This is a genomic window from Enterobacter sp. 342, assembly GCF_036663495.1.
Classification (GTDB): Bacteria; Pseudomonadota; Gammaproteobacteria; order Enterobacterales; family Enterobacteriaceae; genus Enterobacter.
This window is the reverse complement of record NZ_JAWUEI010000026.1, coordinates 1-45,042: the sequence shown is the minus strand read 5'-3', so window position 1 is coordinate 45,042 and position 45,042 is coordinate 1. Positions and strand designations below refer to the sequence as shown.

Sequence of the window (45,042 nt, the reverse complement as noted above, 5' to 3'; positions counted from 1 at the left end):
GAGAATGGGCGATTAGCTCAGTTGGTAGAGCATCTCCTTTACACGGAGGGGGTCGGCGGTTCGAGCCCGTCATCGCCCACCATTCTCACCTTATCGCAGCAGTTCCGAAATGGGCGATTAGCTCAGTTGGTAGAGCATCTCCTTTACACGGAGGGGGTCGGCGGTTCGAGCCCGTCATCGCCCACCATTTCGGGTCGTTAGCTCAGTTGGTAGAGCAGTTGACTTTTAATCAATTGGTCGCAGGTTCGAATCCTGCACGACCCACCAATGTAAAAAAGCGCCCTAAAGGCGCTTTTTTGCTATCTGCGATTTACATCATCGTCAAAGTTGCAATCAACCTTTCTACCGCGGGTGTCGCCTGCTTCTCGTCATATACCACATACAAATCAGCCGGTATGCGCTCGCGCAAAGGACGGAACACCACGCCTGGCCACTGCATTTGCGCGTAACTGTCAGCGGCAAGCGTAATCCCCATCCCCATACTAATCATCGCCAGTACCGTCTGTGGCTCAACAGCTTCGCGTACAATCATCGGCGAGAACCCGGCCTGCTGACATACGCGATGTAAAAATGCCCAGTCAGAATGTGCTGAAGGCATGGTGACAAAATACTCATCCTGTAGCTCTGAGAGCGTAATAGATGATTCGCTGACTAGTCGATGATCTTCCGGCATAGCAACAAGAAAAGCGGCATCACGCAACCGCACGCTGGTAAACCCGGCGGTGGGTTCAGTTGCCATTCGCCAGATCCCGACATCCAGCTCCCGACGTTCAAGCAAAGCCATCTGCATGACCGGAGATTTTTCGCGAAAGATAACATCGACATTCGGGTTCTCTTTCAAAAAAGTGCGCATAACCGTACGCACTTCACTCCACATGGCGGTACCGACAATCCCCAGTTCAATGCGCCCCGCCTCACCCCGGCCAATTTGCTCGACGCGAGCCAGCGCCTGGTTTGCACTGGCGAGCAGCCGACGGGACTCTTCCATCAGCACTTTACCGGCATGCGTCAACGCGACACTCCGCGAGTGGCGAATAAACAGTAACGTGCCCAGTTGGCTTTCCAGCTCTTTAATATGCAGGCTCAACGGCGGCTGGGACATATTAAGACGGGCCGCAGCCCGCCCAAAATGCAGTTCCTCCGCCACGGCCAGAAAATAGCGCAGCAGCTTGAGATCGGTCCGATAGACGCGTTCCATCAAAACATATCCTGGCGATAACATTTAAGCGCCTACCTTAAAGCCTTTCATCGTCCACAGGAAAAATTTAGTGCGCAACTGTGCGCATCTCGCTGTTTTTACTGGTATGGTGATAATGAAAGCTGAAATAAAACACCACCGCAAGCACCAGCGCATAGGCCGCAAACACCAGCCAGATGGTCTGCCAGTCTTTGACCCCATCCACCGAGAAGTAATCGACTGCCATACCGCTTAACACGGAACCGAAATAAGCACCAATACCGTTAACGGTGGTCATAAACAGCCCTTGCGCGCTGGCACGGATATCTGAGCTTACCTCTTGTTCAACAAACACCGAGCCAGAAATATTGAAGAAGTCGAACGCGCAGCCGTAGACAATCATTGACAGCATAAGCAGCACAAAGCCTGTTGCGGACGGATCGCCGAAGGCAAACAGTCCAAACCGCAGCATCCAGGCCACCATGCTCATCAACATGACGGTTTTAATACCAAATCGACTGAGGAAGTATGGAATGGTCAGAATGAAGAACACCTCTGACATCTGCGAAACGGAGAGCAAAATGGATGGGTATTTGACGATAAAGCTCTCCGCATACGCAGGATTACGCGCAAAATCATGCAGGAAGGGGCTACCGAAAGTGTTAGTTATCTGCAGTACAGCACCCAGCAGCATCGCGAATAAAAAGAACACCGCCATACGGGGTTGTCTGAACAGGATAAATGCATTAAGGCCAAGTTTACTTGCCAGAGACTGAGACGTTTTTGTCTTCGCAACCGGAATGGATGGTAGCGTCAGAGAGTAGAGCGCCAGTAGCAGGGACGCAGCAGCCGCTATATAGAGCTGCACGTTGCTCAGCTCAGCCCCCATCAGGCTGATGGCCCACATCGCGGCAATAAATCCCACGGTGCCATACACCCGCACTTGCGGAAAATGGCTTACCGTATCCAGCCCTGACTGTTCAAGGCAGGAGTAAGAAATCGTGTTCGACAACGCAATCGTGGGCATAAAGGCCATCGCATTCACCAGCATGACCCAGAACATCAGCCCGGGTTCATTGACCTGCGCGGCATAACAGAGGGCAACGGCACAGACGAGGTGGCAAATCACGTATGCACGGTCTGCTCGCAGCCATTTGTCAGCAATAATCCCCACCAGAGATGGCATAACAATTGCGGCCAGCCCCTTGGAGCTGTAAACCATCCCCACGTCGGAGCCGGTAAAATGTAGAGTGTTAATCATGTAAGCGCCGAGGGTAACCAGCCAACTCCCCCAGATAAAATATTGCATAAAGGACATCATCTTTAAGCGAGTCGTGATGTTCATATTCCATTCCTTATAGCAGTGTGGCCCTCACGGGCCACTTTATTGTTTTAATCAGGCAATATGGCGAAGAAAACCGCAGATAAGGTTGATGAAGTTCTGGCGGGAAAGCTCAGCAGCCGCCAGTGTTTGTTCGTGTGAGAGTTTTACCTCGCCCAGACCTTCAGCAAGATTCGTAATTGCAGAAACGCCCACTACTTTCAGGTTGCAGTGACGCGCTGAGATCACTTCCGGCACCACAGACATGCCCACCACGTCGCCACCGATAATTTGCATCATGCGGATCTCCGCCGCAGTCTCGAAGTTGGGGCCAGGATAAGAGACAAACACGCCTTCATGCAGAGGGAAGCCCTCTTTCGCGGCCACGGTTTGCAAAACGGCACGGTAGTCTGCGTCGTAAGCATTAGCCAGCGAGAAGAAGCGATCACCAAAACGTTCATCGTTTAGTCCCACCATCGGCGTTCCCGGCATGGTGTTGATATGGTCACTCAACGCAACCAGGCTTCCTGGCTCAACGTCTTTACGCAATGAACCCGCAGCATTTGTGCTAAACAGCAGCTCACACCCCAGCAGTTTGAAAGTGCGGATCGCATCAGTCATGACGGTCATCCCGCGGCCTTCATAGAAGTGACCCCGCCCTTTCATACAGGCAACAGGTACACCGGCAAGATGTCCCAGGACCAGCTCACCGGCATGACCGTGAACCGTACTCACAGGGAAACCCGGCAGCTTTTCGTAGCTCAGAGAAACGGCGTCTTCAATCTGGTCGGCTAGTGCGCCAAGGCCAGAACCGAGAATGAACGCAACGCGCGGCGTGAAATTCGGTTTAGCGGTGCGGATGATGTCAGCGCAGTACCATGGGTTATTTGAGAGGGTCATAGAGGCTCCTTGAGAATTAAGATCGCGATATCGCGGATCGCATGACCTTAGTCTTATATCTGGAGCCTGCGGCTTACCTCCAATACACTTTTGCAGCACCATCAATACTGGTTGTGTATCAATGCAACTCCCTGCCAGATATGGCAGTTTTGCTCAAGCTAATCCCGTCGGTGCCGATACCTCTGTTTTATAACGTGAGGAAATACTATGTCGACGATTCAGGTGACTACACCCACAGTACAAACCAGCAATAGTGGAAGTAATCATTCTGGTAACAATGATATTGCTGCGCAAATAAACCACATTAAAGAGCAGATCACCAAGCTTACTCAGCAGCTAAAAGAGCTACCAGAGAGTACAGGCAGTACGGAAGAAAAGAAAAAACAACAGGAACTCATTCAGGCGCAGCTTAAAGTGCTGCAGGCCCAGCTAGCCGCGCTGCAGCGCCAGCAGGCCGAAGAGGCTCAGAAGAAACAGGATCAAAAGCTGGGAAAAGTGGAAGGTGTGAATAGCCCGTCAGATAATCATCAGATTGATATCTACATCTAATCTTCTGATGCGTTAAACAGTGGGTCGCGTATGCGGGCCTCGGTTAATCGTTGCGCCTGGATACGCACCACTTCCCAGATGGCCTGTGCCGCCCCCGAGAGTGAACGATTTTTTCGCCGCACCAGCATCAGCTTTCGCTCGACAACTGGTACCAATCGCTTCACGGACAGCCGACTTCCCTGTGGCAGGGGAAGCGCCAGGGCGGGCAATACGCTGATACCAATGCCAGCTTCCACCATAGGAAACAGCGTCGCCGGGTGACCAATCTCCTGCACGATCGTTGCCTTTACTCCCTGAGTCACCAGCGCAGAATCAATCAGCGGACGGCTGCCCGAGGCATAATCCTGCAATACCAGGTTCGCCCCCTGAAGGGACTGCCAGCTGACTACCGGTAATGTTGCCAGCGGATCGTCGTCCCGGCAGAGCAGCAAAAAAGGTTCTGAAAGTACGCTTTCACACGCCAGATCACTCACCTGACCGGGGTCGATCACAATCCCAAAATCCACATCCCCCTGTCGGATGCTTTCCAGCACCCACTGTTGCGGCCTGTCATGTAAAACAAAATCAATATCCGGGTAGCGGCGGTTCCCCTCGGCAATACACTGCGGAATAAGGTGGGCAGAGATCGTCTGGCTGGCAGCGACCCGCACCGTACCCGAAAGTTGCTGTCCCAAGCGCCCCACATCCCTGAGCGTACTGTTCAATTCATCAAGTAACCGCTCAAGGCGCAAGGCCAGTTGCTGCCCGGCTTCAGTCAGCACAACTTCGCGCGTGGTGCGGTCAAGTAACCGCACGCCCGTTTGGCTCTCCAGCTCTTTCACACTATGACTCACCGCCGACTGGCTCAGGCCGATCATCTCCCCTGCCCGGCTGAAGCTGCGGGCGTTTGCCACGGTGACGAAAATGCGAAGCTGACGTAAGGAATAATTCATCTGTTTAATTCATAAATGGATGCAATAAATCAATTTTATTTCTCAAATGGAAAAAAGCACAATAGCGACATCTGTTTTCAGGAGTCATTATGAAACTATTTCGTATTGTTGATCCGTTTACGCTTACCCTGGTTGCTACCGTTTTACTGGCCTCTTTCTTCCCGGCTCGCGGGGGATTTGTTCCGTTTTTTGAGGGGCTAACGACGGCCGCCATCGCACTGCTGTTCTTTATGCACGGCGCAAAACTCTCCCGCGAGGCCATTATCGCTGGCGGTAGCCACTGGCAACTACACCTCTGGGTGATGTGCAGCACGTTCATTCTGTTCCCAATACTCGGCGTGCTGTTTGCGTGGTGGGCTCCGGTTAACGTCGACCCGGCGCTCTACACCGGTTTCCTGTATCTGTGCATTCTGCCAGCCACCGTGCAGTCTGCCATTGCCTTTACCTCGCTGGCTGGTGGCAACGTTGCGGCTGCGGTTTGTTCTGCGTCTGCATCCAGCCTGTTAGGGATTTTCGTCTCCCCCTTGCTGGTGGGTTTACTCATGAACATGCACGGCGCGGAAGGTAACCTCGAGCAGGTGGGTAAAATCTGTCTGCAGCTGCTGCTGCCGTTTGTCCTGGGGCATCTCTCTCGTCCGTGGACGGGCGCGTTTGTGGCAAAGCACAAAAAATGGATCTCAAAAACCGATCAGTCGTCGATACTGCTGGTGGTCTATTCCGCTTTCAGTGAAGCGGTCGTGAATGGGATCTGGCATAAAGTGGGCGCAGGCTCGCTGCTGTTCATCGTGGTGGTCAGCCTCGTCCTGCTGGCAATTGTGATTGCAGTTAACGTCTTTGTGGCACGCAAGTGCGGCTTCAATAAAGCAGATGAAATTACGATTGTGTTCTGCGGGTCGAAAAAGAGCCTGGCGAACGGTATCCCGATGGCCAACATTCTGTTCCCGACCTCAGTGATTGGGATGATGGTGCTGCCGCTGATGATTTTCCATCAGATCCAGCTGATGGTCTGCGCGGTGCTGGCGCGTCGTTACAAACGCCAGACTGAAAAACTGGCGCAGGAAGAGACCCGCGCCGCGAAAGCTTAAGGGCGTTTCAGGGGCTGAACCAGCTGGGTCAGCCCCTCAGTTTTGATCAGTAACGTGATAGCCATCAGCTCACCCAGCCGCCCTGCCGGGAATTCATCCTTACGGGCAAACCACAGCAGATACTCTTCCGGCAAATCGATCAGCCTGCGGCCTTTATATTTACCGAACGGCATCTCGGTGTTGGCGATCTCAACGAGCTGCTCTTTCTCCACGTTATTCTCCCAGCAGACGCATCATTTCCGCTTCGTCGATCACCGCAATGCCGAGCTCCTGGGCTTTCGCCAGCTTCGAACCCGCTGCCTCTCCGGCAATCACCAAATCGGTTTTCTTCGACACGCTGCCCGCCACTTTGGCCCCCAGCGCCACCAGACGCGCTTTCGCATCGTCACGTGAAAGCTGGCTCAGGCTGCCGGTCAGCACCACCGTTTTACCGGCGAACGGACTGTCGATCTCTTCGGCATTAACCACTACCGGTGCGGGCCATTTGATGCCCTCTTCCAGCAACTTGCCGATGACTTCACGATTGCTCTCTTCAGCAAAGAAGTTAAAGACGTGCGTGGCGACAACAATCCCGACATCCGGGACTTTCTGCAACTCGTCGATGCTCGCTTTTTCAAGCGCATCCAGCGTACCAAAGTACGCCGCCAGCCCTGCTGCCGTCGCTTCACCTACTTCGCGAATACCCAGCGCGTAGAGGAAGCGTGCGAAGGTTGTATCTTTAGCGGTTTCCAGAGCATTGACAACATTCTGAGCTGACTTAGGCCCCATGCGATCAAGCCCCGTCAGTTTACCCGCAGTCAGTTTGAAAAGATCTGCTGGCGTATGAACGTACTCTTTCTCAACCAGCTGATCGATAATCTTGTCGCCCATGCCGTCAACATCCATCGCCCGACGGGAGACGAAGTGCTTCAGGGACTCTTTACGCTGTGCGCCGCAGATTAAACCGCCTGTACAGCGCGCCACCGCTTCACCTTCAACACGCTCAACGTCTGAGCCGCATACCGGGCAATGGGTGGGGAAAATAATCTCGCGCGTATCATCAGGACGTTCTGACTCAACAACGTTAACCACCTGCGGGATAACATCACCCGCGCGGCGAATGACCACTTTGTCACCAATACGCAGACCCAGACGCTCAATTTCATCGGCGTTATGCAACGTGGCATTACTCACCAGCACGCCAGCGACCTGCACCGGCTCCAGACGGGCAACCGGAGTAATGGCACCAGTGCGACCAACCTGGAACTCCACATCGCGGACAACGGTCATCTGCTCCTGTGCCGGGAATTTAAACGCAACCGCCCAGCGCGGAGCACGCGCAACAAAGCCTAACTGCTCCTGAAGCGCTAACGAGTTAACCTTAATGACGACGCCATCAATATCAAAGCCGAGCGTTGGACGGTCCTCTTCCACTTTGTGGTAGAACGCCAGTACGGCTTCCGGGGAGTCGCAAAGCTGAACACGGTTGCTCACCGGCAGGCCCCACGCTTTAAACTGCAGCAGACGTCCGAGGTGCGTATCCGGTAGCTCGCCCCCCTCAAGAATCCCTACGCCGTAGCAGAAGAAAGTAAGCGGTCGCTTCGCGGTGATTCGCGGGTCAAGCTGGCGCAGAGAACCTGCCGCCGCATTACGCGGGTTAGCAAACACTTTCCCACCGGTACGGCGCGCTTCATCGTTGATTTTCTCGAAGCCTGCCTGCGGCAGGAACACCTCACCGCGCACTTCCAGACGCGCGGGAATATTTTCACCCTGCAGTTTCAGCGGGATCGCGCGGATGGTACGTACATTGGTGGTGATGTCTTCACCCGTCGTACCGTCGCCACGTGTCGCAGCACGCACCAGCACGCCGTTTTCATAAAGAAGGCTGACCGCAAGGCCATCCAGTTTTAACTCGCAGCACCAGGTAAGGGTATCGCTGCTTTTAAGGCGATCCTGCACACGCTTATTAAACGCGAGAAAACTCTCTTCATCGAAGACGTTGTCCAGCGACAGCATCGGGACTTCATGACGCACCTGACTGAAAGCCCCCAGCGGCTCAGCGCCGACGCGTTGGGTGGGTGAATCGGGTGTGACGAGTTCCGGATGCTGCGCCTCTAATTCGCGGAGTTCGCGCATCAGGCGGTCGTACTCCGCATCCGGTAATTCCGGCGCGTCCATAACATGATAGAGATATTCATGATGGCGAAGCGTGGTTCGCAGTTCAGTGAGTTGTTGTTCGATTGAGTCCATATCGCACCATCAATGAGAAAAAACCCCCGACATGCGGGGGTTGAGGAGGAGTCGAAGTAAACGCGACGATTACGCGTTGGCTTCCTTAACTTCGCGGATGCGGTCCTGATACTCGCGCAGTTTCTGCGGGGTCATCATTCGACGCTGATCGTCGAGCACCACACCACCCACTTCATCAGCGATGTGCTGAGCGGATTGCAGCATCAGCTTAAAGTTCTGCAGTTCGTCACCATAGGACGGTACCTGCATAAAGATTGTGACCCCTGGCGTCACGAAATCGCCGGTCATTTCCGGGTCAAAGGTGCCAGGGTTGACCATATTGGCCAGGCTGAACAGCGCCGGACCGCTACCGTCAGGGCTCAGGTGGCGATGGAAAATATTCATGTCGCCAAACTTGAAACCTGCCTGTTGAATACTGTTAAGCAGTACGTCACCGTTAAGATGGCTGCCGTGATGTGCGGCAACGTTCATGATGATCACAGCTTCTTTGCGCTGCGGTTTTTCAACAACCGGTTCTGGCTCGACGACGGGCTCTGGCTCGACGTGCGGTGCCGGAGCTGGCTGCGGCGCAGGCTGCACATGCACAGGCTGCTGCGGTTGTTGTACCGGTTGAACTGGCTGTTGCACAGGCTGCTGTTGAACCGGCTGAGGTGCAGCAGGCTGCTGATGGACAGGCTGTTGCGGCGGTTGGCGCACCGGCTCTTCCACTGGCTGCTGCACTGGCTGGCGCGGCTGCGCGGAAGCATACGGCGGTTGATACTGGTGCTGCGCAGTACGGGTCGCTTCATGCTCCCCATGAGCCGCGCCGGGCGCAGTATTGACCCGATGAACACGAACTTCACCCACGCCGTCGTCGTCGCTGTCGTCGATGTCATCTTCACTGTCATCGTCGTCACGACTGGACTTCATGCGCTTCAGTGGGCGATCGCGAAACATAGAGGAACGTTCTTTACGGCTGGTCCAGAAACCATGTACCAGTAAAGCGATTATGGCGATCGCGCCAACAATGATTAATATCAGACGCAAATCCTGCATCATTATATTCTCTGTTGTTCTAACACCTTGCCACCACGGCAAACATTTACTCACTAAGAGTATTTGCCGTTTACGTCAAGTGCAAGTGTGTGCAGAGCATTCACAGCATAAAGATGAAGGAAATCGTGCTTTTTGCTGGTTTTTCGAACATTTCCTAACTGGTCATTGGTCCGTAAGTGGATAATATAGGCGGGCAATTCCACTGGTTGTGAAAAAAGGAGTACAGCCTGGTTATGGTTTCAACATCTTCTTCCCCCCCTCGCAGCGGCGTCTGGTATTTTTCTCAGGGCTGGAAACTGGTCTCATTGCCGGGGATTCGACGTTTCGTCATCCTGCCTCTGTTGATCAACATTATTCTGATGGGCGGTGCGTTCTGGTGGCTGTTCACAAAGCTGGAAAGCTGGATCCCCTCATTGATGAGCCATGTTCCTGAGTGGCTGCAGTGGCTCAACTACCTGCTCTGGCCGGTTGTGGTCATCTCCGTGCTGTTGGTATTCGGTTACTTCTTCTCAACGATCGCGAACTGGATAGCCGCCCCGTTTAACGGCCTGTTGGCGGAACAGCTGGAAGCACGGCTTACCGGTGCAACACCGCCGGACACGGGCGTGCTGGGGATCATGAAAGACATTCCACGTATCATGAAGCGCGAGTGGCAGAAATTTGCCTGGTACCTTCCCCGTGCAGTTGTGCTACTTATCCTCTATTTCGTGCCCGGCATCGGTCAAACGGTGGCCCCGGTGCTATGGTTCCTGTTCAGCGCCTGGATGCTGGCGATCCAGTACTGCGACTATCCGTTCGATAACCACAAAGTACCGTTTAAAGCGATGCGCACAGCCCTGCGCACCCAGAAGGTTGCCAATATGCAATTTGGCGCACTGACCAGCCTGTTCACGATGATTCCGTTCCTGAACCTTTTTATCATGCCCGTTGCGGTGTGCGGCGCGACAGCAATGTGGGTTGACTGCTACCGTGCTAAGCACGCGTTATGGAAGTAATGCAAAAATGTGTAAACAAGGGGTGGCTTATGCCGCCCCTTATTCCATACTGATCCCCATTATTTCCTTGCAGTATATAGATATGCGAATTCCTTACTTCCCCCTACCTGCTCAACAGGTATGCTGGGACGGTATCCCAATTTCATACAGTTAAGGACAGGCCATGAGTAAGATTTATGAAGACAACTCGCTGACTATCGGTCATACGCCCCTGGTTCGACTGAACCGTATCGGTAATGGACGCATTCTGGTGAAGGTCGAATCACGCAACCCGAGCTTCAGCGTAAAATGCCGTATTGGTGCAAACATGATTTGGGATGCTGAAAAACGTGGTGTACTGAAACCAGGCGTTGAGCTGGTGGAACCAACCAGCGGCAACACCGGTATTGCCCTGGCCTATGTTGCTGCCGCACGTGGCTACAAACTGACGCTGACTATGCCAGAAACCATGAGCATCGAACGTCGCAAGTTGCTCAAAGCGCTGGGGGCGAACCTGGTGCTGACCGAAGGCGCGAAAGGCATGAAAGGTGCCATTCAGAAAGCCGAAGAGATTGTGGCCAGCGATCCGGCAAAATATCTGTTGTTACAGCAGTTCAGCAACCCGGCAAACCCGGAAATTCATGAAAAAACCACCGGCCCTGAAATCTGGGAAGATACCGACGGTCAGGTTGACGTGTTTATCTCCGGCGTAGGTACCGGCGGTACGCTGACTGGTGTGTCACGCTATATTAAAGGCACGAAAGGTAAAAAAGATCTGATTACTGTTGCCGTTGAACCGACCGACTCACCGGTTATCACTCAGGCACTGGCGGGTGAAGAGCTTAAGCCAGGTCCACACAAAATTCAGGGCATTGGTGCCGGCTTCATTCCGGGTAACCTGGATCTGAAGTTGATCGATAAAGTGGTCACCATCACTAACGAAGAAGCCATATCTACCGCGCGTCGTCTGATGGATGAAGAAGGCATTCTGGCGGGTATCTCTTCCGGTGCGGCTGTTGCGGCAGCGCTCAAACTTCAGGAAGACGAAGCCTTTACCAATAAGAATATTGTGGTTATCCTTCCATCCTCGGGTGAGCGTTACTTAAGCACTGCACTGTTTGCCGATCTCTTCACTGAGAAAGAACTGCAACAGTGATGCCAGCATGTTAATAACGCGTAAAAAAGCACCTTTTTGGGTGCTTTTTTGTGGCCTGCTTCAAAGTTTTACCCCTCCTGGCATTGATTCACCCCGTTGGGTCTGGTATTTAAACCAGCAATTATTTTGATGCGTGAAATTAATCAGTGAATGAAATAGCCTTGCTGAATCGATTTTATGATTTGGTTCAAGTCTTGCTTTCGCTGCATAATGTTTAATGACGATCGAAACGTCAGCGCTAACAATACAGGCTAAAGTTCAGTCGCCAGGCTAGACTTTAGTTCCACAACACTAAACCTATAAGTTGGGGAAATACAATGTTCCAGCAAGAAGTTACCATTACCGCTCCGAACGGTCTGCACACCCGCCCTGCTGCTCAGTTTGTTAAAGAAGCGAAAGGCTTCACTTCTGAAATCACTGTGACTTCCAACGGCAAAAGCGCTAGCGCAAAAAGCCTGTTCAAACTGCAGACTCTGGGCCTGACTCAGGGCACTGTTGTCACCATCTCTGCAGAAGGTGAAGACGAGCAGAAAGCAGTTGAGCATCTGGTAAAACTGATGGCTGAGCTCGAGTAAGTTTCCGGGTTCTTTTAAATATCAGTCACAAGTAAGGTAGGGTTATGATTTCAGGCATTTTAGCATCCCCGGGTATCGCTTTCGGCAAAGCACTGCTGCTGAAAGAAGACGAGATCGTCATTGACCGGAAAAAAATTTCTGCCGACAAGGTTGATCAGGAAGTTGAACGTTTTCTGAGCGGTCGTGCCAAGGCATCTGCGCAACTGGAAGCAATCAAAACTAAAGCTGGCGAAACTTTCGGTGAAGAAAAAGAAGCCATCTTCGAAGGGCACATCATGCTGCTCGAAGATGAGGAGCTGGAGCAGGAAATCATAGCCCTGATTAAAGATAAAGGCATGACAGCCGACGCGGCTGCACATGAAGTTATCGAAGGTCAGGCGACTGCCCTGGAAGAACTGGATGACGAATACCTGAAAGAGCGTGCGGCTGACGTACGTGACATCGGTAAGCGCCTGCTGCGCAACATCCTGGGTCTGGCCATCATCGATCTGAGCGCGATTCAGGATGAAGTAATTCTGGTTGCGGCCGACCTGACCCCGTCAGAAACCGCTCAGTTGAACCTGAAAAAGGTCCTCGGTTTCATCACCGATGCAGGCGGCCGTACTTCCCACACCTCAATCATGGCGCGTTCTCTGGAACTGCCAGCCATCGTGGGCACCGGTAGCGTCACCTCTCAGGTGAAAAACGGCGACTATCTGATTCTGGATGCCGTAAACAATCTGGTTTACGTCAACCCAACGAATGAAGAGATCGAAAAACTGCGCGCGGTTCAGGAGCAAGTTGCGACTGAAAAAGCGGAACTTGCTAAGCTGAAAGACCTGCCAGCAATCACCCTGGACGGTCATCAGGTAGAAGTGTGCGCAAACATCGGTACCGTACGTGACGTTGATGGCGCTGAGCGCAACGGTGCGGAAGGTGTCGGTCTCTATCGTACAGAATTCCTGTTCATGGACCGTGACGCGCTGCCTACTGAAGAAGAACAGTTCGCTGCTTACAAAGCCGTGGCTGAAGCCTGTGGCTCTCAGGCGGTTATCGTCCGTACCATGGACATCGGTGGCGACAAAGAGCTGCCGTACATGAACTTCCCGAAAGAAGAGAACCCGTTCCTGGGTTGGCGTGCAGTACGTATCGCAATGGATCGTAAAGAGATCCTGCGCGATCAGGTTCGTGCCATCCTGCGTGCGTCTGCTTTCGGTAAACTGCGCATCATGTTCCCGATGATCATCTCTGTTGAAGAAGTGCGTGCACTGAAGAAAGAGATCGAAATCTACAAACAGGAACTGCGTGACGAAGGTAAAGCATTTGACGAGTCAATCGAGATCGGCGTAATGGTGGAAACACCTGCAGCGGCGACCATTGCGCGTCATTTAGCCAAAGAAGTTGATTTCTTTAGTATCGGTACCAATGATTTAACGCAGTACACCCTGGCAGTTGACCGTGGTAATGATATGATTTCACATCTCTACCAGCCAATGTCACCGTCCGTACTGACGCTTATTAAGCAAGTTATTGATGCTTCTCATGCAGAAGGTAAATGGACTGGCATGTGTGGTGAGCTTGCAGGCGACGAACGTGCTACACTTCTGTTGCTGGGTATGGGTCTGGACGAATTCTCTATGAGCGCCATTTCCATCCCGCGCATTAAGAAGATTATCCGTAACACGAACTTCGAAGATGCGAAGGTGTTAGCAGAGCAGGCTCTTGCTCAACCGACAACGGACGAGTTAATGACGCTGGTTAACAAGTTCATTGAAGAAAAAACAATCTGCTAATCCACGAGATGCGGCCCAATTTACTGCTTAGGAGAAGATCATGGGTTTGTTCGATAAACTGAAATCTCTGGTTTCTGATGATAAGAAAGACTCCGGAACTATTGAGATTGTTGCTCCGCTCTCCGGCGAGATCGTCAACATCGAAGACGTGCCGGATGTAGTGTTTGCTGAGAAAATCGTTGGTGATGGCATTGCTATCAAACCAACTGGCAACAAAATGGTTGCTCCAGTTGACGGCACCATCGGTAAAATTTTTGAAACCAACCATGCGTTCTCTATCGAATCTGATAGCGGTATCGAACTGTTCGTTCACTTCGGTATCGACACCGTTGAACTGAAAGGCGAAGGCTTCAAACGTATCGCGGAAGAAGGCCAGCGTGTTAAAGTTGGCGACCCAGTGATTGAATTCGATCTGCCACTGCTGGAAGAAAAAGCCAAGTCTACTCTGACTCCGGTTGTTATCTCCAACATGGACGAAATCAAAGAACTGATCAAACTGTCTGGCAGCGTCACCGTGGGTGAAACCCCGGTTATCCGCATCAAGAAGTAATTTTTGCCGCACAGAAAAATGGCGCCTTCGGCGCCATTTTTGTTTACGCGGGCAGGATAAGCTCGTCGTAACCTTTCGACTGCGTGTAAATCATCACATCCGTCACCCGATCGCCTGCCAGGCAAATGGCATCGGCAACGGTTTTGCCCTCAACAATTCCGCTTACCAGCTCTGAACAGAACAGATCGCCCGTCCCTTTCAGATCCGTTTCAACACGCGGGTGTGCGCTGATGGTAACCCCTTCATGAGTGACCAGCACGACATGAATATTTTCCGCATCGCCAGCCACTGGTGCACTGGTGATCGCCACCCACTTCAGCGTATCGGAAAGCAAGCCCTGCGCCGCTGCGATGGCGTTTTCAAGTGTACGACACGGTTTACCGCTTAGCACTTCCAGCTCAAACACATTGGGGGTAATCCCCTGCGCCAGCGGTAATAAATGTTCCCGATACGCTTCAGGGATATCAGGCTTCACGTACATCCCGCTGTCGATATCGCCGATGACCGGGTCGACCAGCACCAGCAGGTCCGGGTGCTGAGCTTTGATGACCCTGAGCCATTGTGCGAGCAATTTAATCTGGCTGGCGCTGCCCATATAGCCGGTCGTCACCGCCTTCAGCTCACGCAGGATCTCACGCTCTTCCAGCGCTTTCAGATAACCGCTGAACCACTCATCCGGGATCACTCCACCGTAGAAGGTGTCGTAGTGCGGCGTATTACTGAACAGGACCGTCGGTACGGCGGTGACGCTCAGCTGATGGGTACGAATATTCGGCACCGCAATACTGTTCCCCACGCTACCGTAAACCACCTGCGACTGCACCGCGACAATATCGGTTTGTTGCGCCCGGGTGTTATCCCGGAAAAGAATCATCTCCATGATGCTTAAATCCCTGCCCCCTGCGAATAACTCTCTTCACCAAAGACACCGGTAGACAGATAACGATCGCCGCGATCGCAGATTATTGCCACGACCACTGCACCCGGGTTTGCCTTTGCAACCCGAATCGCACCCGCCACCGCGCCGCCCGAACTGACGCCACAGAAGATACCTTCGCGCACGGCCAGTTCGCGCATGGTATTCTCCGCCTCGCGCTGGTGAAGATCCAGCACCTGGTCCACAAGCTGCGCATTAAAGATGCCGGGCATATACTCCGCAGGCCAGCGACGGATCCCCGGAATGCTGCTTCCCTCTTCCGGCTGTAAACCAACAATGGTGACAGCTTTTTCCTGCTCACGCAGAAAACGCGACACACCGGTAATGGTGCCGGTAGTGCCCATGCTGGAGACAAAATGGGTGATACGTCCGTCGGTTTGCTGCCAGATTTCCGGGCCAGTAGTGGTGTAGTGCGCGTACGGGTTATCCGGATTATTGAACTGATCGAGCAATTTGCCCTCGCCACGCTCGGCCATCTCCAGCGCCAGATCGCGTGCCCCTTCCATTCCCTGCTCTTTGGTCACCAGAATCAGTTCGGCGCCATAGGCACGCATAGCCGCGCGGCGCTCCTGACTCATGTTATCCGGCATCAGTAGCTTCATGCGGTAGCCTTTCAACGCCGCAATCATTGCCAGCGCGATGCCGGTGTTGCCACTGGTCGCCTCAATCAGCACGTCACCAGGCTTAATTTCACCGCGTTTTTCGGCCTGGACTATCATCGACAGCGCCGCGCGGTCCTTCACCGACCCCGCCGGGTTGTTGCCTTCAAGTTTGACCCAGATTTCGCTGCCGTTGTCTGGCCCCATGCGCTGAAGCTTGACCAGAGGCGTGTTGCCGATAGTGTTTTCGAGTGTATTCACGTTTTTTACTCAATAAAAAAGCCGGGGCGCGCGCAGCGATCCCGGCCTACAAGACGCAGTGATAACTGTAGGCCCGGTAAGCGCAGCGCCACCGGGCGATAAACATCCTAATAACCTATCAGGCCGTCTCTGCCAGAGCAATATCCTCGCGCGTCTCAATGCGTTCCTTCCCGTGATAAATACGCGCATGTTGCAGACCGACAAACAGGCGTTCTCCCCGGTGCGGCGGCACATCATCGCGCATGACCACGGTCAGCGGCTCGGTATACCAGCCCAGCGGTTGTACCACCAATTGGGTGTAGTGCCCTTTAGGGCTAGCTTCCAGTACTTGTACCGGCAGCGGTGAATCCAGGCTGGTGCGACGGCTGACGTCCACTTCCCACGGGCGCAGGAACAGGTCGACCGGACCCTGATGCGCAGAGGTATAGCCCAGCGGCCAGCGGTGCGCGCCAACATGGAATTGCCCCCCACGAATGGTGCCCTGCAGACGGTTCACCTCGCCCATAAACTCCAGAACAAAACGGGTCGCCGGTTCACGCCACAGCTGCTCGGGTTCATCAACCTGTTCAATATTCCCCTGGCTCATGACCACCACGCGGTCAGCGACTTCCATCGCCTCTTCCTGATCGTGGGTTACGAAGACGCTGGTGAATTTCAACTCTTCATGGAGCTGACGCAGCCAGCGACGCAGTTCTTTTCGCACCTGCGCATCCAGCGCGCCGAAAGGTTCATCCAGCAAAAGAATTTGCGGCTCAACGGCCAGCGCGCGCGCCAGCGCCACGCGCTGTTTCTGCCCACCGGACAGCTGGGCCGGGAAACGGTCCGCCAGATGAGCCAGCTGCACCATCTCCAGCAGTTTGGTCACTTTCGCTTTAATGGTTGCCGCATCCGGGCGCTCGCGACGCGGCAGCACGGTCAGGCCAAACGCGATGTTGTCGAACACGGTCATGTGGCGGAACAACGCGTAGTGCTGGAATACAAACCCCACCTTACGGTCGCGGGCGTGCAAACGGCTCACGTCAGTACCGTGGAAGCGGATATGCCCGCTGGTCTGATGCTCAAGCCCGGCAATAATACGCAGTAGTGTCGTTTTTCCTGAGCCAGACGGCCCCAGCAGCGCCACCATTTGTCCGGAAGGGATATCCAGCGAGATATCATTCAGCACCTGGGTGCGACCAAAAGACTTCTTAATATTGGCAATCTCAATGCTCATGATTTCCCTCCTGGTGCTGACGTTTTTCCTGATTCTCTAAACGCCACTGCACCACACTCTTCAAAAACAGGGTCAAAATCGCCATCAGCGTCAGCAACGCTGCGGCAGTAAAGGAACCGACGGTGTTGTAGTCCTGTTCCAGTAATTCAATCTGTAACGGCAGCGATAAGGTTTCACCGCGAATCGAGCCGGATACCACCGATACCGCACCAAACTCGCCAATCGCGCGGGCGTTGGTCAGCACCACGCCATAGAGCAACGCCCAGCGGATATTCGGCAGCGTCACACGGCGGAACATCTGCCAGCCTGACGCGCCCAGCAGCACCGCCGCTTCGTCTTCGTTGCTCCCCTGGCTCAACATCACCGGTACCAACTCACGCACTACAAACGGACAGGTCACGAAGATGGTGACCAGCACCATGCCCGGCCAGGCGAACATGATCTGCAGGTTATGCTCATCCAGCCAACCGCCCAATGGGCCGTTGGAGCCGTAAAAGAGCAGGTACACCAGGCCCGCCACCACCGGTGACACGGCGAAAGGAATGTCCAGCAGAGTCAGCAGTAACTGACGTCCAGGGAAATTAAAGCGCGTCACCAGCCAGGCCAGCAACGTACCAAATACCAGGTTGACCGGCACGGTGATCAGCGCAATCAATACGGTCAACCAGATGGCGTGTAACATATCCGGGTTGGCGAGGTTTTCCAGCGCGGGCATCAACCCTTTGCTGAATGCCTGAACGAAGATATAGACCATCGGGACAACAAGAATAAACGCGGAAACCAGCACACCCGTCCCGATCAGTAACCATTTTTCCCAGTTAACACGGGGGGTGTCATAACGCTTCAATTGAGTAACTTCCGCCATTAGTGACCTACCACACGTCGACCAAAGCGACTTTGCAGAGTGTTAATCGAGAACAGCAGCAGCAACGAGGCTGCCAGAATCACCGAGGCAATGGCGCTCGCCGCCGGATAATCAAACTCCTGCAAACGGATGAAAATCATCAGCGAGGTGACTTCTGTTTTCCAGGCGATGTTTCCGGCGATGAAAATCACCGCACCAAACTCACCGAGGCTACGGGTAAACGACAGCGCGACACCGGCCATCAACGCCGGAGACAACTCCGGCAGGACAACCTTGCGGAAGCTCTGCCAGCGTGTAGCGCCCAGCGTTTCCGCCGCTTCTTCATATTCAGGGCCTAACTCTTCCAGCACTGGCTGTACGGTACGCACCACAAACGGGATACTGGTAAAGGCCATCGCGACAGCAATACCGAGCCAGGTATAGGTTACTTTGATATCAAACTTCGCCAGCCACTCACCGTAAAAACCGTTTACCGAAAACAGCGATGCCAGCGTTAAACCTGCTACGGCAGTCGGCAATGCAAACGGCAAATCCATTAACGCGTCGAGCAATGTGCGGCCCGGGAAGCGATAGCGGGTTAAGATCCACGCCATCAGCAAGCCAAATACACCGTTAAACATTGAGGCGACAAATGCCGACAGCAACGTGACTTTATAGGCCGCCACCACCTGCGGGTTAGTAATCACTTCCCAGTATTGCGCCCAGCTCATCTGAGCGAGCTGCATTACCAGCGCGCTAAGCGGCAACAACAAAATCAGACAGACGAACAGCAGGCTGGTCCCGAGGCTTAAGGTAAAGCCTGGCAGCACGCGTCTGGAGGAAACTGCAAACATTACTTACGCCCCGCCGCCAGCAATTTGTCTAACTCACCGCCGCTGGCAAAATGCGTTTTCATCACATCAGGCCAGGAGCCGAAATGGTCCTCCACGCGGAACAATTCGGTCTGCGGGAATTTATCTTTCAGTTTGTTCATCACATCCGGGTTATTCACCCGGTAGTAGTAATCGGTAATGACAGTCTGTGCCTGCGGGCTGTACAGGTAGTTTAAATAAGCTTTTGCCGCTTTCTCGGTACCGTTCGCCTGCACGTTTTTATCCACCCACGCCACCGGGAACTCAGCCAGAATATTGGTTTTCGGGATAACAACCTCAAAACCCTGCGCTTCGTATTGCTTACGGATATTGTTCACTTCCGATTCAAAACTGATCAGCACATCGCCGAGACCGCGTTCAGCGAAGGTCGTGGTCGCCCCGCGTCCGCCGGTATCAAATACTTCGACGTTTTTCAGGAACTGGGTCATGAACTGCTCGGTTTTGGCTTTATCGTTACCGTCAGCCTTGTCCGCTGCGCCCCACGCCGCCAGATAGGTATAACGCGCATTGCCGGAGGTTTTCGGGTTCGGGAAAATCAGCTTCACGTCAGAACGCACCAGGTCGCTCCAGTCGTGGATGTTCTTCGGGTTGCCCTTACGCACCAGGAAGCCCATGGTGGAGTAGAATGGGGAGCTGTTGTTCGGCAAACGGCTCTGCCAGTCTGCCGGGATCAGCTTGCCCTTGTCGTGCAGGATCTGCACGTCAGTCACCTGGTTGTAGGTCACCACATCCGCTTTCAGCCCCTGGAGGATTGCCAGCGCCTGCTTGGACGAACCGGCGTGAGACTGTTTGATGGTCAGCTTGTCGCCGTTGTTTTCTTTCGCCCACTGCTGTTCAAACGGTGGATTAAGGGCGGCAAACAGCTCGCGTGAGACATCGTATGAGCTGTTAAGCAACTCAGTCGCCTGCGCCTGTGCCACCAGCAGTAAACCTGCCAGCGCCAGAGTTCCTTTTTTCAGTACAGTAACGGCCATTGCGCACCCTTATAAATGTGATGACTATCTTATAGTCATAATATTTATAACGAGGACGAAAGGAGTAACGGTTTTATATACCGTTTGGTGATTTACAAGCAGAAAAGAGAATAAGGGTAAATCCCCTCTCCCTTGAGGGAAAGGGGGAAAGGCAATTACAGCGCCAGCAGACGCTCCACGGACGGCGCGAAGTAATAACCGCCGGTCACCGGTTTGGTAAAGCGCAGCATGGCGTCGCGCTTACCGTCGGTATCGCCAAACATGCTCAGCAGCTGCTGTTCAATGTTGTACAGACGCGCACAGTACGCGCAGAAGTAGAGGCCGTGTGTGCCGCTAGCCGTGCCATACGGCAGGCTCTGGCGAACAATTTTCAGGCCTTTGCCATCTTCTTTGAGGTCAACGCGGGTCAAGTGGGAAGTAGCCGGACGCTCGTCGCCGTCAATCTCTTCGTTGGCTTCTTTGGTACGGCCGATCATCATCTCCTGGTCGTGTACGCTCATGCGGTTAAGCTGCTTGAGGTTGTGCTCCCAGCGCTGGACGAACACATAGCTGCCACCCGCGTCCACACCGTCTTTGATCACCGCGACTTCACGACGCGTCTCTTCACCTGCCGGGTTTTCGGTACCGTCGACAAAGCCGCTCAGATCGCGTTCTTCCACCCAGCGGAAGCCGTGCACTTCTTCCTGCACCTCAATGCTGTCGCCAAACGCCGCGACCGCCGCCTGGGCAACCGAGAAATTCACATCGTGACGCAGAGAGAGAATGTGGATCAGCACGTCGTATTGTGTCGCTGGCGCAAGACCTTTACCGTAAGGGATAAAGTCCTTTAGCTCTTCAGCCCCTTCGCCACCGCTCAACTGACGCCAGACGTTGTTGCCAAAGGCGACAACGGCACCGAGGTGAGCATCCGGGAATTTGGCCTGGAAGGTAGTCAGTTTATCGACGAATACTTTACTGGCCGCACGCAGGGCATCCACGTCCCCTTTAACATTGGCTTCAATCCAAATCGCCGCGCGGCAGTGTTCTGGCAAAATGCCACTCTGAACCTGAGACATCGCTCCTCCTGAAATAAAGATGCCACGACAACGTGGCATTGATGGCGGGTATTATACCCTGATTTCATCGGGGCGGTTTGTTCCGGCGCAAATTACTGCTTCCAGATAATTTTGCTCACTTTCCAGTTCTTCAGCGTGTCGTCAGACGGCATCAATCCTTCCGGACCGCTCCAGGTTCCAGTGAAGACGTAACTTATGTGCTGGCTGCCCTCAGCTTTACATTCCACAGCCACGCCATCGTCTGAAGAGGCGTTTGCACAGTTGCCGAAGGCCTGTTTGTAGAGATCGCTAAACGGTGTACCGACCTTCACACCACTTGCCGTGGGAATAGCGTCATCCAGCACCGCAATGCGGTTCACCGTGCCTTTATCACCGTTAATCACCAGCGCCAGCTTGTCGCCCTTCAGCGCTTCGTAATAGCGAACAATATTGCCATTCTCCGTTTTCATGCCGCTGCGCAGGCGGTAATCGATGCTGAGCGCATCCTGAATAGCATTCTGATCCAGCGCTGTTGCGGCGGTAATTTTTCCCACGCCCTGCTCGGTCACTTCCGTTGATGAGCCAAACCAGTTCCACGGATACGCAGCGGACCAGTTAATGGATGAGAGCGTTGAACACCCGGTTAACGCCAGCGGGAGAGCGCATAAAAGTAAACGCAGCGATTTCATTGAAACGTCCTTACTTGTTAAATCAACGCTTGTTGGAGTGCGACATAGGCAAAAAGTGCCGTATTAATCATCCTGATGCGTAAAACAGGCGCGAAAACGCGGGTTGGTCAGCAGCCACAGCAGCGCCACAATATCCGCAACCACCAGCGCAATACCGATGCCCGTAAGCGGTTCACCGTACCACCAGAGAACGGGTTGCCAGCAGAGTAGCGCAATCTGGGCGAGGATCAGCAACCCGCGAAGCGCCCCCCACAGACGTGGGATCATATGCCGCCGTCCGCTGCATAAAAAAGCAACCACAGCAGGAACACCCGGCAATAAGCCGAGCCAGAACGCATCGTGATCGGGGTAAAAGAGATTCAGCAGTGTGTCGCCCTGCCCGCGCGACGCACCAGCCATCACAAACAGTACCCAGGTGCGGGCCTGGAGCAGCAGAACGCACCAGAATAAAAAGGGCAACCTGACGCGGCCCTGCGCGTCATAATCAGCCGGATGGATCTCAGTACTCTTCATCTTCGATCAGACGTTTTCCTAAACTCAACACGTCAGAATGCTCATAGCCCAGACGCTCATACATGCCCAGCACAACGTCGTTATCTTCCCGCACCATGATCTGAATTTTCGGGCAACCGCGGGCAATGAGCTTTTTCTCAAGACGATTAAGCAAAGCATTGGCGATGCCACGACCACGATATTCCGGGTGAACGCCCAGATAATAGGCCGACCCACGATGACCGTCGTAACCGCCCATTACCGTCCCCACCACCTCGCCATTCACTTCAGCAACCAGAAACAGACTGACATCGTGATTCACCTTCCGCTCGATATCCATTTCCGGATCGTTCCACGGACGCAGCAGATCGCAGCGCTCCCAAAGGGTGATCACCTCTTCGAAATCTTCCTGGCGAAAAACGCGTATCTCCATGGTATTAACCGCCTTTTCGGGTTTAAAAACAGTGATTATGGCGTGAACCTCTCGTTTAGCCAATAACCGGGGAAAATCTCACCAAAATTTGGCATAATGTCAGTTTGTCACGTATTGAAATGAAAAGTAAAACAATTGCCAATAAGGACTGTCGTAACGCCAATCACGATACGATATAACACCAGGACTCCAATTTTTACAATTCAGGCCGCATGAGCACATTCAAACCATTAAAAGCACTCACATCGCGTCGTCAGGTTCTCAAAGCGGGGCTGGCGGCCTTAACGTTAACGGGCATCGCAAAGCAGGCTCAGGCAAAAGACGAGAGCACGCTCAAAACCAGTAACGGACACAGTAAGCCGAAGACCAAAAAGCCGGGCGCAAAGCGTCTGGTGATGCTTGACCCGGGCCATGGCGGGATTGATACCGGCGCCATCGGCAAAAACGGTTCGAAAGAAAAACACGTCGTGCTCGCGATTGCAAAAAATGTGCGCGCGATTTTACGCAGTAACGGCATTGACGCCCGCCTGACGCGCTCCGGCGACACCTTTATTCCGCTGTATGACCGCGTGGAGATAGCCCATCAGCACGGGGCAGACCTGTTTATGTCGATTCACGCCGACGGCTTTACCAACCCTTCTGCGGCTGGTGCCTCAGTGTTTGCGCTTTCTAACCGTGGCGCCAGTAGCGCCATGGCGAAATATCTCTCGGATCGCGAAAACCGGGCAGATGAAGTTGCCGGGAAGAAAGCCACCGATAAAGATCACCTTTTACAGCAGGTGCTGTTTGACCTCGTGCAGACCGATACGATCAAAAACAGCCTGACGCTCGGCTCACATATTCTGAAGAAAATTAAGCCAGTGCATCGTCTGCACAGTAAAGGCACCGAGCAGGCGGCGTTTGTGGTGCTGAAGTCACCGTCCATCCCGTCCGTGCTGGTGGAAACCTCCTTTATCACCAACCCGGAGGAAGAACGCCTGCTCGGCACCACGGCGTTTCGCCAGAAGATTGCCAACGCTATCGCTTCCGGCATTATCAGTTACTTCAACTGGTTCGATAACCAAAAAGCGCACTCCAGGAAACGTTGATGAAACCCAATGCTCAACTGGTCAAAGCCTTCCTGCTACAGCTGCAGGATGAGATTTGCCAGAAACTGGCCGCCGCAGACGGCGGTGAATTTCAGGAAGATAACTGGCAGCGTGAAGCCGGTGGCGGTGGGCGCAGTCGGGTACTGCGTAACGGCGGTATCTTTGAACAAGCTGGCGTCAATTTCTCGCACGTTCATGGTGACGCGATGCCTGCGTCAGCGACCGCGCATCGTCCTGAACTGGCAGGCCGCAGTTTCGAAGCGATGGGCGTCTCGCTGGTGGTGCATCCGCACAACCCGTTTGTGCCGACCAGCCACGCCAATGTGCGCTTTTTCATTGCGGAAAAACCAGGGGCCGATCCAGTGTGGTGGTTTGGCGGCGGTTTCGACATGACGCCCTACTACGGCTTCGAAGAGGATGCCGTACACTGGCACACCACCGCGCGAGACCTTTGTCTGCCGTTTGGCGAAGACGTTTACCCGAAATATAAAAAGTGGTGCGATGACTACTTTTACCTGAAGCACCGCGACGAGCAGCGCGGCATTGGCGGACTGTTCTTTGACGATTTAAACACACCTGATTTTGATACCGCGTTCAGCTTTATGCGCGCGGTGGGCGAAGGCTATACCGACGCGTATATGCCCATCGTCGAACGCCGTAAAAACACCGACTATGGCGTACGTGAACGCGAATTCCAGCTTTATCGCCGCGGGCGCTATGTGGAGTTCAACCTGGTCTGGGATCGCGGGACGCTTTTCGGACTTCAGACCGGCGGGCGCACGGAATCCATTTTGATGTCGATGCCGCCGCTAGTGCGTTGGGAATATGACTGGCATCCGGAAGCGAACAGCCCAGAAGCCGCCCTTAGCGAGTTTATTCAGATCCGCGACTGGGTGTAATTGCCTGATGACATTAGCATCGCTTTCGGCACGCTAATGTCATCACGCCCACTGGCGCATACGCTGATGCAGCGTCAACGACGGTTTCTCCGCAAACAATTGCTGGTAGTCGGTGGCAAACTGTCCCAAATGCCAGAATCCCCACTGCATGGCGGCATCTTTTACCGTCGCGCTTTGCGACCACGGGCTTATCAGTTCGCGACGCACGGCGTTCAGACGAATACGTTTTAACCAGGAATTTGGACCGATTCCGAGTATAGTATGAAAGGCGTTTTGCAACGTTCGACGGCTGACGTGCAACTGATTACACAGATCGAGTACGGTCAGTGGCTCTGACATATTTTCCAGCACATATTCGCGCGCACGCGACAGCAGACGACGATAGCTCTGATGGCTGATGCTCTCGGCCGTGATTATCGGCTGTGCGTCTTCCAGCATTGTGCCCATAGCCAGCAGCAGGTTATCGCCCAGCACCTTGCGTACCGCAGGTTGATGGAGGTTCTCCGGCTTCTCACTAAATGTCGCCAGCGCCTGCTGCACGAATCCCCACAGGGCAGCTTTGTGCTGTTCTTTCACCTCCAGCGCCGACTGGCTGCGCAGCATATGCAGCACCCTTTCCGGGTTATGCAGGAAGTTGGCCTGACGGGCAATCGCCTCTTCTGAAATAACGACACCCAGAATGGTGTAATCATCCGGCGTACTCAGTTCAAACTCCGTCCCGCCCGGGCGGGTCGCAATTTCAGCGTTACCCAGACACTGGGTGCCAATAAATCCCTGTTCGCAGCGCGTGGCCGGAATACCAAACCAGAATGAGTTCGGCCAGACAAGACACGACTGACGCAGCGCCAGCCCGGTGTATTCACGGAACACCTGAATATCATCGAGCAGGATTTCCGTGAACTCGCCATGAAATTTTCCCGGATGCAACTGGTCGTAGATCTGCTGCCAGGCGGTAATCGTCAGCGCATGCTCATACACATCCGTTGTGCGCCGCTGGTGAACGTTGTCCACCTCAACTTTCGGCGTAAGTTTAACGTCTTCGGGTAATGCTTCATGATAAAGATGGTGCAGGTTTGCAGTTCGGGTCTTTTTCATGATCTTTTAAGCCGGAAGCGCCAACGACGCCACCGGCCCTCCGACAGGTTAATTTTTTAAGCGATAGCGACTACTGCGTTTACGCAACGCTCCGTGAGAAAAGAGCTGTTCCAGCGCCTTTCGGGCCTCATCAAGAGACCAGCCAAAGTGGGCAGCCACTTCCCCTGCCGTCATTCCTTGACGGACCGATGCCAACAACGCCATAAGCTGCTCAGAGGAGTCAGACGTCAAGGAGGTATTCAGCGTAGTAACGTCTGTTTTCACTTCGGGCTTCTGTTCTGGTTTCTTCGGCTGGCGCGTAAAACCGCCGATCAGCCACTGGGTGTCATCGTCCGGCCGGCCTATTTCCTTACGGCTGATAACACGACCCGTACGCGCTGCGGCGGCGCTGCCGGCATCCAACGCTGCGCGGCATGCCGCCAGATCGCCTTCCACCGCCAGTGTCAGCCGGCCAGGATCGAGCACTTCGTGGCTAAGCAGACGCACGTTCGCGGCTTTCAGCATGGCATCCGCCGCGTCTACGGCAGCCACCATGCCATCCACTTCCAGTAATCCCAGTGCATTGATCATCACAACCTCTCTTACGCGCGCTGAACAGGATTACGGGCAATATCCAGCACGGCATCAGCAAAGGCGTTACAGGCAGCTTTACAGGCAGCCTGGCTACCGGTCAAAAACGCCGCCGAGTAGTTGGTTTCTGACGGCGGTGGCACATAAGTCACCAACTGCACATCGGCAGACTTCAGCGCAGCATCAATACCAAATGTTGCTTCCAGCGGCGGCGCCACCAGATACGCCATCGGATCGCCAGGTCGGCATCCCGCCGTCGCCGAAAGATATGAGCCGGTACGCGAAACCACGTGTGCCAAGAAAGCGGTATCTTCTGTGTCATTCGCCCACTGGAACGCGGCACCGCTTTCAATATTGGCCACCATCGCGTCCAGACCTGCGCGAACTTCGGCCGGGTTTGGCCCTCCGAGCATAATCAGCACTTCGCCCGAGGTTGGAGAGGGGCTGTGCGCCGCGCCGGCATACAGCGAGCGGCCATAAACCACTTCGACCATTGCCTGTTTTGTCGCTTCATCTGCGGCAATATACGCCACGTCATCAGAATCTGCTGTGATGAGTCCGAGGCTACGTACGTGGGGCGGTAATTTAAGTTCTCGAGCAAAACCGTCATTTACCGAGGCGATCACGCGCATTGCGGTGACTGAAGGTCTAATCAAATCTAATGCTGGCATGATGCCTCCTTAACGAGTCATATTGATGCCGGAGGCTTTTTGCTCCAGCATGCGTTTGGCCAAATCCACAATTACCGCCGCCGCTTCAACCGGTGGCGTACCGCCCTGGTGAATATTCGAGATACAGGTACGGTCAGCTTCAACGGTCGTCGCCACGCGCGGTGAATAGACGGCGTAGCAGGAAAGGCTTTCAGACTGACCAAGGCCCGGACGTTCCCCAACCAGCAGGATCACGGCTTTCGCGCCCAGCAGTTCGCCAATCTGATCTTCGATTTTCACGCGACCATAGCGAACAAAGAACGGCGTCCCGACCTTTAACCCGGCCTGTTTTAACCCTGACAACAGTGGCGGCAGGATCTCTTCATAGTTGGCGGTGATGGCGTCGGTAGACAGGCCATCAGAGATAATCACCTGCACATCCGGGTTCATTACACACTGTGATTTCAGCGCTTCAATGGCTTCCGCACTCAGACGACGACCCAGATCCGGGCGCGTCAGGTACAGGTTTTTGTCACTGATTTCCGAGCGTACTTCCAGCAGCCCCTGGGCTTTTACCCACTCTTCCGGCACTTCTTTCAACACCGTGTCTTTTGAACGCGAGTGATCGGCCAGGAAACGCAGCAGCGCCTGAGTGCGCGGGCGTGGACCAGCACGGCCGGTACATACACGCGCGGCGGTGCTGCGGCGCAGCTCGGTCAACACCTCTGCGCGGTGCGGGTTCTCAACGCCAATCCACGCTTTGGCCTCGGCGGAGCCTAAATCCATCGCACAGCTTTCACCCGCTGGTGCCGCGCACTGCGTAGTACTGCATTTCGCTTCTGGTGACGGCGCTTGCGCCTGTGGCTGTGACTCGCCCATTGACGCCATAACACTGCGTACAATTTCTTCAATCTGTTTTTGATCCATCGTGTGTCATCCCCGCGTCATCAGAAGAACAGTGACGGATCGCCCGCCCGTTTGGTCAGGCGACCGTTTGCCATAATGCCCATGGTTTCCAGCCAGCGTTCAAACTCCGGCGACGGACGCAGGTTCAGCAACTGGCGCACGGTCGCGGTGTCGTGGAAAGCGGTGGTCTGGTAGTTGAGCATGATGTCGTCACCGAGCGGCATGCCCATGATGTAGTTGCAGCCAGCGGTGGCGAGCAGAATCATCAGGTTTTCGTTAAGGTTCTGGTCAGCATCCGCATGGTTGGTGTAACAGCAGTCGCAGCCCATTGAGATACCGCTCAGCTTGCCCATGAAGTGATCTTCTAAGCCTGCGCGAATAATCTGCCGGTCGTTGTACAGATACTCCGGCCCGATAAAGCCCACTACGGTGTTCACCAGGAACGGATCATAGTGACGCGCCAGCCCGTAGTTACGCGCTTCCATCGTCACCTGATCTGCACCGAAGTTCGCGCCAGCAGAAAGCGCAGACCCTTGCCCGGTTTCGAAGTACAGGCAGTTTTCCCCCGCAATCCGGTTGAACTCCGCGCCCACTGCTCGTGCTTCATCCAGCATCGCCAGCTCAACGCCGAACTCTTTTAAGCCTTTTTCGCTGCCGCAGATGCTCTGGAAAATCAGCCCGCCCGGCGCGCCGCGACGAATCGCTTCGATCTGAGTGGTAACGTGCGCCAGCACGCAGCCCTGGGTCGGAATGTTGAATTTGTCGATAACGCCGTACACGGTATCCAGTACGCGGCTTAAGTTTTCCACGTCATCCGTTACCGGGTTTACGCCTATTACCGCATCACCCGCACCGAACGAGAGCCCTTCGTAGATTTGTGCGGCAATACTCTGCACGTCATCACGGGTGTCGTTTGGCTGCAAACGACAGCTAAAGGTGCCCGGCAGACCAATGGTCGTGTTGGCCTTTTTGATTACCGGCATTTTCTTACCGCCGTAGATCAGGTCCGCGTTAGAGCAGATTTTTGCTACCGCAGCGACCACTTCTGATGTCAACCCTTTGCGCATAAACGCAATGTCATCAACGGACGTTTCATCGCTCAGCACGTACTCGCGCAGTTCGCTGATGCTCCAGTTTTTGATGCGGCTATAGGCCGTTTCGTTGACGTCATCCTGAATCAGACGCGTCACGCAGTCCTCTTCATAGGAAATCACCGGGTTATTGCGAATATCCGCCACCGTCATTTCCGACAGTACCTGCTTGGCCGCCACGCGCTCCTGCGAACTGGCTGCCGCGACCCCTGCCAGCACATCCCCCGAACGCAGTTCGTTGGCTTTTGCCAGCACCTCTTTCACATCCTTAAACTGATAAACATTGCCGAACAATGTGGTCTTTAGTTTCATAAGTCGTTCCCTCAGGAAGGAAATGCGAGTGATTTCACCGTCACCGGCACAACCGATCCGCCAAAAAGAGGCGTACCAATGTCGATATAGTCCCCCGCCCGGACAACCACCTCATCGATGACCGCCAGCGGGTGTTGCTGTAACTGTGGGCGTAACAGCATGCCCAGGGCTTTACCAAAATCCTGCTCGGCTACTACCAGCAGGGGATGCGGATTCGGATAGCGCGCGAAAAAGGCCAGTAGCGCATCAATCACCGTTAACAGTGCGGCGTAGCGCACCGGCAGCGAACCTGGCAGCGCCAGCACATAGGCGTCCGTTTGCGGATCCAGATCGAGCTGCATCAGCGCCTGCTGCCATGCGGCAACCAAATCAGCCTCATCAACCGGAATCGCCACCGGCAGATTGCGCAGTGGAAGCGTCACCCCCTCCAGCCAGATAGTGCTGCCCGAAAGCGACAGCGTATGCGCCCCGGCGCCAATCACCGTGGCGCGCACGGTTTGCGCCGGGAACTGCACGTTCATCTCGCGCAGACGCGGATGTTCATGCAGCGCCGTGGCGAGCAGCGGCCCGATATCGGAAAAACAGAACGGATCGGCAGGCTGGTTGCGGTAGCATTCACCCACCCCGCCGGACAAGGTAATCACTTCAGGCTTCACGCCCGCTGGCAGTAAACCGGTTTGCATCAGCGCCTGCGCCAGCGGTGAAAGCGTGCCGTCAATCACCTCGACAATCAGCGCCGCCATCCGTCGGGCCACCTGAACAAGCTGCGTCGCATTGAGGGTTCGGGCATCAGTACCCGGACCAAATACGTCATCAACAATCTTCTGTCCCGGCTGATGCGCATGCGCCACTCGGCCCTGACCGTCCGTTTCCAGCAGCCGTCCACCAACGTTCAGGCAGGCCGAACCGCTGATCTTTCCGGCATCGAAAAGGACGTAGTTCGACGTACCGCCACCGATGTCGATATTCAGTACGCGGCATAACGTCTGCTCAGACAGGGTTTGCGCCCCCGCGCCGTGACCGGCAATCACCGATTCCAGATGGGGACCGGCGCTGGCAACCACGAAATCCCCCAGCGACTGGGAGAGCGTCATCACCGCGGGTCGCGCGTTGCGGGTTTTGGCGCTTTCGCCAGTAATAATGATCGCACCGGAATCGACGGCCTCAGGCTTGATGCCCGCCGCCTGATACTGGTCGAGGATCAGCGCCTTAAGTTCGGTCTCTTTCAACCCGCCCTGCTTATCAACGGGGGTAAAGAACACCGGGCTTTGCCAGCTAATTTCGCGTTTGATGAACTCGTAGCGCGGCACCTGCGACACTGCTGCACGGTTGACCAGCTCAAGGCGCGAGAAGATCACCTGAGTGGTGGTGGTGCCGATATCGATACCGACGCTCAGTAGCTGGCGAGTCTTCACGATTGCGCCTCCGGATGAGTTTCTGCGGGTGCCGGAACATCTTCGTCTTTCGGTACTAACAGCATAGCCACGCCAATCGCCGTCACGCCGCCGATCAGCTTGCCGACAATCATTGGGAAGATCATGGCGTTCATGTTGGCGGCAGCGAAGCCTAAGTGGTCACCCAGAGCAAAGGCCGCAGAGACCGCAAAGGCGCAGTTGATCACTTTGCCGCGGGTATCCATATTCTTCATCATGCCGAACATAGGGATGTTGTTGGCTAGCGTCGCGACCATGCCCGCAGCCGCAATGTTATTAACGTTTAACAGCTTGCCGATGCTCATCAGCGGTTTTTCAAACCAGCGGGTCAGCAGCAGCACCATCGGGTAAGCCCCCAGCAGCACACAGGAGATAGAACCGATAACTTCTATGGCGCGCATCACTTCACCCGGCTTGTCTCCCGGTGCCATGAAGATAGGATCAAGACCCGGGATCAGCTCCCAGCCGAGCAGGAATTTGATCACCGCGGCCGCCAGACCGAGGGTGATCAGCGCCACGAGGAATTTTGCGAAGATCTGGAAGCCGTTGATCATTTTTTCCGGGATGAATTTCAGTCCCAGCGCCACCAGCACGGCGACAATCAGCACCGGGATCATGTTCATCAGGATCAGCGCAAAGGTGAACTCCACAGGCTGACCGTTAATTTCCACGCCGGAATACATCGCGATCAAACCACCCGCAATACAGCCAATCGGAATGGTGACAATACCGGCCAGCACGCCCAGCGCCAGATAACGACGGTCAGAGGGTTCAATAATCCCCAGCGCAACCGGAATGGAGAAGACCAGCGTCGGACCCATCATCGCCCCGAGGATCAGGCCAGAGTACAGCCACGCCGCAACGTCGCCGCCCGCCAGTTCTTTGGCCAGGAAAAAGCCGCCCATATCGCACGCCAGCAGCGTACCGGCAAACATCGATGGGTTCGCGCCGAGCATTTCGTACAGTGGAATAATCACCGGCCCGAGCACATGCGCCAGTACTGGCGCCAGCGCGGTCATACCGACCATCGCCAGGCCCAGCGCGCCCATCGCCATAAAACCTTCCTCAAACTGGCCGCCCGAACCCTCAATACTCTTACCGAACTTACCGAGGAAGCGCGCCGAACCGCCAAACTGCGACAGGATCCTGTCCACGGCGGCAATCAGCATAAAGAACATCATGATGTACATGATGATTTCGTTAATTCCCATAACCTTCACTCCCTGTCATATGTGTCTTTATTGTGCCGCCGCATACAACGCGATAATGTCGGCCTGCGTGGCGGTGCGTGGGTTACTGCGAATACAAATATCCTCCAGCGCGGCGTGTGCCCATGCGCTGTAATGCTCGGGTTTTGCCCCAACGTCAGAGAGTCGTTTGGTCTGGCCCACTTCGCTAATCAACTCGCTGACGGCGTTGATGGCATCGCGGTCATCCGACTTCTTGTGGGTTAGCGCCCGTCCGATGTGGCTAAAGCGCTCACGACACACCATGCGGTTAAACCCCATGACCGTGGGCAGCAGCATGGCATTAGCCTGTCCGTGCGGGATGTGCAGCGCAGCGCCCGGCTGGTGCGCCATCGCATGACACAAACCCAATCCCGCGCTGGAAAACGCCATTCCCGCCATGCAAGACGCCAACAGCATGCTTTCCCGCGCCGCCAGATCCTGACCGTATCCGACGGCCTTCGGCAGCGATTTACCGATCATCGCAATCGCGCCAATCGCCAGGCTGTCGGTAAAGGGCGTCGCGTTCAGCGCGCTATACGCTTCAACGGCGTGCGTCAGCGCATCGATCCCGGTCATCGCCGTGACGTGTGCAGGCACACCTTCCGTCAGCGCGGCGTCAAGGATCGCCACATCCGGCATCAGGGTTGCGTGGGCCAGCACCTGTTTAAGTCCCGTCGCGGCGTCGATAATCACCGTGACGTCAGTGGTTTCTGAGCCCGTTCCGGCGGTCGTTGGCACAGCAATCAGCGGCAGGCGCGGGCGCAGCACGCTGTGCTCCGTCATGTCAGCCAGCGTTTGCGTGGGGTTGGTCACCAGCAATGCCACTGCCTTTGCGGCATCCAGTACGGACCCCCCGCCTAAGGCCACCACGCCATCGCACTTCGATTCACGCAGTTGCGCGACCGCCGCGCAGACGTCCGTAATGCACGGTTCGCCCACCGGACATGGCCATAGCGTCATCGCCACGCCTTTCATCGCAAGGCTGCGCTCCAGTGCGACGGTCATCCCCGCCTGATGCAGGAAGCTATCAACCATGACGAACATATGCGTCAGTCCGCGCGTTTGTGCTTCCTGTCCGCAGGTGCTAAGCGCTCCCGGACCGCATAACGTAACCGGTGGAACGCTAAACGTTTTTACGCGTTGCAGATTCAGGGTATCGAATGCCTGAAAGAGCGCGGCCTGCAATTCAGCTTGCATAGATTCCTTCCGCTTTTTCTTTTCCGCTGTTGGCAATCGCCAGCGGAGTCATAAACAGGCTGTGCTGGGGTAGATGCACCTGCAGCGCCGGGAAACGCTTGCGGAACAGTTCGTCAACACCCGGCTGCATACAGGAGCCGCCGGCCAGCCACAAGTCAGCGACGTCATGGCCGGCTATATGGTGAGCCACGATTTCCGCCATCTTTTCGTAGACCGGCTTAACCACCGGCCAGATTTCTTTGCCGTTACTGCGCTTGTACTGCTCGGCGTCCTCCAGCGAGATGCGACGATTCCCGGCCAGCGTCAGCGAAATGTGATGCCCGCCAGTCGCTTCATCGGCGGACCAGGCCACATTGCCCCGCTTCACAATGGCAATCCCGGTGGTACCGCCACCGATATCCACCACGCCAGCGTTATCGAGCTGCAACAGGTTCGCCACCGCGGTCGGCTCGTCGAGCACATGACTCACTTCAAGCCCGGCAGACTCCAGCACGTTTATCGAAATTCGCGGGTCCGTCCCCGGCGGAAACGAAGTTGCCGCATGGGTAAAGCGGCAGCCCAGCTGTTGTTCGAGCGTATCGAGATGGCGACGAACGATGGTCACCGCGCCGATGAAATCCCAGACGATGCCATCGCGCACGACATCGGCCCAGTCCAGGCAAACCGCAACCGGCTCTCCGTCACTGTCGACAACCATCGACACCACATCACAGGTTCCCAAATCAACGCCCAGCCAAAGCGGCGAATCGCACGCAGCAGGCGTCTGGTTACATAGCGTTGCCGCTTTTAGCAGCCTGGGTGTCAGCCAACGTTGTTCGTCGTGCGCCATCGTTTCTTCTCCTTATACAATTCTGAAGGCGTCCACCAACACACAGCGCCGCAGACGCACAAAGGTACGCGCGCTGGTCACCCCTTCCCCGGTTGGCGTGGTAATGGTCATCGTGGTCCAGCCTTCGCCGCCGAGCCCAAGCCCCGCAATACATGGTCCGTTCTTGACAAAAATGCTGGTATCAATGGCGTTTGCCATGCGGTTCATGTTGTCGATATTGCGCGAATGCATCGCCGCCGTATGGTGGCAGCCGCCTTCAAGCCTGACCGCCAGCTCAATGGCTTCATCGACGTTGGCGACCCGCACGACCGGTAGAACCGGCATCATCAGTTCGGTGACGGCAAACGGATGCGTCGCTGAGGTTTCGACGAATAACAGCCGGGTTTGCTCCGGTACGTTCAGAGCTATCGCCGCAGCGATTTTTCCTGCATCGCGGCCTACCCAGTCACGACTGACCGTGCCTTTACCGCGCTCATCGATATTTTTCAGCAGCACGGGTTGCAACTGTTCGGCCTGAGCCGCAGTCAGTTTCACCGCGTGCTGGCTTTCCATCAGGCGCATCAGTTCGTCGGCAACGCTGTCCACGACGATCAGGATTTTTTCATCGGCGCAGATGATGTTGTTGTCAAACGACGCACCTTTGACGATCGACTGCGCCGCGCGCGCCAGGTCGGCCGTTTCATCCACCACCACCGGCGGATTACCCGCACCGGCGGCAATAAGACGCTTGTTGGTGTGCTTACGCGCGGCATCCACGACGGCTTCACCGCCGGTCACGACCAGCAGGCCGATGCCTGGGTACTTAAACAGACGCTGGGCGGTTTCAATATCCGGATTGGCAACGGTAACCAGCAGGTTGACCGGGCCGCCTGCGGCAACAACCGCCTGGTTGAGCAGAGTGATAGCGCGCTGAGACACGCCTTTAGCCGCCGGATGCGGTGCGAAGACCACGCTGTTGCCAGCGGCAATCAGGCTGATGGCGTTGTTAATAACGGTCGCGGCCGGATTGGTGGACGGCGTCACCGAGGCCACCACACCCCACGGCGCATTTTCAATCAGCGTCAGGCCGTTATCGCCGGTCAGGACCTGCGGAGACAGGCATTCCACCCCTGGCGTGCCTCGCGCCTGTGCCACGTTTTTGGCGAATTTATCTTCAACGCGTCCCATGCCGGTTTCTGTGACGGCAAGTTCCGCTAATTCTCTGGCGTGCTTTTCGCCCGCCTCACGCAGAGCCGCAATAGCCAACTGACGCATAGCGACGCTTTTCAGCCCCTGCTGGGCCAGTTTTGCTGCCGCCACTGCGTCATCCAGGGAGGCAAAAACGCCCATTTCTTGAACGGCACTGACGGGCTGGCTGCTGTCTTTCATTTTCAGCAGCACCGCTTTCACGACCTGTTCAATATCCTGTTGATTCATGATTTTCTGCCTTATTTATGGAAGATCACCTGGCCACCTGCCACCACTTCATCGACGATGCCAATCACGCACAGATCGACAGGTGATGATTCGTTACGGTGCGCCTGACGAGCTGAGCTTCCGCTGACCAGCAGCACCCACTCCCCGGTTCCCGCCCCGATACTGTCGATAGCAACAGCACACTGCCCGTCGGGATTACCGCAGGCATCAATCATTTCCACCATCAGCAACTTGTCGTGCGCGAGCCCCTGATGGCGTACGGTACAAACAATTTGTCCTGTGACGATTGCCAGCTTCATACGCACCTCCGTGGCATATTTCAGGTAAAACCTCCCCCTACCCTCCGCAGAAGGTAATGTGAAAAGGAGAGAGGGTGACGCCAGCAATGAAGCGTGTGGCGTCACATGGACGACTTACATGTCGTTGCTGTCGCCTTTAAAGCCGATCGGGAACACCTCTTCCAGATCGCCATGCGGACGCGGGATTACGTGTACGGAAACCAGCTCGCCAATACGCTGTGCAGCCGCAGCACCTGCGTCCGTTGCCGCTTTACATGCCGCTACGTCGCCACGGACCATGGCAGTGACCAGACCGCCGCCGATCTGCTTCACGCCAACCAGTTTCACGCGTGCCGCTTTAACCATTGCGTCAGAAGCCTCAATCAGTGCAACCAGGCCCCGGGTTTCAATCATTCCTAATGCTTCCATTTTGCTTTCCTCTTAAGTCAAAGGGGTCCAGAACGGGACCTTATACAACCAGTGTGTTCGAGGCGTTTTCACGACTCACGTCAGTCTGGCGCGGCACCGCTGCCACCAACGCCAGTTCGATAATTTCCTGTACGCTACAGCCGCGAGAGAGGTCATGAAGCGGTGCGGCAAGTCCCTGAATCAACGGACCAACGGCACGATACCCCCCCAGACGCTGAGCGATTTTGTAGCCAATATTGCCTGCCTCCAGCGACGGGAAGACCATCACGTTGGCATTGCCCTTTAACGGACTGGCGGGCGCTTTCTGTGCAGCGACATCCGGAACAAAGGCGGCATCAAATTGCAGTTCGCCATCCACGATAAGCTGAGGGGCCCGCTCACGAACAATCTCCGTCGCCTGCTGCACGTTAGCGACGTTTGGATGGCGAGCGCTGCCATTACTTGAAAATGACAGCATGGCCACGCGCGGCTCTTCACCTGTGATCGCCTTCCAGGTTTCAGCGCTGGCGATGGCGATGTCCGCCAGCTGTGCCGCGGTGGGTTGTGGCACAACGCTGCAATCGGCAAACCCTAATGACGGCCCGAGGTACTGCGGTAGCATCAGGAAAATTGACGACAGCGTTTTGCAGCCAGGCTGTAATCCAATAATGCGCAATCCTGCGCGCAGCACGTTTGCCGTTGACGACAGGTTGCCCGCAATACACACATCAGCTTTGCCGGCACTGACCATCGCGGCGGCAAACATCAGCGGATCGTTGAGCTTTTCTCGCGCATCCGGCGGTGTTTTTTCGCCCGCACGCGCCAGCCAGCGCAGGGCAAACGCTTCACGCATCTGTACATTACTTTGTGGATCAATAATCTGAATACCGTCCATGGCTACGCGATGGCTAAGCGCAAACTGGCGTAGCGCAAACGGGCTGGCGACGAGAATGGGATGCGCCAGACGGTGCTGGTGCAGGTAATTTGCCGCCTGCAGTACCCGAACATCCAGCGCATCCGGGAACACCACACGTGCCGGTGCGCGGTGGGCGAGTTGGCGAGCACGTTCAACGATCATGGCTTCTCCCCCAGTCGCTGTTGAATTTGGCTAACCGTCAGTGGGCGCTTCGACACGCTCAGAATCATCATCACGTAGACCGTACTGGAAAGGCGGTTGAGCGCCTGCATGATGTCCGGTCGCATAACGTCAAAACGACGGGAGATGAAAACCCGGGCCGCCACCGTCTCGGTTTCACGGACTTTGGTACGCAGCAGGTTCAGCAGCGCACAATCACGTCCGTGGCAGGCTTCCGGTACCAGATGGTCGTGGTCCAGATAGCGCAGCGGCTGATGCGAAAGGCGGTGTAAATCTTCGTCGCTTAAGCCAACGATGGCTTGTGCGGCCAGTAGCTCGTCCATCGCATCGGCGCGCATAATGTTGCCCAGGCGCGAGCGAATATCCGAAAGCCACGGCTGCCACGGTTCCGACAGTTCTATCTGCAACCACACGGCCAGCGCGATGGTGCTGTCCAGCGCGGCGCGAAATCCCAGGCGCGGATCGCTTTTGGCAACCATCTTGTCCGCCGTCAGATGCGTCAGCGTGTCGGGTTTCTTCGCCACCGGTTGATGACACAATTCGCAGTTGGCCTGTGGATGTGTATCGCTGCTGGTTAACCCATGCACCGGCTGCAGCTGTTGTTCTTCGTCATCAATAAACAGGCTGCCCTGCTCGTCAATAAACTTAATGCGCAGATGTCGGCTTTCCAGTAATTCCCGGGCAGACGGCGTCAGGCGAGCATCAGTGGGGAGATGAATTTCAGCCCCTTCACTGAGCGTATGATTCGCTCTGAGCCATGCTTCGGTAATGAAATCCTTCATACATCCGCCTTAGCAGGACTGCCAGTTCGCAGGCCAGGCCACATACAGAAACTTCACCGTCGAGGGCGTACCAAATTCGATGCTGGAGCCTTTCGGGATAAACATCACGTCCCCGGCTTTAGCAATCATGGTTTCGCCTTCATGACGAACGTGCAGCTCGCCTTCCAGAATCATGTCGATTTCGTCGTAATTCAGCGTCCATGGGAAAAAGGCGTTATCCCACTGCATGAACCCGGCGGCCATGCTGCTACCGTCCTGGTCGGTTACCAGATCGGTTAATCCCACGCAGTGCGGCTGCGCGCCGTCAAAACGACCAAACTTCACGCTGCTGCCGTCGATGACTTTGACGCCGCCTTTGCCGGTGACCGAGTTAAAGCTCGGCTGCATTGCGCCCTGCTCCAGCGACTGTTTCTCCTTCATGACTTTGTCCATCAGTTGGGCAACCAGGCTTTCAGTAAACTGCCCTTCCGGTAGCTGTGCGATGATGGTTTCACGAATGCGTTGGCTTTCCGTTTTACTTTCGTCAACCGCAGCCGGTTTCGCAGCGGCTGCGCATGGCGTCGATTCATCGCATTCGCTGATGGTAACGCCCAGCAGCGCCGCAACTTCTCGCGCCTCCGGGGTGACGATGCTGGCGCGCAGAACAACCGACATTTCCTGTTCGCCGCGTGCGTGGGCCGCACGAATATCGTTAGCTGTGATGAGTTTTTTCACCTGCCCTTTCCTCCTTTTGGCTGAGCTCAGTCAGATAATCCACCAGGTGCTGCACGCTGCGCGGGTCATGGCTATTGAGCTCAAAAATCGGCTCCTGAAATCCCATTCCGCGAAGAAGTTGTCGCGTTGCGGCGACGTCTGCATCCGGCATGTCCATTTTGCTGATAACGGCGATGTGTCGTTTACTGGCACCAATATCCAACAGCCCGGCAGGTAAGCGACTTTCTTTATCATTTGCCGCGTGTATATAAATCAACGTATCGACATCCTGCAGCGTGGTAATTAAGGCGTGATACCAGCGCGGATGGCTAAAATATTCCCCTGGCGTATCGATATCACCATTTTCATTAAACTCCACGGCCTGTGTTTTTCTGGCGAGGGAATAATTCCCCTGTAGCGCATTAAAGAGCGTTGTCTTCCCCGCCCCCACCGTACCGACAAACGCAATACGTTTCATCGCCGCCTCTGATTAACTTTTTGTCAGATTGCATAAAGTGAAATTTAATAACCGGCCCAGACCACTTACCGTCTGTAATAACGCCTCTTCTACCGCACCTACCGAGCCGTAGATAACAAGCGCACCGCTGAATCTATCGAGAAAGCCGATATGTACACCTGCCGCTTTCAGGGCTAAGTCACCGGCAATCATCGCGGTTTCTCCCGGCGTCAGCGTCATGATGCCGATGGCGCCTGCTTCGGGAACGCCGATCTTTTTCGCCAACTCCTCGCCGGGGTGCGCAATGAGATGCGCCAGCGTGACCTGTTTCCCCGGCACAAATTCCTGAATAATGCGTTCTTTTTCCATTGCTCACCGCCTCCTCTAAAACTGCCCTCATCGTGGCAATCTTTTGTCAGAGCAAATAACAAAATTCGGCAACCAGGTTTAAAAGGTGAAGTGGATCACTAAGAAAGGGAAAATAAAAAGGCGCGGGAGAAACCCGCGCCGGAAATAAATCAAAGTGAAATTACAGAGGCTGCGTCTGCGCCTCAACCACCGCCAGCGCCACCATATTCACGATACGACGCACAGAGGCAATCGGTGTTAACACATGCACCGGTTTCGCCACCCCCATCAGTACTGGCCCTACGGTCACCCCTTCAGAGCTGGAGACACGCAGCAGGTTATAGCTGATACGCGCCGCTTCCACGTTCGGCATAATCAGGATGTTCGCAGAACCTTTCAGCGGGCTGTCCGGCATCCGTTCGTTGCGGATGCTCTCCACCAGCGCTGCATCGCCGTGCATTTCGCCATCAATCATCAGCTCCGGTGCACGCTCGCGCACCAGCTCCAGCGTCTGACGCATTTTGCAGGCCGCCGCTGATTTGGATGAACCAAAGTTAGAGTGCGACAGCAGTGCCACCTTCGGTTCAATACCAAAGCGACGCACGGTCTCGGCCGCCATCACGGTTATTTCTGCGAGTTCGTCCGGGGTTGGGTCATCGTTAACGTAAGTATCGGCAATAAAGGTGTTGCCGCTTGGCAGCAGCAGTGCGTTCATCGCCCCGGCGGTATGAACGCCATCGCGATAACCGAAGATCTCCTGCACCACGCTGAAGTGTTCGTGGTAGTCACCAACGGTACCGCAGATCAACGCATCGGCTTCACCACGATGAACCATGATCGCGCCGATCACCGTCGTGTTGCTGATGACGGCTTTCTGCGCCTGTTCCTGGGTGATCCCGCGACGTTTCATGATCGCGTAGTATTCGCTCCAGTACTCTTTGAAACGCGGATCGGATTCGTTGTTGACGATCTCGAAGTCCACACCCGGCTTAATTTGCAGGCCCAGTTTCTGGATGCGCATCTCAATAACGCTCGGACGACCAATCAGGATCGGCTTCGCCAGGCCTAAGGTGATCAGTTCCTGGGTCGCGTGCAGCACGCGAGCCTCTTCCCCTTCCGCCAGTACCACGCGCTTCGCATCGGCACGCGCCTGAGAGAAGATCGGCTTCATGAACAGGTTGGTTTTGTAGACAAACTCGGTGAGTTTATCGACGTAGGCATCGAAATCCTGAATCGGACGCGTCGCCACGCCGGAGTCCATCGCCGCTTTGGCAACGGCGGGAGCAATCTTGACGATCAGACGCGGGTCGAACGGTTTTGGAATGATGTAATCCGGGCCAAAGCTCAGATCCTGGTCGCCGTAGGCGGAGGCAACCACTTCACTCTGCTCGGCGTGCGCCAGCTCCGCGATAGCGTGAACCGCGGCAAGCTTCATCTCTTCGTTGATCGCCGTCGCGCCGACATCCAGTGCCCCACGGAAGATGAACGGGAAGCAGAGCACGTTGTTGACCTGGTTAGGGTAGTCGGAACGACCCGTACAGATGATGGCATCTTCACGCACCGCTTTCGCCAGCGGCGGCAGAATTTCCGGTTCCGGGTTAGCCAGCGCAAGAATCATTGGCGCGCGCGCCATCTTCTTCACCATCTCCTGGGTCAGCACTTTCGGGCCTGAACAGCCGAGGAAGATATCCGCGCCATCAATGACATCCTCCAGCGTGCGTTTACCGTCGTCTTCAACCGCATACGCCGCTTTGGTTTCCGCCATGTTTGGCTCGCGGCCTTTATAGATAACACCTTTGGAATCACAGACCACAATGTTGTGCTTCTGCATACCCAGCGCCACCAGCAGGTTCATACAGGCGATGGCCGCAGCTCCCGCACCGGAAACGACCATGCGCACGTCAGAGAGATTTTTCTCCACTACGCGCAGACCATTCAGAATAGCGGCGGTACTGATAATCGCGGTACCGTGCTGGTCATCATGGAACACGGGAATGTTCATACGCTCGCGCAGTTTCTGCTCGATATAGAAACATTCCGGCGCTTTGATGTCTTCCAGGTTGATACCGCCGAAGGTCGGTTCCAGCGCAGCCACCACGTTGATGAATTTATCGGGATCGAGTTCATCCACCTCGATATCAAATACGTCGATACCGGCGAATTTCTTGAACAGAACACCCTTCCCTTCCATCACGGGTTTACCCGCCAGCGCACCAATGTTGCCAAGACCTAATACCGCTGTGCCGTTAGAGATAACGGCAACAAGGTTGCCACGCGCGGTATATTTGTAGGCCGCCAGCGGATCTTTTTCGATTTCCAGACATGGTGCAGCAACGCCTGGCGAATAGGCCAGCGCCAGATCGCGCTGCGTCGCCAGTGGCTTGGTGGGGGAAACCTGGATTTTACCCGGGACAGGGAACTCGTGAAAATCGAGGGCACTCTGTTTTAACTGCTCATCCATCTTCTTTTTCCTTTCACGTATCGGTCAAAAGGGTGACGTAAGCGATCCTGTTGCACACCCTGGTGTGCCGCCTAGTATCGCCGCAGGCCGCCACATAAACTTTGAAGGCTGCCAAACTCTCACCATCACACATTAAAAATTGTTATCAATTTATAACAGCCATGTTACCCGTCTCAAAAGCAATGCCGCCCCCGTCTGCTATGCTTTTTTGTTAAGTCCATCATGATTTTTCCAGAAGTGTGAACTAACGCACTCATCTAACTCTTTTATTTTCAAGGAGTAATTATTTATGAATCAGTTAGACGGCATCAAACAATTCACCACCGTGGTCGCAGACAGCGGCGATATCGAATCGATCCGCCACTATCAGCCGGAAGATGCGACCACTAACCCGTCGCTATTGCTCAAGGCCGCCGGGCTTGCGCATTTTAGTCATCTGATTGATGACGCTATTGCTTACGGTAAACAGCGCGGGAAAACCCAGGAGCAGCAGGTCACTGAAGCCAGCGACAAGCTGGCCGTTAATTTTGGTGCAGAAATTCTGAAAAGCATCCCCGGACGCGTCTCGACGGAAGTCGATGCCCGTCTCTCTTTCGATAAAGAAAAGAGTATTCACAAGGCCCGCCGTCTGGTTGACCTCTATCAGGAGCAGGGGATCGATAAATCTCGCATCCTGATCAAACTGGCATCGACGTGGGAAGGCATTCGTGCGGCAGAAGTGCTGGAAAAAGAGGGTATCCACTGCAACCTGACGCTGCTGTTCTCGTTTGCTCAGGCACGCGCCTGTGCCGAAGCGGGCGTGTTCCTCGTCTCGCCGTTTGTCGGACGCATCTACGACTGGTATCAGGCAAAACAGCCGATGGATCCGTACGTGGTCGACGAGGACCCGGGCGTCAAATCGGTCCGTAATATCTATGATTACTTTAAACAGCACCGCTACGACACCATCGTGATGGGTGCCAGCTTCCGCCGTACCGAGCAGATCCTCGCCCTGGCAGGCTGCGACCGCCTGACCATCTCCCCTAATCTGCTCAAAGAGCTGCAGGACAAAGAAGAGACGGTGATCCGCAAGCTGGTCCCGACCTCCACCGTTCTGCCAAAACCGAAAGCCATGACCGAAGCCGAGTTCCGCTGGGCACATAATCAGGACGCCATGGCCGTGGAAAAACTGGCGGAAGGCATCCGCCTGTTCGCCGTCGATCAGCGCAAACTTGAAGATCTTCTCGCCGCCAAACTTTAACCTTGCCACGGAGTGAACTATGTCCCGTAAAGAGCTAGCCAATGCCATTCGCGCCCTCAGCATGGATGCCGTGCAGAAAGCCAATTCCGGCCACCCTGGCGCGCCTATGGGCATGGCTGATATTGCCGAAGTATTGTGGAACGACTTCCTGAAGCACAACCCCAACGACCCCACCTGGTATGATCGCGACCGCTTTATTCTCTCTAACGGCCACGCCTCAATGCTGCTCTACAGCCTGCTGCATCTTTCCGGTTACGACCTGCCGATTTCCGAGCTGAAAAACTTCCGCCAGTTGCACTCCAAAACACCGGGTCACCCGGAGATTGGCTATACGCCTGGGGTGGAAACCACCACCGGACCGCTCGGTCAGGGGCTGGCGAATGCGGTCGGGCTGGCGATTGCCGAGCGCACGCTGGGCGCGCAGTTTAATCAGCCGGGGCATGACATCGTTGACCATTACACGTATGTGTTTATGGGTGACGGCTGCCTGATGGAGGGGATTTCCCACGAGGTCTGCTCCCTTGCGGGCACGCTGGGGCTGGGCAAGCTGATCGGGTTTTACGATCACAACGGCATCTCCATCGACGGGGAAACCGAAGGCTGGTTTACCGACGACACGGCGAAACGCTTCGAAGCCTACCACTGGCACGTGGTGCATGAGATCGATGGCCATGACCCAGAGGCAGTGAAAAAAGCGATTCAGGAAGCGCAAAGCGTGAAGGACAAACCTTCCCTGATTATCTGCCGCACGGTTATCGGCTTCGGCTCACCAAACAAAGCGGGTAAAGAAGAGGCGCACGGCGCGGCGCTGGGTGAAGAGGAAGTGGCGTTAACCCGGCAAAAACTGGGCTGGAAATACCCGCCATTTGAGATCCCAAAAGAGATCTACAAAGCATGGGATGCCCGCGAAACAGGTGAAAAGGCGCAGCAGTCCTGGAACGAGAAGTTTGCCGCTTACAAAAAAGCGCACCCGGATCTGGCTGCCGAGTTTTCCCGCCGCATGAGCGGTGGCCTACCGGAAGACTGGGACGATAGAACCCAGGCGCTGATTGAAAACCTGCAGGCCAACCCGGCGAAAATCGCCACCCGTAAGGCCTCGCAAAATACACTCAATGCCATTGGACCTATCCTGCCCGAACTGCTCGGTGGCTCAGCGGACCTCGCGCCCAGTAACCTGACGATCTGGTCTGGTTCAAAATCACTGAAAGAGGACATTGCCGGGAACTACATCCACTACGGCGTGCGCGAGTTCGGGATGACCGCCATTGCCAACGGCATCGCCCATCACGGCGGCTTCGTGCCCTACACCGCCACCTTCCTGATGTTTGTCGAATACGCCCGCAACGCGGCGCGCATGGCGGCACTCATGAAGGCGCGACAGATTATGGTCTATACCCATGACTCAATTGGTCTTGGGGAAGACGGACCAACGCACCAGGCGGTGGAACAACTGGCCAGCCTGCGCCTGACACCAAACTTCAGCACCTGGCGCCCATGCGATCAGGTGGAAGCGGCGGTCGGCTGGAAGCTGGCTGTGGAACGCCATACTGGCCCGACAGCGCTGATCCTGTCACGCCAGAACCTGGCGCAAATTGAGCGCACACCAGAGCAGGTGAAAAACATCGCCCGCGGCGGCTACATCCTGAAAGACAGCGGCGGCAAACCGGACGTGATCCTGATTGCGACCGGTTCGGAGGTGGAAATCACGGTGAAAGCCGCCGAGAAGCTGACCGCCGAGGGTCATGCGGTGCGCGTGGTGTCATTGCCATCAACGGATATCTTTGACGTCCAGGATGAGGCGTACCGGGAATCAGTTCTGCCATCCAACGTTGCGGCTCGCGTGGCGGTAGAGGCCGGTATTGCCTGTGAGTTCAACGGGTCGATGCAACGCTATCCTTAATCAAGGGGGACGTTGCCATGAAACGAAGAACTCGGATTAA

At 55.2% G+C, this 45,042-nt stretch carries 45 protein-coding genes, 3 tRNA genes and 1 pseudogene; 14 read left to right on the top strand and 35 right to left on the bottom strand.

Annotated elements, in window-relative coordinates; translation table 11 throughout:
• Positions 1-6 precede the first annotated feature (6 nt).
• The 3 genes from V6E55_RS18665 (at position 7) to V6E55_RS18655 (ending at position 267) form a co-directional block, all read left to right on the top strand.
• A tRNA-Val gene (locus tag V6E55_RS18665) sits at positions 7-82 on the top strand.
• Positions 83-111: 29 nt separating this feature from the next.
• A tRNA-Val gene (locus tag V6E55_RS18660) sits at positions 112-187 on the top strand.
• A gap of 4 nt (positions 188-191) precedes the next feature.
• A tRNA-Lys gene (locus V6E55_RS18655) sits at positions 192-267 on the top strand.
• Between the two features lie 43 nt (positions 268-310).
• Here V6E55_RS18655 and V6E55_RS18650 read toward each other — a convergent pair.
• From V6E55_RS18650 to xapA, 3 genes are all read right to left on the bottom strand, one after another.
• Complete coding sequence (locus tag V6E55_RS18650) at positions 311-1,198, bottom strand: LysR family transcriptional regulator (protein WP_316943586.1); 888 nt, start codon at positions 1,196-1,198, stop codon at positions 311-313.
• 67 nt (positions 1,199-1,265) lie between these two features.
• A complete protein-coding gene (locus V6E55_RS18645; RefSeq protein ID WP_114977592.1) occupies positions 1,266-2,522 on the bottom strand; it encodes a nucleoside permease in 1,257 nt (418 codons plus the stop codon).
• A gap of 51 nt (positions 2,523-2,573) precedes the next feature.
• Positions 2,574-3,398, bottom strand: coding sequence for a xanthosine phosphorylase (gene xapA, locus V6E55_RS18640; protein WP_316943584.1), 825 nt, complete (start codon positions 3,396-3,398; stop codon positions 2,574-2,576).
• 207 nt (positions 3,399-3,605) lie between these two features.
• On the opposite strand from xapA, the gene V6E55_RS18635 reads away from it, so the two are divergent.
• Positions 3,606-3,947, top strand: a complete 342-nt coding sequence (locus V6E55_RS18635; protein WP_316943582.1) for a FlxA-like family protein — start codon at positions 3,606-3,608, stop codon at positions 3,945-3,947.
• Here V6E55_RS18635 and V6E55_RS18630 read toward each other — a convergent pair.
• Positions 3,944-4,879, bottom strand: a complete 936-nt coding sequence (locus V6E55_RS18630) for a LysR family transcriptional regulator (protein ID WP_316943580.1) — start codon at positions 4,877-4,879, stop codon at positions 3,944-3,946. The two genes, V6E55_RS18635 and V6E55_RS18630, sit on opposite strands and share 4 nt — an antisense overlap.
• A gap of 89 nt (positions 4,880-4,968) precedes the next feature.
• Between V6E55_RS18630 and V6E55_RS18625 the strand changes: the two genes are divergently transcribed.
• A complete protein-coding gene (locus tag V6E55_RS18625) occupies positions 4,969-5,964 on the top strand; it encodes a bile acid:sodium symporter family protein (protein ID WP_316943579.1) in 996 nt (331 codons plus the stop codon).
• Here V6E55_RS18625 and V6E55_RS18620 read toward each other — a convergent pair.
• The 3 genes from V6E55_RS18620 to zipA form a co-directional block, all read right to left on the bottom strand.
• The gene (locus V6E55_RS18620; RefSeq protein WP_003861328.1) at positions 5,961-6,176 is read right to left on the bottom strand and encodes a DUF3820 family protein; all 216 of its coding nucleotides are present in this window, start codon (positions 6,174-6,176) and stop codon (positions 5,961-5,963) included. The two genes, V6E55_RS18625 and V6E55_RS18620, sit on opposite strands and share 4 nt — an antisense overlap.
• Before the next feature lies 1 nt (position 6,177).
• The gene (ligA, locus tag V6E55_RS18615; protein WP_316943577.1) at positions 6,178-8,193 is read right to left on the bottom strand and encodes an NAD-dependent DNA ligase LigA; all 2,016 of its coding nucleotides are present in this window, start codon (positions 8,191-8,193) and stop codon (positions 6,178-6,180) included.
• A 69-nt stretch (positions 8,194-8,262) separates the two neighbouring features.
• Complete coding sequence (zipA, locus tag V6E55_RS18610) at positions 8,263-9,231, bottom strand: cell division protein ZipA (RefSeq protein WP_316943576.1); 969 nt, start codon at positions 9,229-9,231, stop codon at positions 8,263-8,265.
• 230 nt (positions 9,232-9,461) lie between these two features.
• Between zipA and cysZ the strand changes: the two genes are divergently transcribed.
• From cysZ to crr, 5 genes are all read left to right on the top strand, one after another.
• Entirely contained in the window at positions 9,462-10,223 is a 762-nt protein-coding gene (gene cysZ / locus V6E55_RS18605; protein WP_028016168.1) for a sulfate transporter CysZ, read from the top strand.
• A gap of 163 nt (positions 10,224-10,386) precedes the next feature.
• Entirely contained in the window at positions 10,387-11,358 is a 972-nt protein-coding gene (cysK, locus tag V6E55_RS18600; RefSeq protein WP_316943575.1) for a cysteine synthase A, read from the top strand.
• A 317-nt stretch (positions 11,359-11,675) separates the two neighbouring features.
• A complete protein-coding gene (ptsH, locus tag V6E55_RS18595; protein ID WP_000487600.1) occupies positions 11,676-11,933 on the top strand; it encodes a phosphocarrier protein Hpr in 258 nt (85 codons plus the stop codon).
• A gap of 44 nt (positions 11,934-11,977) precedes the next feature.
• Positions 11,978-13,705 (top strand): phosphoenolpyruvate-protein phosphotransferase PtsI, encoded by a 1,728-nt coding sequence (gene ptsI, locus V6E55_RS18590; RefSeq protein ID WP_028016167.1) that lies wholly within the window; start codon positions 11,978-11,980, stop codon positions 13,703-13,705.
• Positions 13,706-13,745: 40 nt separating this feature from the next.
• Positions 13,746-14,255 (top strand): PTS glucose transporter subunit IIA, encoded by a 510-nt coding sequence (crr, locus tag V6E55_RS18585; protein ID WP_003861316.1) that lies wholly within the window; start codon positions 13,746-13,748, stop codon positions 14,253-14,255.
• 43 nt (positions 14,256-14,298) lie between these two features.
• On the opposite strand, the gene pdxK is transcribed toward crr, so the two are convergent.
• From pdxK to V6E55_RS18535, 10 genes are all read right to left on the bottom strand, one after another.
• Positions 14,299-15,135 (bottom strand): pyridoxine/pyridoxal/pyridoxamine kinase, encoded by an 837-nt coding sequence (pdxK, locus tag V6E55_RS18580; protein ID WP_316943573.1) that lies wholly within the window; start codon positions 15,133-15,135, stop codon positions 14,299-14,301.
• Positions 15,136-15,140: 5 nt separating this feature from the next.
• Complete coding sequence (cysM, locus tag V6E55_RS18575) at positions 15,141-16,052, bottom strand: cysteine synthase CysM (RefSeq protein WP_032643488.1); 912 nt, start codon at positions 16,050-16,052, stop codon at positions 15,141-15,143.
• Positions 16,053-16,170: 118 nt separating this feature from the next.
• Positions 16,171-17,265: a sulfate/thiosulfate ABC transporter ATP-binding protein CysA gene (gene cysA / locus V6E55_RS18570; RefSeq protein ID WP_129995247.1), complete on the bottom strand. Its 1,095-nt coding sequence runs from the start codon at positions 17,263-17,265 to the stop codon at positions 16,171-16,173.
• Positions 17,255-18,130 carry a sulfate/thiosulfate ABC transporter permease CysW gene (gene cysW, locus V6E55_RS18565; RefSeq protein WP_316943571.1) on the bottom strand — a complete coding sequence of 292 codons (876 nt, stop codon included), beginning with the start codon at positions 18,128-18,130 and terminating at the stop codon, positions 17,255-17,257. Before cysW ends, cysA begins: the two co-directional genes overlap by 11 nt.
• A complete protein-coding gene (cysT, locus tag V6E55_RS18560; protein ID WP_114977580.1) occupies positions 18,130-18,963 on the bottom strand; it encodes a sulfate/thiosulfate ABC transporter permease CysT in 834 nt (277 codons plus the stop codon). The genes cysW and cysT overlap by 1 nt, the downstream gene beginning before the upstream one ends.
• Positions 18,963-19,976, bottom strand: a complete 1,014-nt coding sequence (locus V6E55_RS18555; protein ID WP_028016161.1) for a sulfate ABC transporter substrate-binding protein — start codon at positions 19,974-19,976, stop codon at positions 18,963-18,965. Before V6E55_RS18555 ends, cysT begins: the two co-directional genes overlap by 1 nt.
• A 155-nt stretch (positions 19,977-20,131) precedes the next feature.
• Positions 20,132-21,031 carry a Dyp-type peroxidase gene (locus V6E55_RS18550; RefSeq protein ID WP_114977579.1) on the bottom strand — a complete coding sequence of 300 codons (900 nt, stop codon included), beginning with the start codon at positions 21,029-21,031 and terminating at the stop codon, positions 20,132-20,134.
• A 92-nt stretch (positions 21,032-21,123) separates the two neighbouring features.
• Positions 21,124-21,699, bottom strand: coding sequence for an RpoE-regulated lipoprotein (locus V6E55_RS18545; RefSeq protein ID WP_316943569.1), 576 nt, complete (start codon positions 21,697-21,699; stop codon positions 21,124-21,126).
• A 63-nt stretch (positions 21,700-21,762) separates the two neighbouring features.
• Positions 21,763-22,212 carry a DUF2919 domain-containing protein gene (locus V6E55_RS18540; RefSeq protein ID WP_114977577.1) on the bottom strand — a complete coding sequence of 150 codons (450 nt, stop codon included), beginning with the start codon at positions 22,210-22,212 and terminating at the stop codon, positions 21,763-21,765.
• Entirely contained in the window at positions 22,199-22,624 is a 426-nt protein-coding gene (locus V6E55_RS18535) for a GNAT family acetyltransferase (protein ID WP_023308738.1), read from the bottom strand. Before V6E55_RS18535 ends, V6E55_RS18540 begins: the two co-directional genes overlap by 14 nt.
• A 212-nt stretch (positions 22,625-22,836) precedes the next feature.
• On the opposite strand from V6E55_RS18535, the gene amiA reads away from it, so the two are divergent.
• Positions 22,837-23,712, top strand: coding sequence for an N-acetylmuramoyl-L-alanine amidase AmiA (amiA, locus tag V6E55_RS18530; protein WP_023308739.1), 876 nt, complete (start codon positions 22,837-22,839; stop codon positions 23,710-23,712).
• A complete protein-coding gene (gene hemF / locus V6E55_RS18525) occupies positions 23,712-24,611 on the top strand; it encodes an oxygen-dependent coproporphyrinogen oxidase (RefSeq protein ID WP_316943568.1) in 900 nt (299 codons plus the stop codon). The genes amiA and hemF overlap by 1 nt, the downstream gene beginning before the upstream one ends.
• A 42-nt stretch (positions 24,612-24,653) precedes the next feature.
• On the opposite strand, the gene eutR is transcribed toward hemF, so the two are convergent.
• The 18 genes from eutR to maeB all read right to left on the bottom strand — a co-directional run bounded on the left by eutR (position 24,654) and on the right by maeB (position 41,862).
• Entirely contained in the window at positions 24,654-25,706 is a 1,053-nt protein-coding gene (gene eutR / locus V6E55_RS18520) for an HTH-type transcriptional regulator EutR (RefSeq protein ID WP_114977575.1), read from the bottom strand.
• 48 nt (positions 25,707-25,754) lie between these two features.
• Positions 25,755-26,276 carry an ethanolamine utilization microcompartment protein EutK gene (eutK, locus tag V6E55_RS18515; protein WP_316943566.1) on the bottom strand — a complete coding sequence of 174 codons (522 nt, stop codon included), beginning with the start codon at positions 26,274-26,276 and terminating at the stop codon, positions 25,755-25,757.
• An 11-nt stretch (positions 26,277-26,287) separates the two neighbouring features.
• Positions 26,288-26,947 carry an ethanolamine utilization microcompartment protein EutL gene (gene eutL, locus V6E55_RS18510; protein WP_129995242.1) on the bottom strand — a complete coding sequence of 220 codons (660 nt, stop codon included), beginning with the start codon at positions 26,945-26,947 and terminating at the stop codon, positions 26,288-26,290.
• A 9-nt stretch (positions 26,948-26,956) separates the two neighbouring features.
• Positions 26,957-27,853, bottom strand: a complete 897-nt coding sequence (gene eutC / locus V6E55_RS18505) for an ethanolamine ammonia-lyase subunit EutC (protein WP_316943564.1) — start codon at positions 27,851-27,853, stop codon at positions 26,957-26,959.
• Between the two features lie 20 nt (positions 27,854-27,873).
• Positions 27,874-29,235 carry an ethanolamine ammonia-lyase subunit alpha gene (eutB, locus tag V6E55_RS18500; RefSeq protein ID WP_114977571.1) on the bottom strand — a complete coding sequence of 454 codons (1,362 nt, stop codon included), beginning with the start codon at positions 29,233-29,235 and terminating at the stop codon, positions 27,874-27,876.
• 11 nt (positions 29,236-29,246) lie between these two features.
• Positions 29,247-30,650, bottom strand: coding sequence for an ethanolamine ammonia-lyase reactivating factor EutA (gene eutA, locus V6E55_RS18495; protein WP_129995240.1), 1,404 nt, complete (start codon positions 30,648-30,650; stop codon positions 29,247-29,249).
• Entirely contained in the window at positions 30,647-31,879 is a 1,233-nt protein-coding gene (gene eutH, locus V6E55_RS18490; protein WP_129995239.1) for an ethanolamine utilization protein EutH, read from the bottom strand. Before eutH ends, eutA begins: the two co-directional genes overlap by 4 nt.
• 27 nt (positions 31,880-31,906) lie before the next feature.
• Positions 31,907-33,094: an ethanolamine utilization ethanol dehydrogenase EutG gene (eutG, locus tag V6E55_RS18485; protein ID WP_129995238.1), complete on the bottom strand. Its 1,188-nt coding sequence runs from the start codon at positions 33,092-33,094 to the stop codon at positions 31,907-31,909.
• Complete coding sequence (gene eutJ / locus V6E55_RS18480) at positions 33,084-33,923, bottom strand: ethanolamine utilization protein EutJ (protein ID WP_129995237.1); 840 nt, start codon at positions 33,921-33,923, stop codon at positions 33,084-33,086. Before eutJ ends, eutG begins: the two co-directional genes overlap by 11 nt.
• 12 nt (positions 33,924-33,935) lie before the next feature.
• Entirely contained in the window at positions 33,936-35,339 is a 1,404-nt protein-coding gene (locus V6E55_RS18475) for an aldehyde dehydrogenase family protein (RefSeq protein WP_114977567.1), read from the bottom strand.
• An 11-nt stretch (positions 35,340-35,350) separates the two neighbouring features.
• On the bottom strand, positions 35,351-35,638 hold the full coding sequence (gene eutN / locus V6E55_RS18470) for an ethanolamine utilization microcompartment protein EutN (protein WP_016153954.1): 288 nt from the start codon (positions 35,636-35,638) through the stop codon (positions 35,351-35,353).
• Between the two features lie 114 nt (positions 35,639-35,752).
• Positions 35,753-36,046: an ethanolamine utilization microcompartment protein EutM gene (gene eutM, locus V6E55_RS18465; RefSeq protein WP_114977566.1), complete on the bottom strand. Its 294-nt coding sequence runs from the start codon at positions 36,044-36,046 to the stop codon at positions 35,753-35,755.
• Between the two features lie 40 nt (positions 36,047-36,086).
• Entirely contained in the window at positions 36,087-37,103 is a 1,017-nt protein-coding gene (pta, locus tag V6E55_RS18460; protein WP_316943562.1) for a phosphate acetyltransferase, read from the bottom strand.
• On the bottom strand, positions 37,100-37,903 hold the full coding sequence (gene eutT, locus V6E55_RS18455; protein ID WP_129995235.1) for an ethanolamine utilization cob(I)yrinic acid a,c-diamide adenosyltransferase EutT: 804 nt from the start codon (positions 37,901-37,903) through the stop codon (positions 37,100-37,102). The genes pta and eutT overlap by 4 nt, the downstream gene beginning before the upstream one ends.
• Positions 37,904-37,912: 9 nt before the next feature.
• On the bottom strand, positions 37,913-38,617 hold the full coding sequence (gene eutQ / locus V6E55_RS18450; RefSeq protein WP_316943560.1) for an ethanolamine utilization acetate kinase EutQ: 705 nt from the start codon (positions 38,615-38,617) through the stop codon (positions 37,913-37,915).
• Entirely contained in the window at positions 38,595-39,074 is a 480-nt protein-coding gene (gene eutP, locus V6E55_RS18445; protein WP_114977562.1) for an ethanolamine utilization acetate kinase EutP, read from the bottom strand. Before eutP ends, eutQ begins: the two co-directional genes overlap by 23 nt.
• Positions 39,075-39,086: 12 nt before the next feature.
• On the bottom strand, positions 39,087-39,422 hold the full coding sequence (gene eutS / locus V6E55_RS18440) for an ethanolamine utilization microcompartment protein EutS (RefSeq protein ID WP_114977561.1): 336 nt from the start codon (positions 39,420-39,422) through the stop codon (positions 39,087-39,089).
• 160 nt (positions 39,423-39,582) lie between these two features.
• Positions 39,583-41,862, bottom strand: a complete 2,280-nt coding sequence (gene maeB, locus V6E55_RS18435; RefSeq protein ID WP_114977560.1) for an NADP-dependent oxaloacetate-decarboxylating malate dehydrogenase — start codon at positions 41,860-41,862, stop codon at positions 39,583-39,585.
• A 289-nt stretch (positions 41,863-42,151) separates the two neighbouring features.
• Between maeB and tal the strand changes: the two genes are divergently transcribed.
• Together tal and tkt are read left to right on the top strand one after the other, a co-directional pair.
• Positions 42,152-43,102: a transaldolase gene (gene tal / locus V6E55_RS18430; RefSeq protein WP_114977559.1), complete on the top strand. Its 951-nt coding sequence runs from the start codon at positions 42,152-42,154 to the stop codon at positions 43,100-43,102.
• Positions 43,103-43,121: 19 nt separating this feature from the next.
• Positions 43,122-44,966: pseudogene (tkt, locus tag V6E55_RS18425) on the top strand (transketolase); the annotation flags it as partial.
• Positions 44,967-45,042: the final 76 nt, after the last annotated feature.

Excerpts from the sequence above, each read along its gene's own strand:
- V6E55_RS18650 (WP_316943586.1), bottom strand. The coding sequence starts at position 1,198 with ATGGAACGCGTCTATCGGACCGATCTCAAGCTGCTGCGCTATTTTCTG.
- V6E55_RS18645 (WP_114977592.1), bottom strand. The coding sequence starts at position 2,522 with ATGAACATCACGACTCGCTTAAAGATGATGTCCTTTATGCAATATTTT.
- xapA (WP_316943584.1), bottom strand. The coding sequence starts at position 3,398 with ATGACCCTCTCAAATAACCCATGGTACTGCGCTGACATCATCCGCACC.
- V6E55_RS18635 (WP_316943582.1), top strand. The coding sequence starts at position 3,606 with ATGTCGACGATTCAGGTGACTACACCCACAGTACAAACCAGCAATAGT.
- V6E55_RS18630 (WP_316943580.1), bottom strand. The coding sequence starts at position 4,879 with ATGAATTATTCCTTACGTCAGCTTCGCATTTTCGTCACCGTGGCAAAC.
- V6E55_RS18625 (WP_316943579.1), top strand. The coding sequence starts at position 4,969 with ATGAAACTATTTCGTATTGTTGATCCGTTTACGCTTACCCTGGTTGCT.
- ligA (WP_316943577.1), bottom strand. The coding sequence starts at position 8,193 with ATGGACTCAATCGAACAACAACTCACTGAACTGCGAACCACGCTTCGC.
- zipA (WP_316943576.1), bottom strand. The coding sequence starts at position 9,231 with ATGATGCAGGATTTGCGTCTGATATTAATCATTGTTGGCGCGATCGCC.
- cysZ (WP_028016168.1), top strand. The coding sequence starts at position 9,462 with ATGGTTTCAACATCTTCTTCCCCCCCTCGCAGCGGCGTCTGGTATTTT.
- cysK (WP_316943575.1), top strand. The coding sequence starts at position 10,387 with ATGAGTAAGATTTATGAAGACAACTCGCTGACTATCGGTCATACGCCC.
- ptsH (WP_000487600.1), top strand. The coding sequence starts at position 11,676 with ATGTTCCAGCAAGAAGTTACCATTACCGCTCCGAACGGTCTGCACACC.
- ptsI (WP_028016167.1), top strand. The coding sequence starts at position 11,978 with ATGATTTCAGGCATTTTAGCATCCCCGGGTATCGCTTTCGGCAAAGCA.
- crr (WP_003861316.1), top strand. The coding sequence starts at position 13,746 with ATGGGTTTGTTCGATAAACTGAAATCTCTGGTTTCTGATGATAAGAAA.
- pdxK (WP_316943573.1), bottom strand. The coding sequence starts at position 15,135 with ATGGAGATGATTCTTTTCCGGGATAACACCCGGGCGCAACAAACCGAT.
- cysA (WP_129995247.1), bottom strand. The coding sequence starts at position 17,265 with ATGAGCATTGAGATTGCCAATATTAAGAAGTCTTTTGGTCGCACCCAG.
- cysW (WP_316943571.1), bottom strand. The coding sequence starts at position 18,130 with ATGGCGGAAGTTACTCAATTGAAGCGTTATGACACCCCCCGTGTTAAC.
- cysT (WP_114977580.1), bottom strand. The coding sequence starts at position 18,963 with ATGTTTGCAGTTTCCTCCAGACGCGTGCTGCCAGGCTTTACCTTAAGC.
- V6E55_RS18555 (WP_028016161.1), bottom strand. The coding sequence starts at position 19,976 with ATGGCCGTTACTGTACTGAAAAAAGGAACTCTGGCGCTGGCAGGTTTA.
- V6E55_RS18550 (WP_114977579.1), bottom strand. The coding sequence starts at position 21,031 with ATGTCTCAGGTTCAGAGTGGCATTTTGCCAGAACACTGCCGCGCGGCG.
- V6E55_RS18545 (WP_316943569.1), bottom strand. The coding sequence starts at position 21,699 with ATGAAATCGCTGCGTTTACTTTTATGCGCTCTCCCGCTGGCGTTAACC.
- V6E55_RS18540 (WP_114977577.1), bottom strand. The coding sequence starts at position 22,212 with ATGAAGAGTACTGAGATCCATCCGGCTGATTATGACGCGCAGGGCCGC.
- V6E55_RS18535 (WP_023308738.1), bottom strand. The coding sequence starts at position 22,624 with ATGGAGATACGCGTTTTTCGCCAGGAAGATTTCGAAGAGGTGATCACC.
- amiA (WP_023308739.1), top strand. The coding sequence starts at position 22,837 with ATGAGCACATTCAAACCATTAAAAGCACTCACATCGCGTCGTCAGGTT.
- hemF (WP_316943568.1), top strand. The coding sequence starts at position 23,712 with ATGAAACCCAATGCTCAACTGGTCAAAGCCTTCCTGCTACAGCTGCAG.
- eutR (WP_114977575.1), bottom strand. The coding sequence starts at position 25,706 with ATGAAAAAGACCCGAACTGCAAACCTGCACCATCTTTATCATGAAGCA.
- eutK (WP_316943566.1), bottom strand. The coding sequence starts at position 26,276 with ATGATCAATGCACTGGGATTACTGGAAGTGGATGGCATGGTGGCTGCC.
- eutL (WP_129995242.1), bottom strand. The coding sequence starts at position 26,947 with ATGCCAGCATTAGATTTGATTAGACCTTCAGTCACCGCAATGCGCGTG.
- eutC (WP_316943564.1), bottom strand. The coding sequence starts at position 27,853 with ATGGATCAAAAACAGATTGAAGAAATTGTACGCAGTGTTATGGCGTCA.
- eutB (WP_114977571.1), bottom strand. The coding sequence starts at position 29,235 with ATGAAACTAAAGACCACATTGTTCGGCAATGTTTATCAGTTTAAGGAT.
- eutH (WP_129995239.1), bottom strand. The coding sequence starts at position 31,879 with ATGGGAATTAACGAAATCATCATGTACATCATGATGTTCTTTATGCTG.
- eutG (WP_129995238.1), bottom strand. The coding sequence starts at position 33,094 with ATGCAAGCTGAATTGCAGGCCGCGCTCTTTCAGGCATTCGATACCCTG.
- eutJ (WP_129995237.1), bottom strand. The coding sequence starts at position 33,923 with ATGGCGCACGACGAACAACGTTGGCTGACACCCAGGCTGCTAAAAGCG.
- V6E55_RS18475 (WP_114977567.1), bottom strand. The coding sequence starts at position 35,339 with ATGAATCAACAGGATATTGAACAGGTCGTGAAAGCGGTGCTGCTGAAA.
- eutN (WP_016153954.1), bottom strand. The coding sequence starts at position 35,638 with ATGAAGCTGGCAATCGTCACAGGACAAATTGTTTGTACCGTACGCCAT.
- eutM (WP_114977566.1), bottom strand. The coding sequence starts at position 36,046 with ATGGAAGCATTAGGAATGATTGAAACCCGGGGCCTGGTTGCACTGATT.
- pta (WP_316943562.1), bottom strand. The coding sequence starts at position 37,103 with ATGATCGTTGAACGTGCTCGCCAACTCGCCCACCGCGCACCGGCACGT.
- eutT (WP_129995235.1), bottom strand. The coding sequence starts at position 37,903 with ATGAAGGATTTCATTACCGAAGCATGGCTCAGAGCGAATCATACGCTC.
- eutP (WP_114977562.1), bottom strand. The coding sequence starts at position 39,074 with ATGAAACGTATTGCGTTTGTCGGTACGGTGGGGGCGGGGAAGACAACG.
- eutS (WP_114977561.1), bottom strand. The coding sequence starts at position 39,422 with ATGGAAAAAGAACGCATTATTCAGGAATTTGTGCCGGGGAAACAGGTC.
- maeB (WP_114977560.1), bottom strand. The coding sequence starts at position 41,862 with ATGGATGAGCAGTTAAAACAGAGTGCCCTCGATTTTCACGAGTTCCCT.
- tal (WP_114977559.1), top strand. The coding sequence starts at position 42,152 with ATGAATCAGTTAGACGGCATCAAACAATTCACCACCGTGGTCGCAGAC.